This window comes from Streptomyces sp. EDA2-14 (assembly GCF_054963755.1).
Window position 1 is genome coordinate 55,016 of record NZ_JBUEGE010000021.1, and the last position, 56,173, is coordinate 111,188.

Annotated in this window: 52 protein-coding genes (2 of these 52 cut by a window edge); 30 read left to right on the forward strand and 22 right to left on the reverse strand. The window is 71.7% G+C overall.

What is annotated here, in order from left to right:
- The 12 genes from casI to hsaA all read left to right on the forward strand — a co-directional run.
- Positions 1-1,638, forward strand: partial view of a steroid-22-oyl-CoA synthetase gene (gene casI / locus ACY34M_RS34765; protein ID WP_462716687.1) — the 3' portion only. The gene continues 21 nt to the left of window position 1, outside the view; the window shows 1,638 of its 1,659 coding nt (coding positions 22-1,659); its start codon lies off the left edge, out of view; its stop codon occupies positions 1,636-1,638.
- Between the two features lie 42 nt (positions 1,639-1,680).
- Positions 1,681-2,847 (forward strand): acyl-CoA dehydrogenase family protein, encoded by a 1,167-nt coding sequence (locus ACY34M_RS34770; protein WP_462716688.1) that lies wholly within the window; start codon positions 1,681-1,683, stop codon positions 2,845-2,847.
- Entirely contained in the window at positions 2,844-3,794 is a 951-nt protein-coding gene (locus ACY34M_RS34775; RefSeq protein ID WP_462716689.1) for a bifunctional MaoC family dehydratase N-terminal/OB-fold nucleic acid binding domain-containing protein, read from the forward strand. The genes ACY34M_RS34770 and ACY34M_RS34775 overlap by 4 nt, the downstream gene beginning before the upstream one ends.
- Entirely contained in the window at positions 3,794-4,903 is a 1,110-nt protein-coding gene (locus ACY34M_RS34780) for an acyl-CoA dehydrogenase family protein (RefSeq protein WP_462716690.1), read from the forward strand. Before ACY34M_RS34775 ends, ACY34M_RS34780 begins: the two co-directional genes overlap by 1 nt.
- The gene (locus ACY34M_RS34785) at positions 4,900-5,355 is read left to right on the forward strand and encodes a MaoC family dehydratase (protein ID WP_462716691.1); all 456 of its coding nucleotides are present in this window, start codon (positions 4,900-4,902) and stop codon (positions 5,353-5,355) included. Before ACY34M_RS34780 ends, ACY34M_RS34785 begins: the two co-directional genes overlap by 4 nt.
- On the forward strand, positions 5,352-6,533 hold the full coding sequence (locus ACY34M_RS34790; protein ID WP_462716692.1) for a lipid-transfer protein: 1,182 nt from the start codon (positions 5,352-5,354) through the stop codon (positions 6,531-6,533). The genes ACY34M_RS34785 and ACY34M_RS34790 overlap by 4 nt, the downstream gene beginning before the upstream one ends.
- The gene (locus ACY34M_RS34795; RefSeq protein ID WP_462716693.1) at positions 6,530-7,390 is read left to right on the forward strand and encodes a MaoC/PaaZ C-terminal domain-containing protein; all 861 of its coding nucleotides are present in this window, start codon (positions 6,530-6,532) and stop codon (positions 7,388-7,390) included. The genes ACY34M_RS34790 and ACY34M_RS34795 overlap by 4 nt, the downstream gene beginning before the upstream one ends.
- The gene (locus tag ACY34M_RS34800; RefSeq protein WP_462716694.1) at positions 7,383-8,171 is read left to right on the forward strand and encodes a 2-keto-4-pentenoate hydratase; all 789 of its coding nucleotides are present in this window, start codon (positions 7,383-7,385) and stop codon (positions 8,169-8,171) included. Before ACY34M_RS34795 ends, ACY34M_RS34800 begins: the two co-directional genes overlap by 8 nt.
- Before the next feature lie 124 nt (positions 8,172-8,295).
- A complete protein-coding gene (locus ACY34M_RS34805; RefSeq protein WP_462716695.1) occupies positions 8,296-9,228 on the forward strand; it encodes a 3-oxoacyl-ACP reductase in 933 nt (310 codons plus the stop codon).
- A gap of 22 nt (positions 9,229-9,250) precedes the next feature.
- Positions 9,251-10,045, forward strand: coding sequence for an SDR family NAD(P)-dependent oxidoreductase (locus ACY34M_RS34810; RefSeq protein WP_462716696.1), 795 nt, complete (start codon positions 9,251-9,253; stop codon positions 10,043-10,045).
- 5 nt (positions 10,046-10,050) lie between these two features.
- The gene (locus tag ACY34M_RS34815; protein ID WP_462716697.1) at positions 10,051-11,652 is read left to right on the forward strand and encodes a FadD3 family acyl-CoA ligase; all 1,602 of its coding nucleotides are present in this window, start codon (positions 10,051-10,053) and stop codon (positions 11,650-11,652) included.
- 22 nt (positions 11,653-11,674) lie between these two features.
- On the forward strand, positions 11,675-12,841 hold the full coding sequence (gene hsaA, locus ACY34M_RS34820; protein ID WP_462716698.1) for a 3-hydroxy-9,10-secoandrosta-1,3,5(10)-triene-9,17-dione monooxygenase oxygenase subunit: 1,167 nt from the start codon (positions 11,675-11,677) through the stop codon (positions 12,839-12,841).
- 27 nt (positions 12,842-12,868) lie between these two features.
- On the opposite strand, the gene ACY34M_RS34825 is transcribed toward hsaA, so the two are convergent.
- Together ACY34M_RS34825 and ACY34M_RS34830 are read right to left on the reverse strand one after the other, a co-directional pair.
- Positions 12,869-13,648, reverse strand: a complete 780-nt coding sequence (locus tag ACY34M_RS34825) for an SDR family oxidoreductase (RefSeq protein WP_462717195.1) — start codon at positions 13,646-13,648, stop codon at positions 12,869-12,871.
- 180 nt (positions 13,649-13,828) lie between these two features.
- Complete coding sequence (locus ACY34M_RS34830; protein ID WP_462716699.1) at positions 13,829-14,446, reverse strand: TetR family transcriptional regulator; 618 nt, start codon at positions 14,444-14,446, stop codon at positions 13,829-13,831.
- 315 nt (positions 14,447-14,761) lie between these two features.
- On the opposite strand from ACY34M_RS34830, the gene ACY34M_RS34835 reads away from it, so the two are divergent.
- The 6 genes from ACY34M_RS34835 to nrfD all read left to right on the forward strand — a co-directional run bounded on the left by ACY34M_RS34835 (position 14,762) and on the right by nrfD (position 22,379).
- A complete protein-coding gene (locus ACY34M_RS34835) occupies positions 14,762-15,925 on the forward strand; it encodes a Rieske 2Fe-2S domain-containing protein (RefSeq protein ID WP_462716700.1) in 1,164 nt (387 codons plus the stop codon).
- Entirely contained in the window at positions 15,922-16,209 is a 288-nt protein-coding gene (locus tag ACY34M_RS34840; protein ID WP_462716701.1) for a ferredoxin, read from the forward strand. The genes ACY34M_RS34835 and ACY34M_RS34840 overlap by 4 nt, the downstream gene beginning before the upstream one ends.
- Entirely contained in the window at positions 16,199-16,966 is a 768-nt protein-coding gene (locus tag ACY34M_RS34845; protein WP_462716702.1) for an SDR family NAD(P)-dependent oxidoreductase, read from the forward strand. The genes ACY34M_RS34840 and ACY34M_RS34845 overlap by 11 nt, the downstream gene beginning before the upstream one ends.
- Positions 16,967-17,200: 234 nt before the next feature.
- Positions 17,201-20,470 carry a formate dehydrogenase gene (gene fdh, locus ACY34M_RS34850; protein ID WP_462716703.1) on the forward strand — a complete coding sequence of 1,090 codons (3,270 nt, stop codon included), beginning with the start codon at positions 17,201-17,203 and terminating at the stop codon, positions 20,468-20,470.
- The gene (locus ACY34M_RS34855) at positions 20,467-21,414 is read left to right on the forward strand and encodes a 4Fe-4S dicluster domain-containing protein (protein ID WP_462716704.1); all 948 of its coding nucleotides are present in this window, start codon (positions 20,467-20,469) and stop codon (positions 21,412-21,414) included. Before fdh ends, ACY34M_RS34855 begins: the two co-directional genes overlap by 4 nt.
- Complete coding sequence (gene nrfD, locus ACY34M_RS34860) at positions 21,411-22,379, forward strand: NrfD/PsrC family molybdoenzyme membrane anchor subunit (RefSeq protein ID WP_462716705.1); 969 nt, start codon at positions 21,411-21,413, stop codon at positions 22,377-22,379. Before ACY34M_RS34855 ends, nrfD begins: the two co-directional genes overlap by 4 nt.
- Before the next feature lie 12 nt (positions 22,380-22,391).
- On the opposite strand, the gene ACY34M_RS34865 is transcribed toward nrfD, so the two are convergent.
- Positions 22,392-23,918: an FAD-dependent oxidoreductase gene (locus ACY34M_RS34865; RefSeq protein WP_462716706.1), complete on the reverse strand. Its 1,527-nt coding sequence runs from the start codon at positions 23,916-23,918 to the stop codon at positions 22,392-22,394.
- A 158-nt stretch (positions 23,919-24,076) separates the two neighbouring features.
- Between ACY34M_RS34865 and ACY34M_RS34870 the strand changes: the two genes are divergently transcribed.
- Both ACY34M_RS34870 and ACY34M_RS34875 read left to right on the forward strand, forming a co-directional pair.
- A complete protein-coding gene (locus ACY34M_RS34870; protein ID WP_462716707.1) occupies positions 24,077-25,180 on the forward strand; it encodes a baeRF2 domain-containing protein in 1,104 nt (367 codons plus the stop codon).
- A 39-nt stretch (positions 25,181-25,219) separates the two neighbouring features.
- Complete coding sequence (locus ACY34M_RS34875; protein WP_462716708.1) at positions 25,220-26,737, forward strand: MFS transporter; 1,518 nt, start codon at positions 25,220-25,222, stop codon at positions 26,735-26,737.
- Positions 26,738-26,751: 14 nt separating this feature from the next.
- On the opposite strand, the gene ACY34M_RS34880 is transcribed toward ACY34M_RS34875, so the two are convergent.
- The 3 genes from ACY34M_RS34880 to ACY34M_RS34890 are packed head-to-tail and all read right to left on the reverse strand — an operon-like array spanning position 26,752 to position 28,327.
- Positions 26,752-26,940 carry a hypothetical protein gene (locus ACY34M_RS34880; protein WP_462716709.1) on the reverse strand — a complete coding sequence of 63 codons (189 nt, stop codon included), beginning with the start codon at positions 26,938-26,940 and terminating at the stop codon, positions 26,752-26,754.
- Between the two features lie 27 nt (positions 26,941-26,967).
- On the reverse strand, positions 26,968-27,336 hold the full coding sequence (locus tag ACY34M_RS34885) for a hypothetical protein (protein ID WP_462716710.1): 369 nt from the start codon (positions 27,334-27,336) through the stop codon (positions 26,968-26,970).
- A gap of 22 nt (positions 27,337-27,358) precedes the next feature.
- Positions 27,359-28,327 (reverse strand): LLM class F420-dependent oxidoreductase, encoded by a 969-nt coding sequence (locus ACY34M_RS34890; RefSeq protein ID WP_462716711.1) that lies wholly within the window; start codon positions 28,325-28,327, stop codon positions 27,359-27,361.
- 252 nt (positions 28,328-28,579) lie between these two features.
- Between ACY34M_RS34890 and ACY34M_RS34895 the strand changes: the two genes are divergently transcribed.
- The 3 genes from ACY34M_RS34895 to ACY34M_RS34905 are packed head-to-tail and all read left to right on the forward strand — an operon-like array spanning position 28,580 to position 31,311.
- Positions 28,580-29,764 carry a zinc-dependent alcohol dehydrogenase gene (locus ACY34M_RS34895; RefSeq protein WP_462716712.1) on the forward strand — a complete coding sequence of 395 codons (1,185 nt, stop codon included), beginning with the start codon at positions 28,580-28,582 and terminating at the stop codon, positions 29,762-29,764.
- Between the two features lie 2 nt (positions 29,765-29,766).
- Positions 29,767-30,348 carry a cysteine hydrolase family protein gene (locus ACY34M_RS34900; RefSeq protein WP_462716713.1) on the forward strand — a complete coding sequence of 194 codons (582 nt, stop codon included), beginning with the start codon at positions 29,767-29,769 and terminating at the stop codon, positions 30,346-30,348.
- Positions 30,349-30,351: 3 nt separating this feature from the next.
- Positions 30,352-31,311: a TIGR03557 family F420-dependent LLM class oxidoreductase gene (locus ACY34M_RS34905; RefSeq protein WP_462716714.1), complete on the forward strand. Its 960-nt coding sequence runs from the start codon at positions 30,352-30,354 to the stop codon at positions 31,309-31,311.
- 16 nt (positions 31,312-31,327) lie between these two features.
- On the opposite strand, the gene ACY34M_RS34910 is transcribed toward ACY34M_RS34905, so the two are convergent.
- The 7 genes from ACY34M_RS34910 to ACY34M_RS34940 are packed head-to-tail and all read right to left on the reverse strand — an operon-like array spanning position 31,328 to position 35,547.
- Positions 31,328-33,091, reverse strand: a complete 1,764-nt coding sequence (locus tag ACY34M_RS34910; protein ID WP_462716715.1) for a complex I subunit 5 family protein — start codon at positions 33,089-33,091, stop codon at positions 31,328-31,330.
- On the reverse strand, positions 33,088-33,435 hold the full coding sequence (locus ACY34M_RS34915; protein WP_462716716.1) for a sodium:proton antiporter: 348 nt from the start codon (positions 33,433-33,435) through the stop codon (positions 33,088-33,090). The genes ACY34M_RS34910 and ACY34M_RS34915 overlap by 4 nt, the downstream gene beginning before the upstream one ends.
- The gene (locus ACY34M_RS34920; protein WP_462716717.1) at positions 33,435-34,196 is read right to left on the reverse strand and encodes an MnhB domain-containing protein; all 762 of its coding nucleotides are present in this window, start codon (positions 34,194-34,196) and stop codon (positions 33,435-33,437) included. The genes ACY34M_RS34915 and ACY34M_RS34920 overlap by 1 nt, the downstream gene beginning before the upstream one ends.
- Complete coding sequence (locus tag ACY34M_RS34925) at positions 34,193-34,462, reverse strand: Na(+)/H(+) antiporter subunit B (RefSeq protein ID WP_462716718.1); 270 nt, start codon at positions 34,460-34,462, stop codon at positions 34,193-34,195. Before ACY34M_RS34925 ends, ACY34M_RS34920 begins: the two co-directional genes overlap by 4 nt.
- Before the next feature lie 46 nt (positions 34,463-34,508).
- Positions 34,509-34,970, reverse strand: coding sequence for a monovalent cation/H+ antiporter complex subunit F (locus ACY34M_RS34930; protein WP_462716719.1), 462 nt, complete (start codon positions 34,968-34,970; stop codon positions 34,509-34,511).
- Positions 34,967-35,191 (reverse strand): hypothetical protein, encoded by a 225-nt coding sequence (locus ACY34M_RS34935; protein WP_462716720.1) that lies wholly within the window; start codon positions 35,189-35,191, stop codon positions 34,967-34,969. Before ACY34M_RS34935 ends, ACY34M_RS34930 begins: the two co-directional genes overlap by 4 nt.
- The gene (locus tag ACY34M_RS34940) at positions 35,179-35,547 is read right to left on the reverse strand and encodes a VOC family protein (RefSeq protein ID WP_462716721.1); all 369 of its coding nucleotides are present in this window, start codon (positions 35,545-35,547) and stop codon (positions 35,179-35,181) included. Before ACY34M_RS34940 ends, ACY34M_RS34935 begins: the two co-directional genes overlap by 13 nt.
- Positions 35,548-35,831: 284 nt before the next feature.
- On the opposite strand from ACY34M_RS34940, the gene ACY34M_RS34945 reads away from it, so the two are divergent.
- The 4 genes from ACY34M_RS34945 (at position 35,832) to ACY34M_RS34960 (ending at position 39,818) form a co-directional block, all read left to right on the forward strand.
- Positions 35,832-36,992 carry an FUSC family protein gene (locus tag ACY34M_RS34945; RefSeq protein ID WP_462716722.1) on the forward strand — a complete coding sequence of 387 codons (1,161 nt, stop codon included), beginning with the start codon at positions 35,832-35,834 and terminating at the stop codon, positions 36,990-36,992.
- 94 nt (positions 36,993-37,086) lie between these two features.
- Positions 37,087-37,776 (forward strand): GAF and ANTAR domain-containing protein, encoded by a 690-nt coding sequence (locus ACY34M_RS34950; RefSeq protein WP_462716723.1) that lies wholly within the window; start codon positions 37,087-37,089, stop codon positions 37,774-37,776.
- Between the two features lie 5 nt (positions 37,777-37,781).
- Positions 37,782-39,188 carry an MFS transporter gene (locus ACY34M_RS34955; RefSeq protein ID WP_462716724.1) on the forward strand — a complete coding sequence of 469 codons (1,407 nt, stop codon included), beginning with the start codon at positions 37,782-37,784 and terminating at the stop codon, positions 39,186-39,188.
- Positions 39,189-39,353: 165 nt separating this feature from the next.
- Complete coding sequence (locus ACY34M_RS34960; RefSeq protein ID WP_462716725.1) at positions 39,354-39,818, forward strand: hypothetical protein; 465 nt, start codon at positions 39,354-39,356, stop codon at positions 39,816-39,818.
- Positions 39,819-39,925: 107 nt separating this feature from the next.
- Here ACY34M_RS34960 and ACY34M_RS34965 read toward each other — a convergent pair whose 3' ends face one another.
- Entirely contained in the window at positions 39,926-41,098 is a 1,173-nt protein-coding gene (locus ACY34M_RS34965) for an epoxide hydrolase family protein (protein ID WP_462716726.1), read from the reverse strand.
- Positions 41,099-41,180: 82 nt separating this feature from the next.
- On the opposite strand from ACY34M_RS34965, the gene ACY34M_RS34970 reads away from it, so the two are divergent.
- The 3 genes from ACY34M_RS34970 (at position 41,181) to ACY34M_RS34980 (ending at position 47,695) form a co-directional block, all read left to right on the forward strand.
- A complete protein-coding gene (locus ACY34M_RS34970; RefSeq protein WP_462716727.1) occupies positions 41,181-41,759 on the forward strand; it encodes a CGNR zinc finger domain-containing protein in 579 nt (192 codons plus the stop codon).
- A gap of 108 nt (positions 41,760-41,867) precedes the next feature.
- Positions 41,868-44,135: a bifunctional glycosyltransferase/CDP-glycerol:glycerophosphate glycerophosphotransferase gene (locus ACY34M_RS34975; RefSeq protein WP_462716728.1), complete on the forward strand. Its 2,268-nt coding sequence runs from the start codon at positions 41,868-41,870 to the stop codon at positions 44,133-44,135.
- A complete protein-coding gene (locus ACY34M_RS34980; RefSeq protein WP_462716729.1) occupies positions 44,132-47,695 on the forward strand; it encodes a CDP-glycerol glycerophosphotransferase family protein in 3,564 nt (1,187 codons plus the stop codon). The genes ACY34M_RS34975 and ACY34M_RS34980 overlap by 4 nt, the downstream gene beginning before the upstream one ends.
- Positions 47,696-47,773: 78 nt before the next feature.
- On the opposite strand, the gene ACY34M_RS34985 is transcribed toward ACY34M_RS34980, so the two are convergent.
- The 8 genes from ACY34M_RS34985 to ACY34M_RS35020 all read right to left on the reverse strand — a co-directional run.
- On the reverse strand, positions 47,774-49,117 hold the full coding sequence (locus tag ACY34M_RS34985; RefSeq protein WP_462716730.1) for a capsule biosynthesis protein CapZ: 1,344 nt from the start codon (positions 49,115-49,117) through the stop codon (positions 47,774-47,776).
- Positions 49,118-49,175: 58 nt separating this feature from the next.
- Complete coding sequence (locus tag ACY34M_RS34990) at positions 49,176-50,513, reverse strand: UDP-glucose dehydrogenase family protein (protein ID WP_462716731.1); 1,338 nt, start codon at positions 50,511-50,513, stop codon at positions 49,176-49,178.
- 12 nt (positions 50,514-50,525) lie between these two features.
- Complete coding sequence (locus ACY34M_RS34995) at positions 50,526-51,323, reverse strand: class I SAM-dependent methyltransferase (RefSeq protein ID WP_462716732.1); 798 nt, start codon at positions 51,321-51,323, stop codon at positions 50,526-50,528.
- Between the two features lie 82 nt (positions 51,324-51,405).
- The gene (locus ACY34M_RS35000) at positions 51,406-53,655 is read right to left on the reverse strand and encodes a bifunctional glycosyltransferase/CDP-glycerol:glycerophosphate glycerophosphotransferase (protein WP_462717196.1); all 2,250 of its coding nucleotides are present in this window, start codon (positions 53,653-53,655) and stop codon (positions 51,406-51,408) included.
- A 153-nt stretch (positions 53,656-53,808) separates the two neighbouring features.
- Positions 53,809-54,075, reverse strand: a complete 267-nt coding sequence (locus ACY34M_RS35005) for a hypothetical protein (RefSeq protein WP_462716733.1) — start codon at positions 54,073-54,075, stop codon at positions 53,809-53,811.
- Between the two features lie 19 nt (positions 54,076-54,094).
- Complete coding sequence (locus ACY34M_RS35010; RefSeq protein ID WP_462716734.1) at positions 54,095-54,391, reverse strand: antibiotic biosynthesis monooxygenase family protein; 297 nt, start codon at positions 54,389-54,391, stop codon at positions 54,095-54,097.
- Positions 54,392-54,410: 19 nt separating this feature from the next.
- Complete coding sequence (locus ACY34M_RS35015) at positions 54,411-54,863, reverse strand: cupin domain-containing protein (protein ID WP_462716735.1); 453 nt, start codon at positions 54,861-54,863, stop codon at positions 54,411-54,413.
- Between the two features lie 43 nt (positions 54,864-54,906).
- Positions 54,907-56,173 carry the 3' portion of an NAD-dependent succinate-semialdehyde dehydrogenase gene (locus tag ACY34M_RS35020; RefSeq protein WP_462716736.1) on the reverse strand. It continues 104 nt past the right edge of the window, so 1,267 of the gene's 1,371 nt are visible here — the last part of the coding sequence; the start codon falls outside the window, past its right edge; it ends in the stop codon at positions 54,907-54,909.

Sequence of the window (56,173 nt, forward strand, 5' to 3'; positions counted from 1 at the left end):
GACCTGCTGCTCGCCCGCACCGGCGACGACCGCCCCGGCCTGCGCACCCGGCAGCGGGACTGGACCTGGGACGAGGTCGTGCGCGCGAGCGCGGCCCGCGCCTCCCTGGCCCGGTCGCTCCGCGCCGACGGGCCCTTCCACATCGGCGTACTCCTCGACAACGTGCCCGAGTACGTGTTCTGGCTGGGCGGCGCCGCCCTCACCGGAGCGACCGTCGTCGGCATCAACCCGACGCGGCGCGGCAGCTACCTGGAGCAGGAAGTACGCCACACCGACTGCCAGTTGATCGTCACCGACCGCGCCGGGCTCAAGCTCTTGGACGGTCTTGACCTCGGCGTCCCGTCCGACCGGTACCTGGTCGTGGACGACGCCGCGTACGACGAGGCGCTGGCAGCGCACGCGGCGGCCGAGCCCGTCCGGGACCCCGCCGTCACCGACGCCACCCGCATGCTGCTGCTGTTCACCTCCGGCACCACCGGCGCCTCCAAGGCGGCGATCTGCTCGCAGGGCCGCCTCGCCGCGCTGGGCCGCACCAACGCCGCCAAGTACGACGTCGGCCCCGACGACACCTGCTACTGCCCGATGCCGCTCTTCCACGGCAACGCGCTGATGGCCCTGTGGGCGCCCGCGCTCGCCGTCGGCGCCACCGTCGCCCTCACCCCGAAGTTCTCCGCCTCCGGATTCCTGCCGGACGTACGGCACTTCGGCGCCACCTTCTTCACCTACGTCGGCAAGGCCATCGCCTACGTCCTGGCCCGGCCGGAAAGCGGCGACGACGGCGACAACCGGCTCACCCACGCCTTCGGCACCGAGGCGTCCCCCGAGGACCAGGCCGCCTTCCTGCGCCGCTTCGGCTGCCGCCTCGTCGAGGGCTACGGCTCCAGCGAGGGCGCCGGCATGCTCAGACGCGCACCCGAAGGACCGCCCACCGCGCTCGGCGTACCCGCGCGCGCCGGTGTGCGCATCGTCGACGCGCACACCCGTGAGACCTGCCCGCCCGCGCTCCTCGACGAGCACGGCCGGGTCCGCAACCCCGAGGAGGCCGTCGGGGAGCTCGTCGACACCGAGGGCGCCGCCCGCTTCGAGGGCTACTACAAGAACGAGGCCGCCAACGCAGAGCGCGTCCACCACGGCTGGTACTGGACCGGCGACCTCGGATACGTCGACGAGGCCGGCTACTTCTACTTCGCAGGCCGCAGCGGCGACTGGATCCGCGTCGACGGCGAGAACACCTCCGCCCTGCTGACCGAGCGCGTCCTGCGCAGGCACCCCGACGTCGTGGCCGCCGCCGTCTTCGGCGTGCCCGACGCCCGCTCCGGCGACCAGGTCATGGCCGCCGTCGAGATACCCGAGGGCCGCAGCTTCGAGGAGCTGCGGCTGCCCGAATTCCTCGCGGAACAGCAGGACCTTGGCACCAAGGGCACCCCCCGCTACGTCCGCGTCTCGCACGCCCTGCCGACCACCGGCTCGGGCAAGCTCCGCAAGAAGGAGATGCAGGTCGAGGGCTGGCGCGTCGACGACCCCGTGCACCACTGGCAGGGCCGCGGACGGCCCGCGTACGCACCTATGACCGACGCGGACAAGGCGGCGCTGCGCGCGGAGTTCCTCGCCAGCGGACGCGGACGCTTCCTGCCCTGACCGCCGGCGCCCGCGAGGACACGAGAGGACTGGAGAGACCACATGCACCTGCGCGAGAGCGCCGCGCAGCTCGAACTGCGCCGCGAGCTGAGGGCGTACTTCTCGGGGCTGCTGCCCGAGGACGAACGGCGCCGCGCCGGCGAGGAGGGCGTGGGCGGCCCCCGCTTCCGCGAGATCGTCGGCCGGCTCGGCTCCGACGGCTGGCTCGGCATCGGCTGGCCCGAGGAGTACGGCGGCCAGGGACGGTCGTTCGAGGAGCAGTACGTGTTCTTCGACGAGGTCCAACGGGCGGGCCTGCCCTTCCCGTTCGTCACCGTCAACACGGTCGGGCCCACGCTCATGGCGTACGGCACCGAGGAGCAGAAGAAGCGGTTCCTGCCCGGGATCCTCTCCGGCGACATTGTCTTCGCGATCGGCTACACCGAGCCGGGCGCGGGCACCGACCTGGCGTCGCTCAGCACCCGCGCGGTGCGCGACGGCGACCACTTCACCGTCGACGGCGGCAAGATCTTCACGAGCGGCGCCAACACGGCCGACCACGTGTGGCTGGCCGCCCGCACCGACCCCGACGCGGCGAAGCACCGCGGCATCTCCATCCTGATCGTGCCCACCGACGCCGAGGGCTTCTCCTGGAGCCCCATCCACACCGTCGGCGGCATGGTCGTCACCGCCACCTACTACGACGGCGTACGCGTGCCCGCCGCCGACGTGGTCGGCGAGGTGAACGGCGGCTGGCGGCTGATGACGGCCCAGCTCAACCACGAACGCATCGGCCTGGCCGCCCTGGGCGGGCGCATGATCCAGCTGTGGGAACGGGTCCTGGAGTGGGCCGGGGACAACGGCGCCCTCGACCAGCCATGGGTCCGCCGGGAGTTCGCCCGCACCCACGCCCGCCTGGAGGCGATGCGGCTGATGAACTGGAAGATGACCGACGCCGTCGCCCACGACCGGCTCACCGGCGCGGACGCCGGCGCCGCCAAGACGTACGGCACCGAGACCCACATCGACGTGCAGCGCACCCTGAGCCAGATCCTCGGCGCGGCGGGCCGCATCCGGCCCGAGTCGCCCGGCGCGGCCCTGGCCGGACAGGTCGAACAGCTCTCCCGGCAGGGCATCGTCAACACCTTCGGGGGCGGTGTCAACGAGGTGCTGCGCGACATGGTCGCCGTCCAGGGGCTCGGCCTTCCCCGCAAGGGGCGTGGACAGTGAGCACGCCGAGCGAGGACTACGAGACACGGCTCCAGGCCTTCACAGGGCGTGAGTTGAGCCCCCTCACACCCGGCCAGGACCCGGTCAACCAGCCGATGATCCGGCACTGGGCCGAGGCGATGGGCGACACCAACCCGGTCTACGTCGACGGAGCGGCGGCCCGCGCCACCGGACGGCCGGGCGTCGTCGCGCCCGCGTCGATGGTGCAGGCGTGGACGATGCGCGGCTACGCCGCCACCGTCGACCCGCCGCCCGGCCGCCGCGGCTTCGACGAACTGGTCGCACTCCTCGACGAGGGCGGATACACCTCGGTCGTGGCGACCGACTCGGAACTGGAGTTCAGCCGCGAACTCGTGCCCGGTGACCACGTCCGCGTACAGGAAGTCGTGGAGTCGATCTCGGCGGAGAAGCAGACGGGGCTCGGCGCGGGCCGCTTCGTCACCACCCTGAAGACCTACCGCGACCAGGACGGCGAGATGGTCGCCACGCAGCGCTGGCGCACCCTGCGCTTCCGGCCCGCCGCCCCGACTCCCGCACGGCCACAGCGCCCCCGACCCGCCCTCAACCGGGACAACGCCTTCTGGTTCGAGGCGGCCAAGGAGCACCGGCTGCTCATCCAGCGCTGCGTGTCCTGCACGGCCCTGCGCCACCCGCCCGGCCCCTGCTGCCCGCACTGCGGCTCCTTCGAGTGGGACGCCGTGGAGGCCTCGGGGCGCGGCCGTGTCCATAGCTTCACGGTCAACCACCACCCCCGGCACCCGGCGTTCGACTACCCGCTCGTCGTCGCGGTCGTCGAACTCGGCGAGGGCACACGGCTGATCACCAACCTGACCGGCATCGCGCCGCAGGACGTCACCGTCGACCTGCCCGTCGTCCTCGACTGGCTCGACGCCGACCCCGACCTGTCCCTGCCGGTGTTCCGGCCCGTCGCCACGGAGGACCGCTGATGGACTTCTCGCTGGGAGAAGACCTCGAAGAACTGAGGAACCTGGCCCGTGAGATCTTCACGGACCACGCCACGCCCGAACGGCTGCGGGCCGTCGAGATGTCCGCCACCCGCGTCGACGACAAGCTCTGGGCGGACCTGGCGGCGGCGGGACTGCTCGCCGCCCCGCTCCCCGAAGAGGCCGGCGGCGCCGCCCTGGACCTGCCCGGACTCTGCGTCCTGCTGGAGGAACAGGGCCGCCGCGTGGCACCCGTACCGCTGTGGCCCGCTGTCCTCGGAGCCCTGGCCGTCGCCGCGCACGGCTCGGCCGAGCAGCGCGCCGCCCTGCTCCCGCACGCCGCCGACGGTACGGGCCGGATCACCCTGGCCCTGGAGGAGTTCGCCCCCGCGGACCCGGCCGCGCCGCTGACCACGGCCGCACCCGAGGGCACCGGCTGGCGGCTCACCGGCACCAAGGCAGCCGTACCGTCACCGGCGGGCGCCGGGCACGTGCTGGTCGCCGCCACCACCGACGCGGGCCCCGGCCTCTTCCTCGTCTGCCGCGACGCGCCCGGCGCGACCTGGACACCGGCCGAGACCACCACCCACGAGCTGAGCGCCCACCTCGACCTCGACGGGACCCCCGCCGAGCAGGTCGGCACCCCCGGCAGCGGCGTGCTGGAATGGGCCGTCGACCGGGCGCGCACGGCGCTCGCCGCCGTCCAACTGGGCGTCGCGCAGGGCGCGGTGCGGTACGCGGCCGACCACCTGGGCGGGCGCGAGCAGTTCGGCCGTCCGCTCGCCACCTTCCAGGCCGTCCAGCACCAACTCGCCGACTGTGTCATCGAGATCGACGCGATGCGCGTGACCCTGTGGCAGGCGGTGACCGCGCTCGCGGACGGTCAGGACACCGAGCAGGCGGTGCTGGTCGCCAAGTGGTGGGCCGGTGAGGGCGGTTCGAACGTGGTCCACCGCGTCCAGCACGTGCACGGCGGCATCGGCGTCGACACCGACTACCCGGTGCACCGCCATTTCCTGTGGGGCAGACAGCTCGCGACCACCCTCGGCGGGGCCGCCGCCGACCTGTCCCGGCTCGGCGACGTCCTGGCCGACAGGGCGGTGACCGCGTGAGCACGCCGAGGAGCCGCAGGTACGAGGACATCACGGTCGGCGAGGAGCTGCCGCCGCTCGACATCCCGGTGACCCGGACCCTGATCGTCGCCACGGCCCTGGCGAGCCGCGACTACCAGGACGTGCACCACGATCCCGAACTGGCCCGCGAGCGCGGGTCGAAGGACGTCTTCATGAACATACTGACCAGCAACGGCCTGGTCGACCGGTACGTCACCGGATGGGCGGGACCGGCCGCGACCGTCCGCTCGATCCGCGTCCGGCTGGGCGCCCCCAACCACCCCGGCGACACCATGGTGCTCACCGGCACGGTCACCGCCAAGGACGACGAGGACGCCCGCGTCGAGATCGCCGTGCGCGGCACCAACAGCCTCGGCGCACACGTCACCGGATCCGTCGCCGTGCGGCTCCCGCGCCTGCCGAGCCCTTCGAAGGAGGTCGGTGCGCCATGAGCACGACCGCTCTGACGGGCAGCGCCGCCGTCGTCGGCATCGGCGCCACCGAGTTCTCCAAGAACTCCGGGCGCAGCGAGCTCCAACTCGCCTGTGAGGCCGTCCTCGCGGCCCTCGCCGACGCGGGCCTCACCCCCGCCGACGTCGACGGCCTGGTCAGCTTCACCGCCGACACCAACGGCGAGATCCACGTGGCCCGCAACACCGGCATGGGCGAGCTGACCTTCTTCTCCCGCATCGGCTACGGCGGCGGAGCAGGCTGCGCGACCGTGCAGCAGGCGGCCATGGCCGTCGCCTCGGGCGCCGCCGAAGTCGTCGTCTGCTACCGCGCCTTCAACGAACGCTCCGGCGAGCGCTACGGCCTCGGGCAGGCGGACCGGGCCATGGACACCGGCGCGGACCGGGCCGCGTACTCCTGGATGACGCCGTTCGGCCTGAACACGCCCGCCCAGTGGGTCGCCATGTTCGCCCGGCGCTATCTGCACGAGTACGGCGCCACCAGCGAGGACTTCGGCCGGGTCGCGGTCCTGGACCGCAAGCACGCCGCGAACAACCCGGCCGCCTGGTTCCACGGCCGGCCCATCACCCTTGCCGACCACCAGAGTTCACGCTGGATCGCCGAACCGCTGCGACTCCTCGACTGCTGCCAGGAGACCGACGGCGGCCAGGCCCTGGTGATCGTCTCCGCCGAACGCGCCCGCGACCTGCGCCACCCGCCCGCCGTGGTCCTGGGCGCCGCCCAGGGCTCGGGCGCCGACCAGCACATGATGACCAGCTACTACCGCGACCGCATCAGCGGCATCCCGGAAATGGGCCTGGTCGGACGGCAGTTGTACGCGCAGAGCGGCCTCGGCCCCGACGACATCGACGCCGCCGTCCTCTACGACCACTTCACCCCGCTGGTGCTGCCGCAACTGGAGGAGCTGGGCTTCTGCGGCACCGGCGAGGCGAAGGACTTCATCGTCGACGGCCACCTCGAACTCGGCGGCAGACTCCCGACGAACACCCACGGCGGTCAGCTCGGCGAGGCCTACCTGCACGGCATGAACGGCATCGCCGAGGCCGTCCGCCTCGTCCGCGGCACCTCGGTGAACCAGCCCGAGAACGTCGGACACGTCCTGGTCACCGCCGGCACGGGAGTGCCCACCAGCGGACTCGTCCTGGGAGCCGACCGATGACCGGGTCGCCGTGGCGCGGCCACGACCTCGGCAGCCGCACCGTCGCCTACACCGAACGCGACGCGATCCTCTACGCGCTCGCGGTCGGCGCCCGCGCCGGCGACCTCGACCTGGTCTTCGAGGAACGCCTGCGGGTCCTGCCGACGTTCGCGCTGACCCTGGCCCAGTGGGCCCCCGACGCCCTCGGCGCGCTCGGTGCCTTCGACATCACGACCGCGGTGCACGGCGCCCAGCGCCTCACCGTGCGCCGTCCGCTGCCCAGGGCGGGGGAGGTGACGATGACGGCCCGCGTCGCCGAGGTGTGGGACAAGGGCGGCGCCGCCGTCTTCGACGTCGAGGTGGACAGCGAGCACTTCCTGGCGACCTGGTCCCTGTTCGCCCCCGGCAGCGGCGGCTTCGGCGGCGGGCGCGGGCCCGGCTCCCCGAAGCGTCCCGAAGGGCCCGCCGACCACGAGCTGACCGTGGCGACACACCCCGAACAGGCCGCCCAGTACCGGCTGCTCGGCGACCGGCACCCCATGCACATCGACCCGGCCGCGGCCCGCGCGGCGGGCATGCCCCGGCCGTTCCTGCACGGCCTGTGCACCCTCGCCGCCCTCACCCTGCCCGCCGCCCCGATCCTCGGTGCCCACCCGGCCGACCTCACGGACCTGGAGGCCCGCTTCAGCGCCCCGGTCTTCCCCGGCGACCGGCTCACCGCCGAAGCCTGGGACGACGGCGCCGACGGCCTGCGCCTGGAGGCGTCGGCGTACGGCCGACCGGTCCTGACCGGAGTCCGGGCCCGGTTCACCCCCGCGCCCCGGCCGGAACTCCCCGCCGAAGCCCCACGACAGCACAAGGAGACGTTCGATGCTTGACGAGTCGCAGCGCGCGGCAGCCGCCGACCTGTTGTCGCGGGCGGAACGGGACCGCGCCCCCGTCGGCCCGCTCACCGCGACGTTTCCCGGCATCGACGTCGTGGACGCCTACGAGATCCAACTGCGCAACATCCGCGGGCGGTTGCGGCAGCCCGGCGTGTCCGTGCGCGGCCACAAGGTGGGCCTGTCCTCCGAGGTCATGCAGCGGATGATGGGCGTCGACGAACCGGACTACGGCCATCTGCTCTCGGACATGGTGCTCTCCGAGGACACCCCGGTGGAGGCGGGCCGCTACTGCGCCCCGCGCGTCGAGGTGGAGATCGGCTACGTACTCGGCGACAGCCTGCCCGGCGAGGACTGCACCGAGAAGGACGTGCTCGCCGCGACGGAGTACGTCGTCGCCTCCCTCGAACTCATCGACAGCCGGATCGCCGACTGGCGGATAGGGCTTGCCGACACCATCGCCGACAACGCCTCGTCTGCAGGCGTCGTCCTCGGCGCGACACGGATCGCTCCGGGCGATCTGGACCTGGCCGACATCGGCGCCGTGCTGTTCCGGGGCGGCGAGGAGATCGCGCGCGGCCGCACCAGCGCCGTCCTCGGCGACCCGACGGTGGCCGTCGCGTGGCTGGCCCGCAAGGTCGCGGCGTTCGGCGTGCGGCTTGAGGCGGGACACGTGATCCTGCCGGGCTCGTGCACGGCCGCCGTCGACGCCGGGCCGGGGGACGACTTCCGGGCCGAGTTCGACGGGCTGGGCGAGGTGTCGGTCCGGTTCGTCTAGGCGCGGACCGCGACCGGTCGGCCGGACAACCCACTGAGCGGGACGGCCGCGGAGGTGGAACCAGAATTCGTACTAGTTTCGCCGAGCCGTATCCGCCACGCAGCACAGGAACGAAAGAGGCAGCATGAGCACGAGGACCAGCCTGGAAGGGCGCACCGCCGTCGTCACGGGGGCCGGGGCCGGCCTGGGCCGCAGTGAGGCGCTGGCGCTCGCGGCGCAGGGCGCGAACGTCGTCGTCAACGACGTGGGTCCCGCCGCCGACGACGTCGTCGCCGAGATCAAGGCCCTCGGCCGCGAGGCCGTCGCGGTCACCGGTGACATCGGCGACTGGTCGATGGGCGACCGACTGGTCCGCACCGCCGTGGAGACCTTCGGCGGCCTCGACATCGTCGTCAACAACGCGGGCATCCTGCGCGACAAGATGGTGTTCAACCTGACCGAGTCCGACTGGGACGACGTCATCCGCATCCACCTCAAGGGCCACGCGGCGGTCGTCCGCGCCGCGGCCGCGCACTGGCGGGCCGCCAGCAAGGCCGCGGGCGGCCCGGTCTACGGACGGGTCGTCAACACCTCGTCCGAGGCCTTCCTGTTCGGCGCCCCCGGCCAGCCCAACTACTCCGCGGCGAAGGCGGGCATCACCGCCCTCACCCTCGCCACCGCGCAGGGCCTCGCCCGCTACGGCGTCCGCGCCAACGCCATCTGCCCGCGCGCCCGCACCGCCATGACCGCCGACGCGTTCGGCACCGGCGCGACCCCCGAGGGCGGCCTCGACATCATGGCCCCGGAGCGGGTCGCGACGTTCGTCGGCTACCTCGCGTCCCCGGCGGCCGAGGACATCAACGGTCAGGTCTTCGTCGTCTACGGCGACATGGTCGCCCTCCTCGCGCCGCCCACCGTCGAGAAGAAGTTCACCGCCACCGACGGCACGTTCACGCCCGAGGAGCTGGAGGCCGGGCTCTCCCCGTACTTCTCCGGGCGCGACCCCCACCGCACCTTCGCCGCGTACAGCGTCGCCGCGCTCGACACCACGGGAACCCAGCCCACGCCGGGCAGCTGAGACACAGCCTGAAAGGAAGCCGATGATCGACAAAGACGTGTACGGCCCGTGGGCGGTCGTCGCCGGCGGGTCCGAGGGAGTGGGCGCCGCCTTCGCCCACCGGCTCGCCGACGCCGGGATCAACCTGGTGCTCGTCGCCCGCAGGCCAGGCCCCCTGGAGGAGACGGCCGCCGCCGTCCGCGCCAAGGGCGTCGAGGTGCGCTCCCTCCAGCTGGACCTGCTCGACCCCGCGGCGCCGAAGTCGATCCGCGCCGTCACCGACGGACTCGACGTCGGCCTGATCGTCTTCAACGCGGGAGCCAACAGCTACGGCCACGAGTTCGTCGGCGGCGAACTCGACCGCGTCCAGAGCGTGATCGACCTCAACATCACCTCACAGCTCGCGCTCACCCACCACTTCGGCGCGCTGATGAAGGAACGCGGTCGCGGCGGCATCCTGCTCGTCGGCTCCCTCGCGGGCTACATGGGCCAGGCGCGGCTGAGCGTCTACTCCGCCGTGAAGGCGTTCAGCCGGGTCTTCGCCGAGGGGCTGTGGCTGGAGCTCGCGCCGCACGGCGTACACGTCCTCGAACTCGTCCTCGGCGTGACCCGCACCCCCGCGATGGAACGCGCGGGCCTGCGCATGGACCTGCCGGGCCTCGACGTCGCCGACCCCGACGACGTCGCCCGCGAGGGCCTGGAACACCTGGCGGACGGGCCCCTGTGGGTGGCCGGCGGAAACCTCGCGACCGCCGCGAACCGCGCCGCCGTCCACGACCGCGCGCAGCTCGTCCGCGGCGCCCACGAGGCGTCCCAGCGGCTCCTGCCCAAGGAGTGAAGGACATGCCGACGGACCACGCCACCGTCCCGGCGGTCCTCGCCCGGGCCGCCGCGTCCTTCCCCGACGTGGAGGCCCTCGTCGACGGCGACCTGCGGCTGACCAACCGTCAACTGCACGAGGACGCCCTCGCGGTCACCAGATCCCTCCTCGCCCTGGGCGTCCGGCGCGGCGAACGGGTCGCACTGTGGGCGCCCAACAGCGCCCGCTGGATCACGGCCGCGCTCGGCGTGCTCGGCGCGGGCGCCGTCCTGCTCCCGGTGAACACCCGGTACAAGGGCGACGAGGCCCACTGGGTGCTGGAGAAGAGCCGCGCCCGGCTGCTGCTCGTCGAGAACGGCTTCCTCGGCAACGACTACCTGGACATGATCGGCGCCGTGGCGGGGGAGGGCGGGCCCGTGCCCGGCCTCCCCGAACTGGCCCACGTGGTCGACCTGGCCGACGGGCCCGACCGTGGTGCCGCCACGGCATGGCAGTCCTTCCTGCGCCTCGGTACCACCGTGCCCGCCGCCGAAGCCGCCGCCAGAGCCGCGCGCGTACGCGAGGACGACGTGTCGGACGTGCTGTTCACCTCCGGCACCACAGGACGCCCCAAGGGTGTGCTGACCACGCACCGCCAGAACGTCCGCACCTACCTGGCCTGGTCCGGGCGGACCGGACTCACCCGCGGCGACCGCTACTTGATCATCAGCCCGATGTTCCACTGCTTCGGCTACAAGGCGGGCGTCCTGGCCTGCCTGCTGCGCGGGGCGACCATGGTGCTCCAACCCGTCTTCGACGCCGCCGCGACCCTGCGGACCGTCCAGGACGAGGCCATCACCGTCCTGCCGGGACCGCCCACGATCTTCACCACGCTGCTGGACGCGCCCGGCCGCGACCGCCACGACCTGTCCTCGCTGCGCCTGGCCGTCACCGGCGCCGCGACCGTGCCGGTCGCCCTGGTCAAGCGCGTACGGGCGGAACTCTTCCCGGTCGTCGTCACCGCCTACGGACTCACCGAGTCCTGCGGCACCGTGACCGTCTGCCGCGCCGATGACGACGACGAGACCATCGCCCGCACGGCAGGACGCCCCATCGACGGCGTGGAGGTGCGCGTCGTCGACGCCGACCGCCGACCGCTGCCGGCGGGGCAGGACGGCGAGGTCCTCGTCCGCGGCCACAACGTGATGCTCGGCTACCTGGACGACCCGCGGGCCACCGCCGAGGCGGTCGACGCCGACGGCTGGCTCACCACCGGGGACGTAGGACACCTCGACGAGGGCGGACGGCTGACTCTCACCGGACGGTCGAAGGAGATGTTCGTCGTCGGCGGGTTCAACGTCTACCCGGCGGAGATCGAGCAGCTCCTGAGCCGGCACGACGCCGTCTCCGAGGCCGCCGTCGTCGGCATCCCCGACGAGCGGTTGGGAGAGGTGGGACGCGCCTATGTCGTCCTGCGCCCCGGCGCCGACATCGCCCCGGAGCAGCTGACCGCCTTCTGCCGCGAACGCCTGGCGAACTTCAAGGTGCCCCGCGAGGTCGTCGTCCTCGACGCCTTCCCGCGCAACGCCGCAGGCAAGATCCGCAAGACCGAACTGGACCTCCGGACCGCCCCGGACGCCCGGTAGCACATGCGAAAGGGACGACACGATGGGCAACACGGTGCTTGAGACGGTGCGGGAGCTGCTCCCGGCCGTCGCGGACCGGGCCGCGGCCACCGACGAGAAGGGGCGCGTGCCCGAGGAGACCGTGCGCGAGCTGACCGACGCCGGTGTCTTCCGCATGCTCCAGCCCCGCCCCTTCGGCGGACAGGAGGCCGACCCGCTCGACTTCTACCAGGTCGTACGGGCCATCTCGGCGGCCTGCTGCTCCACCGGCTGGATCACCTCCGTACTGGGCGTGCACCCCTGGCAGTTGGGGCTCTTCACCGCCGAGGCGCAGACCGAGGTGTGGGGCGAGGACCCCGACACCCTGATCTCGTCCGCGTACGCGCCCGTGGGCCGGCTCACCCCCGTCGACGACGGCTACCGGCTCACCGGCCGCTGGAGCTTCTCCTCCGGCTGCGGCTACGCCCGCTGGGCCCTGCTCGGCGCCCTCGTCGTCGGCGACCAGGGGCGGCCCGTGGACTTCCTGACGGTGCTCGTGCCTCGATCCGACTACCGGATCGAGGAGGCCTGGGACGTCGTGGGGCTGCGCGGCACCGCCAGCGACGACATCGTCGTCGAGCGGGCGCACGTCCCCCGGCACCGGGTGATCCGCAACTACGAACAGGCCCAGCTGAAGGGCCCCGGCCAGAAGGTCAACCCGGGCCCGCTGTACCGGCTGCCGTTCGCCGCCGTGTTCACCAGCGCCGTCACCGCGCCCATCGTCGGAGCGGTCGCGGGCGGCTACGCGTCCTACGTCGGCCGCATGCGGGAACGGGCCCGGCTCAGCCTGGGCGGCGGCCGGTTCGCCGAGGACCCGCACACCCAGGTGGCGGTCGCGCGCGCGGCGTCCGAGATCGACGCGACCGTTCTGCAAATGGACCACAACATCAGGGAGTTGACCGCGCGCGTCGCCGCGGGCCGGGACATCCCGATGGAACTGCGTCTGCGCACGCGCCGGGACCAGGTGCGCGGCACCGAACGCGCCGTCGCCGCGATCGACCTGCTGTTCAAGACGGCCGGCGGCCACTCGCTGCGGCGCGGCAACCCGATCGAACGGGTCTGGCGCGACGCCCACGCGGGCAGCGTGCACGTCGCCAACGACGTGGAGCGGACACTGGCCATGTATGGCCGCGACGCGTTGGGCCTGACCGTCGAGGACAACCTGATCTGAGCCCGTGCCCGGCGGTCTGCCCCCGGTTCACCGCGTGCCGGACGTCCTCGCCGCGAAGTAGCGGGCGGGCAGTTCGCCCCCGCCGTGCACGGCGACATCGGCCCCGTTGACGTAGCGCGCCAGATCCCCGGCCAGGTAGAGGCAGGTCCGGGCGACGTCCGCGGGGACGGCCATCCGCCCCATCGGGATCACACCCGCGACGGCGGCGCCGCCGTCCTCGCCGTACACGGACGCTGCGCTCTCGGTGCGGATGAGGCCGGTGGTGATGTGGTTGACGCGCACCTTGGGCGCCCACTCCAGGGCCAGGGCGCGGGTGAGGCCGAGCAGCCCGGCCTTCGCCGCCGAGTAGGCGGCGGTGCCCGGCTGCGGGTCGTGGGCGGAGACGCTGCCGATGTTGACGACCGAGCCGCCCTCGTCCTGCTCCCGCATCACCCGGTTCGCCGCCTGCGCGGTGTAGAACGGCGCCAGCAGATTCAGCGCGACGATCTTCTCGACGAAGCGCGGCGAGACGGTCGCCGCGTCGGCGTCGGGGGAGCCGCCCGCATTGTTGACCAGGACGTCAAGCCGTCCGAACCGCTCGACCGCCGCCGCCACGAGACCGTTCGCGGCCTCGGGGTCACGCACGTCGGCGGGCACGAACACCGCCTGTCGGCCGTCCGCGGTCGGCAGGGAACCCGGCTCGCCCCGCCCGCAGACCACGACGTGCGCCCCGGCGGCGAGGAAGGTCTCGGCGATGGCGAAGCCGATGCCTTTCGTCCCGCCCGTCACCACGACGACCCGGCCCGTGAAGTCCAGGGCGCGCTCCATGAAGTCCCGTGAGCTGCCGATGTCCGTGATTCCGCTGTCCGTGATCGTGCTGTCCATGATTCCGCCCTCCTCGCCGGGGAGTGGCCCGGCGGCCGTCGTCGTGGATCCCGATCGAAGCAGCCGGGGCACGCGGGGGCGGGGACGGTCCCGATGACCGGGAACCGCGGAAGGCCGGGAGGCTCAGGCCCCGGTGGCGTTCGAGCGGGCGCCGAGCAGCACCTCGCACGCGAGCCGGATCTCGGTCTCCGCGTCGGTGTGGGTGGTGTGCCCGTAGATCGCGGCGACGAGCACCCCGTGCCAGCTCTTCATCAGCAGCCGGATCAGCCGGTCGTCCCGGTCCGTGGGGTGGACGAGCCCGAGCAGCCTGAGCACCGTGCGGTGCACCTTGGCCTCGATCCCCGCGGCCTCGCTGACCGTGGCGGTGTGCGCGGCGTAATTGCTCTGCATCATCGCGCTCGCCAGCAGCGGAGTGCGCAGCATGTGCCGCGTCGAGCGCAGCAGGGTCTCCGCGACGGCGTCCACGGGGTCGGCGGCGCCGAGGATCTCCGGCGACTCGTCGTCCATGTGGTCGACCTGGTCGGACATGATCGCGGTGAACAGGTGGGTCTTGGAGGGGAAGTACCGGTAGAGCGTGGCGATGGCGACGCCGGCCTCCTTGGCCACGTCGTGCATCTGCACATGGTCCAGGCCCCGCTCGGCACCGAGGCGCGCCGCGACGTCGAGGATGCGCGCGTACCGCGCCTTCTGCCCGGGCGACTGCGGCTCGGCCGCGGGTCGGGGCTCGGCGACTCTGGGCACGGTTCCACTCCTCCGGCTCGTGATCGCGTCCTTCGGCACCCGATGCTATCGGTGCCGCGCCCCCGTCGGCCTGCGGCCGTCCGCCGTACGCCGTGCTTCGGGCGGGAGGCGCCCGCGGACCCAGGACACAGGAGGCCCGCCCGCCCCATCCCAGCGCCTTGGGCCACCGCCGCGCACGGACCCGTACCGCTCAGTGGGACCGCCCGGCCGACCGGCCCGGCGCGCGCCGTACGTTCCGGGAGACGTCGCCGCCGAGCGACGCGCACCCGCTCCGAACCGTGCCGAGCGCAGGCTCGGTGGAAGGGAAGGCCACAGATGACCAGCTCGCCCGAGGTCCGCACGATCGAGGCGGACGCCCTTCCGGCCCGCTTCGCCCGCGGCTGGCACTGCCTGGGGCTCGCCAGTGACTTCCACGACGGCGCGCCGCACACCGTCCGTGCCTTCGGGCAGAAACTGGTCGTGTGGGCGTCGTCGGACGGCCGGCTCAACGTCCTCGACGCGTACTGCCGCCACATGGGCGGCGACCTCTCCCGCGGGACCGTGCAGGGCGACGACGTCGCGTGCCCCTTCCACTCCTGGCGCTGGGGCGGCGACGGACGCTGCACCCGGATCCCGTACGCCCGCCGGGTCCCGATGCGGGCGCGCACCGCCGCCTATCCGACCCTTCAGCAGGACGGCCTGCTGTTCGTCTGGAACGACCCGGAGGGCAAGCAGCCGCCCGAGGACGTGACGATTCCGCGGATCGAGGGAGCGGACAGCGACGAGTGGACCGACTGGTCCTGGTACTCCGTCACGATCGAGGGCTCCAACTGCCGCGAGATCGTCGACAACGTGGTGGACATGGCGCACTTCTTCTACGTGCACTACTCGTTCCCCACCCACTTCAAGAACATCTTCGAGGGGCACACGGCGACCCAGTTCATGAAGGGCGTCGGCCGCGAGGACGTGCGCCGCCCCCAGGCGGAGGGCAGCGGCGCACCCCAGATGCTGGGGCAGACCTCCCTGGCGACCTACCACGGCCCCTCGTTCATGATCGACGACCTCACGTACCACTACGCCGACGGCGATGTGAACTCCGTGCTGATCAACTGCCACTACCCGGTCGACGAGAACTCGTTCATGCTCCAGTACGGCATCATCGTGCGCAAGGCCGAGCACATGGGCGAGAGTGCGGAGGAAGTGGCCCGGAAGCTGGGCGAGTTCATCAAGATCGGCTTCGAGCAGGACGTCGAGATCTGGAAGAACAAGGCGCGTATCGACAACCCGCTGCTGTGCGAGGAGGACGGGCCGGTCTACCAACTGCGCCGCTGGTACGAGCAGTTCTACGTGGACGCCGGCGACGTGAGCGCCGAGATGACCGACCGGTTCGAGTTCGAGATCGACACGAGCCGGCCCAACGAGGCGTGGAAGGCCGAGATCGCGGCGAACCTCGCGCAGCGCACCGCCGAGGAGACGGCGGCGAGCGGGCCGGCCCGATGACGGTACGACCCGACAACCGCCTCCTCGACGCGCCGATGGTCCCCGTCTCCTGCGGGACCTGCGGCGCCCGGGTGGAGGCCCGCAAGAGCAGCTGGCAGCAGACCAGCATCCAGTGGAACGCCGAGGCCCTGCGCACCTGCGCGGAACGCGGCACCGGGGGACCCGCGACGCCGTTCACGGGCTGCCGCAGCCTGGTTTCGTCGATCGGCGAGGCCGCGCTCACCGGCCGGATCCGCGTCCGCAGCGACGACACGGACGGCGGGGGACACGACCATGCAGCTTGAGGGCCGCGTCGCGATCGTCACCGGCGGCGGCGACGGAATCGGCGCCGCGGTGGCCCGCCGGTTCGCCGCCGAGGGGGCGAGGGTCCTGATCGCGGAACGGAACGAGGAAACGGGCCGCGCCACCGCGGACCGGATCGGCGCCCGCTTCGTACGCACGGACGTCGGTGACAAGGCCCAGGTCCTGGCGATGGTCGACACGGCGGTCCGGGAGTGGGGCCGCCTCGACATCCTGGTGAACAACGCCTGGTCGCCCGGCGACGTGGGCCGGGTGGAGAACAAGACCGACGCGATGCTGGACCGCGGCCTCGGGATCGGCTTCTACGGCCCGTTCTGGGCGATGCGGGCGGCGTTCCCGCACATGAGACGGCAGGGCTGGGGCCGGGTCGTCAACATGTGCAGCCTCAACGGCGTGAACGCCCACATGGGAACCCTGGAGTACAACGCCGCCAAGGAGGCCCTGCGCACCCTCACCAGAACCGCCGCCAGGGAGTGGGCCCCGACCGGCGTGGTGGTCAACGCCGTCTGCCCCGGCGCGAAGAGCGCCGCCTACCACCGGATGATGCGCGAGCACCCCGAACTCGAAGCCCGGGCCGAAGCCGTGAACCCCATGGGCCGCATGGGCGACCCCGACCGGGACATCGCCCCGGTGGCCCTGTTCCTCGCGGGCGAGGGCACGCGCTACCTGACCGGCAACACCCTTTTCGTGGACGGCGGGGCGCACATCAACGGAGTCGCCTGGACCCCGGACCTGCCGTGACCCTCCCACTGCGCCGCCGACCCCTGCCCATCGGGGTCGGCCACGCGCGGGAAGTGTCGTCCCCCGGCTGCGGGGTACCTGGCGGCAGCGCGGGGACTTCCGTCGGCAGTGCCGACGCACCGTTTCGGTGGAGGTCTCCTCGTGGCGCCCGCGGTCACGGGCTGTAGTGCTTGAAGTCGCCGGCCGGACGCGTCCGCAAGAGACTCGTGACGAGCCGTATGCGTTGGAGGAGCGATGGGTGCCCGCAACCGGATCCTTGGCTGGCCGGTCCTTCGTCAGATCACCGGGGCCGATCCACTGGGGCGGGGCTCGGCCGCGATGTCGCCGCGCAGCGAGACCCTGCGACCACGGACGGACACCGCCGACCGGGTGGTGAAGTCGGTCTGTCCCTACTGCGCGGTCGGCTGCGGTCAGGAGATCTACGTCAAGGGCGAGCAGGTCGTCCAGATCGAGGGCGACCCGGACTCCCCGGTGAGCCGGGGCCGCCTGTGCCCGAAAGGGTCCGCGACGCTCCAGCTCACCACCGGGTCCGCCCGCCGTCACCAGGTCCTCTACCGGCGCCCCTACGCGCGCGACTGGGAGCCGCTCGATCTGGAGACGGCGATGGACATGGTCGCCGACCGCGTGGTCGAGACCCGGCGCCGCACCTGGGAGTGGGAGCACGAGGGACTGCGCACGGCCCGCACGCTCGGGATCGCCAGCCTCGGCGGCGCGACGCTGGACAACGAGGAGAACTACCTGATCAAGAAGCTGCTGACGGGGCTCGGCGTGGTCCAGGTGGAGAACCAGGCGCGGGTCTGCCACAGCTCCACCGTCGCCGGACTCGGCTCCTCCTTCGGGCGGGGCGGCGCCACCACGTTCATGCAGGACCTTCAGCACGCCGACTGCATCGTGATCCAGGGCTCGAACTTCGCCGAGGCGCACCCCGTCGGATTCCAGTGGGTGATGGAGGCCAAGGCGCGGGGCGCCCGCATCATCCACGTGGACCCGCGGTTCACCCGCACCAGCGCCCTGGCGGACCTGCACGTCCCCATCCGCGCGGGCAGCGACATCGCCTTCCTCGGCGGCATCATCAACCACGTCCTCACCGAGGAGAAGGACTTCCGCGAGTACGTGCTCGCCTACACGAACGCGGCGACGGTGGTGAGCGAGGACTTCCAGGACACCGAGGACCTCGGCGGTGTGTTCTCCGGCCTGAACGAGGAGCAGCGCCACTACGACCCCGTGAGCTGGCAGTACGAGGGCGAGGAGGTGCAGCAGCCCACCGGCGAGGTCGACGAGCAGTACGAGCGCCGCGTCGGCGAGGACGCGCGCTCCAGGATCAGCGCCGCCGGGGGAGCGGAGACGCAGGGCTCCGGCGGGGCGAGGGCCCCCGCCGCCCCGGTCCGCGACGAGACGCTCCAGCACCCCCGCTGCGTCTTCCAGATCCTCAAGCGGCACTACGCGCGCTACACCCCGGAGCTCGTCGAGCAGACCTGCGGGGTGCCGCGGGAGACGTTCCTCGAGGTGTGCGACGCGCTGACTTCGAACTCCGGCCGCGAACGGACCAGCGCCTTCGCCTACGCGGTCGGCTGGACCCAGCACTCGGTGGGCTCGCAGTACATTCGCGCGGCCAGCGTCCTGCAACTGCTGCTCGGCAACATCGGCCGCCCCGGCGGCGGCATCCAGGCGCTGCGCGGGCACGCCTCCATCCAGGGGTCCAGCGACATCCCGACCCTGTTCAACCTGCTCCCCGGTTATCTCCCGATGCCGCACGCGCACGCCCACGAGGACCTGGACGCGTTCGTCACGGCCAGCCGCACGGACAAGGGCTTCTGGGGCGAGATGCGCTCCTACTTCGTCAGCCTGCTCAAGGCGTACTACGGCGACGCCGCCACCGAGGACAACGACTTCTGCTTCGACCACCTCCCGCGCCTGACCGGCTCCCACAGCACGTACGACACCGTGCTCGCGCAGCTCGACGGCACGTGCAAGGGCTACTTCCTGATGGGGGAGAACCCCGCGGTCGGCTCGGCCAACACGCGTCTGCAGCGCATGGGCATGGCCGAGCTGGAGTGGCTGGTCGTACGGGACTTCTCGCTGATCGAGTCGGCGACCTGGTGGCAGGACGGACCGGAGATCGAGTCCGGGGAGATGCGCACCGAGGACATCGGCACGGAGGTCTTCTTCTTCCCCGCCGCGGCGCACACGGAGAAGTCCGGCTCGTTCACCAACACCAACCGCTGGCTGCAGTGGCACCACGCGGCGGTCGAGCCGGACGGCGACGCCCGCAGCGACCTGTGGTTCATGTACCACCTGGGCCGCCGCATCAAGGAGAAACTGGCGGCGTCCGACGACCCCATGGATCGGCCCGTCCAGGATCTGACCTGGGACTACCCGGTGGAGGGGCCGCTGCGCGAACCCGTCGCCGCCTCGGTCCTCGCCGAGATCAACGGGCACGGCCCGGACGGCGGACCGCTGTCCGCGTACACCGAGTTGAAGGACGACGGATCGACCCGGTGCGGCTGCTGGATCTACTGCGGTGTCTTCGCCGACGGTGTGAACCAGGCGGCCCGCCGCACCCCGCACACACAACAGGACTGGGTGGCCGCCGAGTGGGCCTGGGCGTGGCCTGCCAACCGGCGCATCCTCTACAACCGCGCCTCCGCCGCCCCCGACGGAACGCCCTGGAGCGACCGCAAGTCGTACGTGTGGTGGGACGAGCAGGCCGCACGGTGGACGGGGTACGACGTCCCCGACTTCGTGCCCGACCGCCGCCCGGACTACGAGCCGCCGGACGACGCCACGGGGCCCGACGCGCTGCGCGGCGACGACCCGTTCATCATGCAGGCCGACGGCAAGGGCTGGCTGTACGCGCCGGCCGGCCTGGAGGACGGCCCGCTCCCCACCCACTACGAGCCGCAGGACTCGCCCTTCGTCAACGCCCTCTACCCCGCGTGGTCGCGCTCGCCCACCCGGCAGCTGCGCCCGCGCGAGGGCAACCGATACCACCCGAGCGGCAACGAGCCCGGCGCCGACGTCTTTCCGTACGTCGTCACCACGCACCGCCTCACCGAACACTTCACGGCGGGCGGGATGAGCCGCTGGTCGACCTACCTGTCCGAGCTGCAGCCCGAGTTCTTCTGCGAGCTGTCCCCCCAACTCGCCGCCGAACGGGGGCTCGTGCACGGCGGCTGGGCGACCATCGTCACCGCGCGCAACGCCATCGAGGCGCGGGTGATGGTGACCGAGCGGCTGAAACCACTGACCGTGCACGGGCGGACGGTGCACCAGATCGGGCTGCCGTTCCACTGGGGGCCGAACGGAGTGTCCACGGGGGACGCCGCCAACGAACTGGTCGCGATCGCCCTCGACCCCAACTCCCACATCCAGGAGGACAAGGCGCTGACGGCCGACATCATCGCGGGCCGGCGCCCACGGGGCCCGGACCTGCCGAAGCTGGTCGCCGCGTACCGCAGCAGGGCCGGCATCACCGACGAGACGGGAACGGAGACGAAGAAGTGACCGGGAACCTGCTGAGCGGCCCAGAACCGGACCCGGCCCGCGACGCGGGCCACGAGGACGCCCCGCCACGGGTGGGGTTCTTCACCGACACATCCGTCTGCATCGGATGCAAGGCGTGCGAAGTCGCGTGCAAGGAGTGGAACGCGATCCCGCAGGACGGCCTGTCGCTGAGCGCGATGAGCTATGACAACACGCAGGGACTGGGCGGATCCACCTGGCGGCACGTCGCGTTCATCGAACAGTCGGCGCCCGTCGAAGGACCGCCGTCCCCCGAGGGACGCACCGCCCTGCCGGTGATCGGGACCGATACCGCCGAGACGGGCGACGCCGCCACACAGAGCAGCGGCGCCGACTCCGGCATGCGCTGGCTCATGTCGTCCGACGTGTGCAAGCACTGCACCCACGCCGCGTGCCTCGACGTGTGCCCCACGGGTTCGCTCTTCCGCACCGAGTTCGGCACCGTCGTCGTCCAGGAGGACATCTGCAACGGCTGCGGCTACTGCGTGCCCGCATGCCCGTACGGCGTCATCGAGCAACGCCCCTCCGACGGAAGGGCGTTCAAGTGCACCCTCTGCTACGACCGGCTCGGCGCCGGACAGGAACCGGCCTGTGCGAAGGCCTGCCCGACCGAGTCCATCCAGTTCGGCCCGCTCGACGAACTGCGCGAGCGGGCCGCCCTGCGCGTCGACCAACTGCACGACCAGGGGGTGGGCGAAGCCCGGCTCTACGGGCACGATCCCGAGGACGGCGTCGGCGGCGACGGAGCGTTCTTCCTGCTCCTCGACCGGCCCGAGGTGTACGGGCTGCCGCCTGACCCGGTGGTCACGACACGGGACCTGCCCGCGATGTGGAAGCACGCGGGCGCGGCGGCCCTGTCACTGGCCGGTGGCATCGCGATGTCCTTCGCGGTCCCGGCCGTCCTGCGAGGAAAGGCACGGCGATGAGCGCCACGGAACCACGACGGCGCGGCCGCAAGAGGCGCGGCGAGGAACTCATGGTGCCGCGCGCCGAGTTCGGCTCGTACTACGGCAGGCCGATCATCAAGGCCCCGTCCTGGGCCGCGCGCGACATCGCCGGCTACTTCTTCCTCGGCGGGCTCGCCGGAGCGGGCTCGGTGCTCGCGGCGGGGGCCCATCTCACAGGACGGCCGAGGACGGCCACCGCACTGAAGGCGTCGTCGCTCGCGTCGGTCACCCTGTCCGCGGCGGCGCTGGTCAACGACCTCGGTGTGCCCAGCCGCTTCCCGAACATGCTGCGGGTCGTCAAGCCCACCTCACCGATGAGCGTCGGCTCCTGGATCCTCAGTGCCTACGGTCCCGCGGCCGGCGTCGCCGCGCTGACCGCCGCCACCGGTCGGCTGCCCCGCACCGGTGCGGCGGCGACCGCAGGCGCCGCACTGCTCGGCCCCGCGCTCGCCACCTACACCGGGGTGCTGGCGGCGGACACCGCGGTGCCCGCCTGGCACGGCGCCCACCGTCAACTGCCGTACGTCTTCGGCGCATCGGCCACCGCGGCCGCTTCCGGCATGGCCCTCGTCCTGGGGCCCACGCGGGAGAACGCCCCGGCCGTCTGCGCTGCGGTGCTCGGCGCCGCGTCCGAGCAGGCCGCGCTGCGCGCCGCCGAACGCGACCTCGGCATGGTGGCGGAGACGTACCGGTCGGGGCGTGCGGGCACGCTGCTGCGCTGCGCCGAGGCCCTCACGGTCGCGGGCGCGGCGGGGGCTGCCCTGTTCGGCCGACGCAGCCGCCCGGCGGCCGTCGCGGCCGGCCTCGCCCTCCTCGCCGGCTCCGCGTGCACCCGGTTCGGCATCTTCGCGGCGGGCATCGCGTCCGCCGAAGACCCCTGGTACACGGTCGGCCCACAGCGCGCGGCCGAAAGCGCCGATCCCGACCGGCAGCACCAGCAGTGAGCCGGCGCCCGGTCAGACGTCGCGCTGCTCCAGGCCGCGCGTCGCGGGACCCTGGACGACCTGCCCGTCCGTGTCGAAGCGCGAGCCGTGGCACGGGCACTCCCAGGCACGCTCCGCCGAGTTGAACGCGACCAGACAGCCCAGGTGCGTGCACCGCGCCGACACCGCGTGCAGCTTCCCGTCGACATCCCGGTACACGGCGCTGCGCCGGCCGTTCACCCGGATGATCGCGCCGCTGTCCCGGGGGAGCCGTTCCACCGATGCCACCGGCGAGGACCGCACCCGGTCACCCACGAAGTGGTAGGCGACATCCGCCTGACTGCGCAGGAACTGGGGCGCGGAGCGCAGCACGGACCGCACCCGCCGCGGCTCGTACAGGCCCTTCCACGGCGGCGGTTCACCTCCGGTGATCAGCGCGGTCAGGAGCGAGCCCGCCATGATCCCGCCGCTCATGCCCCAGCCGCCGAAACCCGTCGCCACGTACGTGTGCCGGGCCGCGGGGTGCAGAAGTCCCACGAGCGGTGCGCTGTCGCACGGGAAGGTGTCCTGCGTGGCCCAGCCGTAGCGGGGCTCGGCGTCGGGGAAGTGCGTGGCCGTCCAGTTCAGCAACTGGTCGAGACGTACGGCCGGATTGCCGGTGCCGGGGGTGAACTTCTCGCCGGTGACGATCAGCAGCCGCTGCCCGTCACCGTACGGGGCGGTGCGCACGGAGCGGGTGTTCTCCTCCGGCGTGATGTACATGCCGCGCGGCGCGCGTTCCGCCGGCAGCGGCGCGGCGATGACGATCTCTCGGCGCGGTGTGAGCCGGGTGAACAGCAGGGCCCGGTCGAACACGGGGTAATGGGTCGCCACGACCACGTCACGCGCGGTCACCTGTGCGCCGGTCTCGGCCGTCACCTGGCACTCGCTGTCCTCCTGCAGCCCGAACACGGACGTGTGCTCGTGGACCAGGGCGCCCTTCGCCCGCAGGTCGGCGGCGAGCGCCAGCAGGTACTTGCGGGGATGGAACTGCGCCTGCCCCGTGGCGCGCACGGCGCCCGCGACGGGGAACGGCAGCTCCGTCCCGGTGACGAACGACACGGGCAGCCCCGCCGCGCGCGCCGCGACCGCCTCCGCCCGCAGCCCGGCGACCCCGTGCGGGGAACAGACGTAGGTGTACGCGTCCGTGCGCTCCCACTCGCAGTCCGCGCCCAAGAGCTCCACCACCTCCGCCGCGTGCTCGATCGCCTCGGTCTGCGAACGCGCGTACAGGCGGGCGCCCTCGGCGCCGTGGACGTGGCGCAGGCGGCTGTACACCAAGGACTGCAGGGCCGACAGCTTCGCCGTCGTGTGCCCGGTGACGCCCTCGGCGATCCGGCCCGCCTCCAGCACGGCGACGCTCAGCCCGGCCCGCGTCAGCTCCCACGCCGTACTCAGACCCGCGATCCCACCGCCGATCACCGCCACGTCGACGGTCGCGTCCCGCTCCAACGGCGGGTACGCGGTGCCCGGCGCGGAATCGATCCAGTACGAACTCCTGAGGTCCGACATCCCGGTCATGGCATCCGGGTCCCCACCCGCGCGCCGCTCACCCTCGGATCTTGTGTGAATGACCGGCCCCCGGCAGGGAACCCGGGCCGCTGGTGAGCGTGATGCCCAGGATGACCCGTCCGGTCAGATCTGGTCAGCGAAGAACCCGACAGCTTGGGAGGGCAGCCATGGATCTCACCCACCTCACTCCGCTCTGCGACCGTCCAGGACCGTGGGCGAGTGTGTACATCGACACGTCCCGACACTCCGAGTCCACGCCCAAGGAGCGGTCCGTCGAGGCCGCGGAGGTGCAGCGCACACTCGCGGCCTCCGGCGCCGACGACGCGACGTGCCAGGCCGTCCGGACGGCCGCCGACGAGCTGCGGCACACGCGGGAGCCCGTCGGCCGGGCCCTGTTCGCCACGCACGGCGAGGTCGTACTCGACCTGCCGCTGAGCGCGGCGCCCACCGACGCGGCCCACTGGGGGCCGCTGCCGCGCACCACGCCGCTGCTCGACCTCGCGGGCGAGGACCCCCTGTGCATGATCGCCCGCATCGACCGCAAGGGCGCCGATGTCGAACTGCACTCCGCCCGCGACGACATGCACGTGGGCACCGTCTCCGGCGATCAGTGGCCCATACACCGCACCGGCAGGGACTCCTGGTCGGAGCGGCACTTCCAGCTCCGCGTGGAGAACACCTGGGAGCACAACGCCGCCGAGATCGCGCAGGCGTTGCAGACTTGTCAGGCCGAGACACGGGCCGAGCTCATCGTCCTGGTCGGCGACGACCGGGAGTGCGCCGCCGTGCAGGACAAGCTCCCCAAGCCGCTGCAGGAACTGGCCGTCCGGTGTCGGCACGGGGCCGGGAGCGGTCAGCTGGGCCTGGAGATCGAACGCATCAAGGCCGAGCACGTGGCCTACCGGGCGGCGAGTTCGCTCGAGGACTTCGCGGCGGCGCGCGGCCGGGACGAGGCCGCGGCGGCCGGCGTACCCGCTCTGGTGGACGCCGCGCGCCAGCACCGCCTGTCCGAGCTGCTGGTGCGCTCGGACGGCCCCGACGCGCACCACGAGGTCTGGTGCGGCGACGAGCCCGACCAGCTGGCGACCCGGCGCACGGACGCCGCCGCCCTGGGGGCGTCCGAACCGTTCTCCGCCCGGGCCGACGACGCGCTGATGCGGTGTGCCGCCGCCAGCGGCGCCTCGGCGCTGTCCGTCGCCGGGGCCGCCCCCGACGCGGGCCCGCCCGGAGGCCTCGGCGCCCTGCTGCGCTGGACCCAGCCCGCGACGTGAACGGCCTGACCCGATGCGGTCCGCGTGCGGATGTGACGGATGCAGTCGGCACGTAGTGTCGTGAAGGAGAGCGAGGTGGTCGCCGCGGACTCCGACTACGTCCCCGACCCGCAGCGCTGGAAGGCGCTGTGGGTCACGTTGGTGGCCGGCTTCATGAGCCTGCTCGACGTGACGATCGTCGCCGTGGCGCTGCCGACCGTCCAGCGCGACCTGCACGCCTCCGCCGCGCAGGTGCAGTGGGTGGTCTCCGGGTACGCCCTCACCTTCGCCCTCGCGCTGGTGACCGCGGGACGCCTCGGCGACGCCCTGGACCGACGGCGCATCTTCCTGCTGTCCCTCGGAGCCTTCACCGTCTTCAGCGCGGCCTGCGGCGCGGCGCCCGACATCACGCTGCTGGTGGTGGCCCGGCTCGCCCAGGGGCTCGCGGCCGGCTGCATGGCCCCGCAGAACTCCGCGCTCATCCAGCAGCTGTTCCGCGGCGCCGAGCGCGGTCGCGCCTTCGGCCTGTTCGGCGCGGTCGTCGGCATCTCCTCGGCCGTCGGCCCGCTCACCGGCGGCGCCATCCTCGCCCTGGCCTCCGGCCCACAGGGCTGGCGGTGGATCTTCTACGTCAACGTCCCCATCGGCATCGTCGCCGTCCTGCTCGGCCGCCGCCTGCTGCCGCGGGTGCGCAGCACCGGCAAGGGCTCCGTCGACGTGCCGGGCGTGCTGCTCCTCGGCCTCGGCGTCCTCGCCGTCATGTACCCCCTGGTCCAGGCGGACTCCGGCGGCATCGGCCGCCTGTGGTGGCTGTTCCCCGTCGGCGCCGTGCTCCTCGCCGTCTTCGCGCTCTGGCAGCGCCGCCTCCTCGCCCGGGGCGGCCAGCCGCTGCTCGACCCGCGCCTGTTCACCACCGTGCGCGGCTACGCGATCGGCGCCGGGGTCGGCACGCTGTACTTCATCGGTTTCAGCGGCGTCTGGCTCGTCTTCGCGCTGTACTACCAGCACGGACTCGACTTCTCCCCGCTGCGGTCCGGTCTCGCCGTCACCCCGTTCGCCGTCGGCTCGGCGGGCTCCGCGGTCCTCGCGGGACGCCTCGTCGACAGGCTCGGGCGCCGACTGACCGTGTACGGTCTCGCGGCCGTGATCCTCGGCCTGGGCGGCACGGCGCTGCTGCTGCGCTACGCGCCCGTGGACACCGCCCCCTGGCTCGCCGCGCCCACGCTGTTCATCGGTGGCATCGGCGGCGGATGCGTCGTTTCCCCGAACATCACCATCACCCTGCGCGATGTGCCGGTACGGATGGCGGGCGCGGCGGGAGGCGCGCTGCAGACCGGGCAGCGGCTCGGCGCGGCCGTGGGCACCGCTGCCCTGCCGGGCCTGTTCTACCTGGTGCTGGGGCGCAGTGACGACCACCGCGGTGCGCTCTTCGTCGCGTTGTGCGCCGCGCTCGCCGCGATGCTGGCCTCACTGGCACTCGCCACGTTCGACCGGCTGCGCGACCGGCGGGGGCGGCGGCCGCACGACAGGTGCCCGGACGAGGTCGCCAACGACCCCGTCCACTCCCGGCAGAGCTGACTGGGCGGAGCCGCCTAGCCCGCGGGCCCCTCGGGATCCTTTTCCTCGTCGCTTCCCTTGTCCTCGCCGCGGCGCAGGTCCGCGTCCATCCGCCGTCCCTCGTCCTTGCGGCGGGGATCGTCCAGAGCTGCGCCGTCCGTCTTCAGCTTGGCGGCCTTCACCTTCCGGGCCATGGTCCGGAGGCGTCCATTGCGGGTTCCCATGAGGCTCCTTGTGGTTCCTTGGCGGTCTCAGCGGGCCGTGAGGCGAAACTGGGTGTCGCGTTCCTGGTCGCCCGAGGCCGATCGCTCGTCCTCGACGGTGAAGGCCCGGGCCAGCGCCGTACGCAGGGTCGTCACATCGTTCGGCGCCCCCTGCGCGGACACGGACACGGGACCGTCGATGCCGCCCGCCCGGGAGGGGGATGCCGCGGCCGACCCGTCGGTGTCGGCGTCGAACTCCGCGGTCCAGACCGTGGCGGAAGGGCCACCGGCGTCGACCGGGTCCGGAGTGGGGGAGCGGTCCGTGAACTGCGCCGCGAGATGCGCCAGCACGGTGTCGGCGTCGCGGTCGCTGCAGTCGCTGAGGGTGACGGTGACCAGGTGGTTGTCGAGGGTCATGATGACCTCCTCGGTCGTCGGTTCAGAGAGCCGCCCGCAGCGCGGGCAGCAGTTCTTCGCGGGCCCAGGTGAAGAAGGCGTCCTGGTGGTCGCCGCCTATCTGCACGAGGGCGACCTCGGTGAATCCCGCGTCGGCGAAGGGCCGCACGGCCTCGACGAATTCCGACACGTCGTCGCCGCAGGGGATGGACTTGGCGACGTCCTCGGGCGAGACGAGATCGGTCGCCCCGGCGAAGGACACCGGGTGCGGCAGCTCGGCGTTGACGCGCCAGCCACCCGCGAACCAGCGGAACTGCTGGTGGGCGCGGGTGATGGCGGCCGAGCGGTCGGGGTCGTAGCAGACGGGCAGCTGGCCCACCCGGGGCTTGCCGGCGCCGCCCGCGCGGTCGAAGGCGGCGAGCAGTTCGCCACGGGGCTCGGTCGCGATGGCCAGGTCCGCGGTGCGGCCGGCGACCGCGCAGGAGGCCGGGCCCGACACGGCGACCCCGATCGGGGGCGGGGTGTCCGGCAGATCCCACAGCCGGGCCCGGTCGACCTCGAAGTGCTTCCCGTGGTGGTTGAGCTCCTCACCCGCGAACAGCGCGCGGACGATGCCGACGGCCTCCTCCAGCTTCTCCAGCCGCACCGCCGGGGCCGGCCAGCCCCCGCCGACCACGTGCTCGTTGAGGTTCTCGCCGGAGCCGAGCCCCAGACGGAACCGGCCCTGCGCCAGCAACTGCAGCGTGGCCGCCTTCTGGGCGACCACCGCCGGGTGGTACCGCGTGGTCGGACACGTCACGTACGTCATCAAGGGGATACGGGTGGTCGCCTGCGCGGCGGCGCCGAGCACGGCCCACGCGTAGGGAGAGTGCCCCTGCTCGGACAGCCAGGGGAAGAAATGGTCCGAGGTGACCGAGAAGTCGAAGCCGGCGTCCTCGGCGGCGACCACGTGCCGTACGAGCTCGCGGGGCCCCGCCTGCTCGGTCATCATCGTGTATCCGATGTCCACCACGGCGTCCTCCAGTCGGCCCGGCTGAGCTGCCGAGCACGATCGACGGCCCCGTTACAGGGCTTCTGCCTGCGGGTTCCCGGGGAAGCGGGTCACAGTCCTCCACCTCGACACTCTCCGGGAAAGGCGCATCACAGCCCCCACCGTGGGTACGCGGAGCGTCCCGCACCGCGGGCCGCCGTCTGGCGGGACACCACACGGTGTGAGCCCCTGGAGGTGCGCCCGTACGCAACCCACGTTGGGAGGCGCCTGAGCATGCGCGCTCTGACATGGCAAGGAAAGCGCGACGTCCGGATCGAGGAGGTCCCCGACCCCCGCATCGAGAAACCCGACGACATCGTCGTGAAGGTGACGTCCACCGGTATCTGCGGCTCTGACCTGCACCTCTACGAAGTCTTCGGCCCCTACCTCGACCCCGGCGACGTCCTGGGGCACGAGACGATGGGCATGGTCGTGGAGACCGGTCCCGAGGTCACCGGCGTGGCCGTGGGGGACCGGGTGGTCATTCCGTTCAACATTTCCTGCAACACCTGCTGGATGTGCCGCCGGGGACTGCAGTCCCAGTGCGAGACGACGCAGGTGACGTCCATGGGCAGCGGAGCCGCCCTGTTCGGCTACACGAAGCTGTACGGGCAGGTGCCCGGCGGCCAGGCCGAATACCTGCGGGTCCCGTTCGGCAACACGCTGCCCATCAAGGTGCCGGACGGCCCTCCGGACGACCGGTTCGTCTACCTGTCCGACGTCCTGCCCACCGCATGGCAGGCGGTGGAGTACGCCGACATCCCGCCCGGCGGCAGCGTCACCGTCCTGGGGCTCGGTCCCATCGGCGACATGGCGACCCGGATCGCCCGGCTGCGCGGCGCGGAACAGGTCATCGGCGTCGACCTCGTCGACACCCGCATCGAGCGCGCGAGGCGGCACGGCGTCACCACCCTTGACCTGCGCGAACACGAGAAGGATCTGGGCGACGCCGTCCGGGAGCTCACCGGGGGCCGCGGCTCCGACGCCGTGATCGACGCGGTCGGCCTCGAAGCCCACGGCACCCCGCTCGCCCAGGCGGCGCAATGGGCCACCGGACTCCTGCCCGACAAGCTGGCCCGGCCCCTGATGGAGAACGCGGGCGTCGACCGGCTCGGCGCCCTGCTCACCGCGATCGACGCGGTACGCCGCGGCGGCACGCTGTCCATCAGCGGCGTCTACGGCGGCGCCGCCAGCCCGCTGCCCCTGCTCACCATGTTCGACAAGCAGCTTCAGGTGCGCATGGGACAGGCGAACGTGTGGCGGTGGATCGAGGACATCCGCCCGCATCTGACCGACGACGACCCCTTGGGCGTCGACGGATTCGCCACGCACCACCTCTCCCTGAACGAGGGCCCGGCGGCGTACGCCACGTTCCAGGCCAAGGAGGACGGCATGGTGAAGACCCTGTTGAAGCCGTGACCATGAGCGCCGCCCAGCCGTCGTCCGCCGTGATCGTGATCGACATGATCAACACGTACGACCACGAGGACGCCGACCTGCTGCTGCCCGCGGCCCGCAAGGCCGTGCCGGTCATCGCCGAGCTGCTCGCCGCGGCGCGCGCCCGCGGTGTCCCCGTGGTGTACGCGAACGACAACTTCGGCCAGTGGCGCTCGCACCACGGGGAACTCGTCGACGAGGCACTGGCCGGACCGCACGCGGACCTCGTCGAGCCGGTCCTGCCCGACGACGACTCCCTGTTCGTCGTCAAGGCGCGGCACTCGATCTTCTACGAGACACCGCTGACCTATCTGTTGTGGGAACTGGGCGTGCGCCACGTCGTCCTGTGCGGCCAGGTCACCGAGCAGTGCGTGCTGTACTCGGCGCTCGACGCCCATATCCGGCACCTGGACGTAACGGTGGTCTCCGACGCCGTCGCCCCCATCCACCCCGAACTCGCCGACGCGGCACTGGAGATGATGCGCAGGAACATGGGCGCGCACCTCGTCCGGGGCCAGGACGTCACGTTCACCCACGACACGGGGAGCGGACCACGTGAGGAGTAAGTGATGCCACGCTACGGATACTTCCTGGCGAGCGAAGAGTTCACGCCCGCGGAACTCCTCGACCAGGCCAGGGCCGCCGAACAGGCCGGGTTCGACTGTCTGGCCATCTCCGACCACTACCACCCCTGGACCGGCGAACAGGGGCAGAGCCCCTTCGTGTGGACGATGATCGGCGCGCTCGCCCAGGTCACGTCGCTGCCCGTGACGACGTTCGTCACCTGTCCCACCGTTCGGCTGCATCCTGCGGTGAACGCCCAGGCCGTCGCCACCGCGGGCGTGATCACCGGCAACCGTTTCCGGTTCGGCGTGGGCACCGGAGAGGCGCTCAACGAGCACATCTTCGGCGACGCGTGGCCGGCCGCGGACGTCCGCCTGGAGATGCTCGAAGAGGCCGTGCAGACCATCCGGAACCTCCTCACCGGCGAGGAGGTCACCCACCGGGGCCGGCACTACACCGTGGAGAACGCCCGCCTGTACACGGTCCCGGACGAACCGGTGCCGATCCACGTCTCCGGTTTCGGCCCCAAGGCCGCCGCGCTGGCCGGGCGCATCGGGGACGGATTCGTCACGATGACGCCGGACGAGGAACTGGTCGGCCAGTTCCGGCGCGCCGGAGGCGGTCACAAGCCGGTCCTCGGCGGGCTCAAGGTGTGCTGGGGCCACGACCGCGACGAGGCCGTCAAGACGGTCCACCGGCTGTGGCCGACCCAGTTCCTGCCCGGCGAACTCGGACAGGTGCTGCCGAGCCCCGCGCACTTCGAACAGGCGTCGACGCTCGTGACGCAGGAGGCCGTCGCCAAGGGCACGGTCTGCGGAGCCGATGTGGACGAACACGCCCGCGCCGTCTCCGCGTACACCGATGCCGGGTTCGACGAGGTGTATGTGGGCCAGATCGGCCCGGACCAGCAGGGCTTCTTCGACTTCTACCGCAGCGAGGTGCTCCCGCGGCTCCGAGCCGCCTGACCCACGGCAGGCCTGCTCAGGGCAGCGGCCCGCCGCCGAGGATTCCGGGCAGGGCCAGCGCGCCCAGTGCGGCCGTCCCCAGCAGGAACCAGGCGACGTAGTCCCCGATGTGCCCCGAGTGCAGCCGCCGCAGCGGACCCGTCCAGGCGTACGGTTCCGGTGGCGCGGCCCGCCGTACGGCGAGGACCGCGGCCCCGACCGCGCACGCCGTGCAGACCACACCGGTCAGCACGGACGCGAGGCTCCAGTGCACGGCGGCGGCCTCCGGCACGCCGAACGCCCGGCCGAACCCCGCCGCCACGCCGGGGACGAGACCCAAGGCCAGCGCGCCCGCCAGCAGCGCCGCCGGCACGGCCGCCATCGGCAGCGGCACCCGCCGCCCCAGCCGCTCCCGTGTCTCGGGCTCCTCGTCCCCGGACGTCGACGCGGACGGCTCCGGCCCGTCGGGCCGCGGGCCCGCGCCCAGGAACACCCGCGCCCCGGCGCGCAGCACGGCCGCTCCGGTGACCGCGGAGACGGCCACGAAGCACACGGTCACGACGTGGCCCCCGGCCTCCTCGGCGACCCCCTTGCCCAGCCCCGTTCCGAAGGGCGGCAGGCCGGGCAGCGCGAGGGCGGCCGCGCCGTACAGGACGCCGACGACGCGCAACTCCCTGCCACGGCCGTGCAGTTCGCGCTCGTCCACGCTGCCGTACCGGTCGAGCAGGATGCCGGTGCATGCGAACAGGGCCGCCTTGGCTCCGGCGTGGCCCACCACGTAGAGGGCGATCCCTGCGGTCGACTCGGGCCGCAGGAGTCCGATGCCCACGAGGAAGAGTCCTGTGTGGGCGATCGTCGAGTAGGCGAGCATGCGCTTGAGGTGGTGCTGCTGCCAGCACATCACCGCGCCGAGCACGGCGGTGACGGCTCCCAGAACCACCAGGCAGTGCGTGAAATCGGCGGCGGGCAGCCCGCCGGGCCCGGCGAAGACGGTGCTGTACACCCGCCAGACACCGTAGACACCGAGTTCGACCATGACCCCGGACAGCAGCATGCACACCGGGGTCGGCGCCACGGCGTGCGCGTCCGGCAGCCAGAAGTGGAAGGGAACGGCCGCGGCCTTCACCAGCAGGCCCGTCATCACCAGGACGAAGGCGCCCAGGACGAGCCCGTCCGGCGGACCCCCGGCCGCGAGCGCGGCACCGATCCGGCGCATGCCCAGCTCGCCGGTGCGGGCGTACAGCAGGGCGATCCCCATCAGAGTCGCGTACGCGCCAAGGGAGTTGACGACGCCGAAGGTGAGGACGCCCTGCACGGCCTTGGGCTCCTCCACGCGGTACCCCGTCAGGGCGTACGCGACGACCCCCATCAGCTCGAAGAAGACGAACGCGTTGAAGAGGTCACCGGTCAGCGCGAATCCGCACATGCCCGCCTGGAAGAGCAGGACGAGCGCCGGGAAGGCCCCCGCGTGCCCATGCGGCATCTCGTCGAAGTAGCGCCAGGAATAGGCGAGTACGGACACGGTCAGCAGAGACACGAGAACGGCGAGGCCGGTGCCCGGCGCGTCACCGATCAGAACGATGCCCACGCTCTTCCCGCCGACGGGCTCCCAGCCGCCGACCCACTCCGTGGTGTCGGGCGAGGCGTGCGCCAGGAGCAGCGCGGCGAGGGCGGTGGTCGAGACCGCCACCGCGGCGGCTGCGCCGTCGGCGGCGATCCGCGGCAGCACGCGGCCGAACGCGACGAGGAACGCGGCGCCCAGCAGGGGCAGCACCACGACCATGGGCAGAAGTGCGTTCATCCGCGCAGCTCGGAGAGTTCGTCGGGGTCGACCGTGCCGTGGCGTTTGGACACTTGGACTACCAGGGCCAGGAGCAGCGCGGTGACCGTCGCGCCCACGACCACGTCTGTGAGGGTGAGCGCCTGCACCACGGGGTCGACCAGGGGACGGGAGTGCGGCGCCAGATCGGAGTGGACGGGCGCGGTGCCGCCCTCGCGGTAGCCGACGGCGAGCAGCAGCACGTAGGTCGCGGACTGGCAGACCGCCAGACAGCCGACCGCGTGCACGAGGTGCCGGCTCGTGGCGAGCCCGTAGCAGCCGACGAGGAAGATCCATCCGGCGATCAGGTAAGGGAAGAGATGCATCAGGTGGTGCCCGCCTTCTCCGAACGCGATCCCGTGTCGGTGATCTCCACGGCCTGGTCGAGGAACCGGGACACCAGCACGACCACCGCACAGGCCACCTCGATGCCGACCGCCAGATTCAGCAGGGGGACGACGCCGCCCGACGCGAGGGTGTTGAACGTCCCGTACGGCAGCAGGGTGTTGGCCAGGAACGCGGAGCCGCCGATCAGTCCGGCCACGCCGACGAGCAGATAGGCGGCCTCGCCGGCCGCGTCACCCACCTCGTACAGCGGCACGGGGCGGATCCGCTCCAGGGCCCGGTAGTCCACCCCGACGTAGAGGAGGTGTACGGCGGTGGCCGCGATCACGCCGCCCTGGAACCCGCCGCCCGGGCTCAGTTGGCCGTGCGCGACCACGTACAGGCCGACCACGAGAGCGACGGGCAGCGCGGCGAGCGCCCACCGCCGCACCCACGGGTCGACGGCGGCGGAGCGCGGCGGGACCCGGTCCTCCTCGCGGGTCTGCCGCAGCAGTACGACGGTGCCCAGGACGGCGGCGAACAGGATGGACTCCTCGCCCAGCGTGTCGAACGCGCGCAGATCGAAGTTGATCGAGGAGACCACGTTCGCGGTGTGCCGGGCGAGGGACGCGTCGGTGGCACGGTCACCGTAGGGATGCCGGTCGCCGCCGAATCGCGGCAGCCGCACGAACGCGGCGACGAACAGCGCCGCCAGACCGATCGCTCCGACGCCCAGGACCCAGCGCCGCATCCGGATCGTCACCGCCGCGCCCCGTCACCGGACGGCCGCCCACGGCGTCTGACCTTGCGCACGGACAGCAGGATCAGCAGCGGCGTCAGCACGGACCCCACGGCCAGCTGGGACAGCGCCACGTCCGGTGCCTGCAGGACGGTGAAGAGGGCGGCGAGCGCCAGCCCCAGGACCGCCAGCACCAGTGCCTGCCGGGCGGGCTCGCGCACCGCGACCGCCACGGTCGCCGACGCGGCGACCAGCACCAGACACACGTAGATGATCAAGTCGTCGCTCACGACACCTCACCGCTGAGTGCACGTCTCACGTCCGGGTTCACGTCGTTCATCGCGCCGCGTCCGCCTCCTCCACCACGCCCACGGACAGCGCCCGTGCGGCGATCGCGTTGCCGAGCGCCACCAGCGCACCGATGAACAGAAGCTTCACCGTCGACCTGCCGGGAGCCGCCGCCGCACACACGGCGACGGTCACCACCAGCGAGGCGGCGACGCACAGCGCCGTCACCGCCGTCGCCCCGCGAGGGGCACCCGACGACAGGTCGTCGGCCAGCAGCCGCACGCACACGAGCGTGCCGACGGGGCCGAGCAGCGCCAGAACCAGCGACAGATCGACGTAAGAGGGGCGCGCGTAGCCCTGGGCGAGCAGCAGGAAGGCGAGGGCGACGACCGTGCTGCCCGTGTTCTGCGCCAGCACCCGGCGGGCCGTCGGGCCGGACGCCACTCCCCAGATCACCGGAGGCAGGCCGAGGGCCAGAAACGCGGCCCCGGACCACAGCCAGGCATTCACGCGGAACCCGCAGCGCGACGGGCCGCCGTGGCGGCCAGGGCGCCGGCGAGCGCGCAGCCGGAACCGACCGCCAGCTCCCACCCGTCGACGCTGCTGATCAGCACGGTCCACAGCGCGACGAGAACGACCCACCAGCACAGACACTCGACACCGGCGCGCAGCAGCCCGCCGCCCCGCCGTCCGCCGCGCCCGTCGCGCGAGCCGTGCGTCAGGCGCGACACAGGCAGAACGGGTGACCCGCCGGATCGGCGTAGACACGGAAGTCCCGCTGCCCGCCCTGGTCCTCCAGATCCAGCGGCATGGCACCGAGCGACAGCGCCTCGGCCTCCGCCGCCGCCATGTCCGTGACGTCGAGGTCGAGGTGCATCTGCTGGGAGTTGTCCGCGCGGGGCCACTGCGGCGGCTGGTGCCCCTCGGCCCGCTGGAACGCCAGGCGATGGCCACCGGGCGCCGACACCTCGTACCAGTCGTCGTTCCCCTTCTTGATCTCGCCGCCGAGGAGCGCTGCGTAGAAGCCCGCCAGAGCGGCGGGATCGGGACAGTCCACGGCGGTCAGACAGTAAGTGGCTACAGGCACGGCCTTCTCCTCGTCCTCGTCCACGACGCGTTCCCTCGGAGGCCACGGGTGCCCCGTCGGAGGACGCGCACACGGAGGGCCCGGCGATCTGACGGGAACGCACTCTTCCACGCAGTCCGACCTACGACGCCGCATCCCGTCCCGTCTGCGTGTCGAGCGCGCGGAGGCGGACGCGGTGCGCCACCTTCGCTGATTCAGCGGGCCTGGCGTGGTTACTTGGTCTTGTGCGTCCCCTGATGCGGGGCGGATCTCTCGGGACGGAACGGGCAGGAACGGAGACAGTGGTGGGGCGCTTCCATGCCGGGTGGGCCTGGCTGGTGCGGGCACGGCGGGTGCCGGGGCACGAGCGGCAGACGGTGCTGCTCGTCGTGAAGTGCGCGCTGGCGGCGACGCTGGCCTGGTGGGTCGCGCACGACCTGCTGAAAGCGGCCTCACCGGCGTTCGCGCCGTTCTCCGCCGTACTGATCATGAACGTGACGATCTCCCGGTCGCTGTGGCAGGCACTGCGCTACGCCGCCGCGGTCACCGTCGGCGTCGCCGTCCAGGCGGGCGTCGGATTCCTCGCCGGGCCCGACCTGTTCGCCTTCGTCGTGGTCGCCCTGATCGCGCTGTGCATCGGGCAGTGGCCGGCGCTGGGGGAGCAGCGCTCACAGGTCGCGACCGCCGCGTTCTTCGCGTTCTCCACCTACAGCGCCGCCACCGGCACGTCGGAGCGGCTGAACCAGCTGGGACAGATCATCCTCCTGGTCCTCATCGGCTGCGGCTTCGGCCTGGTCGTGAACCTGTGCATCGCGCCCCCGCTGCGCTACCGCGGCGCGGAACAGGGCCTGCACACCCTGGCGACGGAGATCGAGTACCTGCTCGACGACATGGCCGAAGGGCTCGCCGACAGTGATGTCGACGCCGACCGCGCCGAACAGTGGCGCAGGTCCGCGGAGCGCGTACAGGATGCCGTGGGCCAGGCGCGTGCCGGGCTGAGCACCGCGGAGAGCAGCCTGCCCTTCAACCCCCGGCGAAAATTCCCCGCCCACCGCGGCTATCAGTCCTTCACACGCTACCGCGCGACGGTCGACGCCCTGGAGCGCGCGGTGCACCAACTGGCCTCCCTGATCCGCAGCCTCGGGCGGTGGCGCGAGACGGAGGACACCTACACGTACGCGCCCGCCCTGGAGTCCTACGCCGCGTTCTGCGGCACGCTGCGCGACATCGCCCACGTCATCGCGGAACTGGACTCGGACACCCTCGCCGAGCAGGCCACAAGGATGTGCGAGCTGGCAACGGTCTCCCAGGAGGCCCTGCAGAAGGTGCTGGGCGCGGCCAGGGAGCACGAACTGCCGCTGTCCGACACGTCGCGCCCCTACGGCGCGCTCGTGGTCGAGGCGTCCCGGCTGATGGAGGAGTTCCAGAACACCTGCGACGTGCTGATGGACACCGCCGACGGCTGAGCACTCTGCTGCCTCCCCTGCGCGTGTGGCCGACGGCCGGCTTCGTGGGAGGCTGGCGTCATGCTGGACGGGCAGCACGACGGAAGGAGGCTGCATGGACTGGCGGGAGTTCGCCGTGCAATTGGCGTCGACGGCGCGGGAGCTGTTGGCGCAGGACTCCGTGGACGGCACGCTGCACAAGGTGACGCACTCCGCTCTGGATCTCATCGAGGGGTGCGACGCGGCCGGCATCCTGCTGCTGACCAAGGGCCAGGCCAAGAGTCTCGCGCCCACGGAGCAGCTCGTCCGCGAGAGCGACGCGCTGCAGGCGCGGCTGGGGGAGGGCCCGTGCTTCGACGCGGCCCGCACAGGACACCCGGTGTTCCGCATCAAGGACGTGACCGAGGAAAGGGTGCGCTGGCCCGCCTACGCGCCGCAGGCGCACGCACTGGGCGTCGGCAGCATGATGGGCTTCCTGCTCTACACCGAGGACCAGGACCTGGGCGCCCTCAACCTCTACTCCAGAAAGCCCGGCGCGTTCACCGAGGACAGCCAGACCGCGGGCTGGACGTTGGCCGCACACGCCGCGGTGGCGTTCTCCAGCGCCAGGGAGCACGCCCAGATGGAGAACGCGGTGGCCACCCGGCACACCATCGGTGAGGCCATGGGCATCCTGATGGCCGGTCACCATCTGTCCGAGAAGGAAGCCTTCGACGTGCTGCGCCGCTATTCGCAGGAGAAGAACGTCAAACTCCGCGAGGTGGCCCGCCAGGTCTGCGACCAAGGCGGTCTGCGCGACGACTGATGCCGATGCGTACCCGCCGTCACCGGTCCTTCCTGCTCACCGCGTTGCTCGCCACCACCAACTTCCTCGTCGTCTTCGACGGCCTTGTGGTCACCGTGGCACTGCCCGCGGTGCAGCACGGTCTGGGCCTCGGTGAGGCCGGTGCGCAGTGGGTTCTGACCTCCTACACCCTGCCCCTGGGCGGCTTGCTGCTGCTGGGCGGCCGCCTCGGTGACCGTTACGGACGCCGTCCCGTACTCGTCACCGGGTTCGGGCTGTTCATCGCCGGGCTGCTGCTGGCCGGATTCGCCCCGACGCCGTGGCTGCTGCTGCCGGGTCGCATGCTCCAGGGTGCCGGTGCCGCACTCGCGGTCCCCACCTCCTTCGCCATCATCAGCGCGCAACGGTCGACACGGGACCGCAACCGGCTGTTCGCCGCCGTCGCGGTGGCTGGCGGCCTGGGAGCCGCCGCGGGCGCCGTCATCGGCGGCGTCGTCACGCAGGGCCTCGGCTGGCGCTACGTCTTCCTGCTCTCCGTGCCGGCCGCGGCCCTCGCCGCGCTGGTGGCGCCCAAGGTCCTGGACCGCGAGCCGCCCACCGCGAGGACCGGCGGACTCGACCTCCCCGGCGCCGCGCTCTCCACGTCCGGCCTCATGCTGCTCGTCCTCGCCATCACGAACACCGAGAGCGCGGGGGTGGTGTCCGTCGGCACGCTGGCTCCTTCGGCGCTGTCCGCCGTGGCGTTCACCGGCTTCGTCCTGCGCGAACGCAGAACGAAGGACCCCCTGCTGCGCCCCGGAATCCTCCGCGTGCCCTCGTTTCGCACCGCGGTGCTCGCCATGCCGGCCAACGAGTTCGCCTACCAGGGCAGCGTCTTCATCGGACTGCTCTTCTTCCAGCAGGCACTCGGCTACAGCCCTCTCGCCGCCGGACTGGCCTTCTGCCCTCTCGGGCTCGTGGTGCTGGTCGGCTCGTCGGTCGCCAAGCGGCTCCTGTACCGCTTCCGCTGGACAGCGGTGGCTGCGGGCGCCCAGTTCGTCAGCGCCGTCGGGCTGGTACTGCTCGCTCTCGCCGGTCCCGGCAGCGCCTACCTGCCGCACATCCTGCCCAGCATGCTCGTCCTCGGGCTCGGGACGGTGGTGGGGGCGGTCTCCTTCAACGTCGCCGCGGGCAAGGACATCTCACCCCGTGACAAGGGCGTGGGCTACGGCGCCTTCGAGACCGCCAAGTACGTGGCGGGCGCCTTCGCCGTCGCGGGCCTGGGCACGGTCGCCGCGGCCCGGACCGGTTCCGTCCACGCGGCCGGCCGGACGGAGGCGTTCGCCGCCGGGTATCAACTCGCGTTCGTCGTCGCGGCGGGAATTGCTCTTGTCGGCGGGGTCCTGGTCGTGGTGCTGGGCGATTCCGTGCGCCCGGACGACGGTTCCGCATAAGCCAACGCGCCATGGGGTGCTCAACTGTCCGGCGCAGCACGAACGTAATTCCGGGCCGGGAGAGCGCAGCCACCGCGGTACCACCCGACCATGGTCGGCCACGGAACGTTCGGCACAGCTCGGGGAGGCCCGGTGGGTAAGGGCGACAACAAGATGCGCGAGGCCATGAGGATCAAACTGTTCGAGGGCGGCTACCCACTGGGCCACATCATCGACGAGCACACCAACAGGCTCTTCAAACACGGGTGGGTCTCGCCCGACAAGTGGCTCGGCACGGCCTACGGAGTGCGACTCGACGGCCAGAAGGCCGAATGCGGCGCCGTCCTGACCTCGACCCATCTCCTGCTCCTGCCCGCCCAGCGCCATTGGCGCGCGGGCCAGGCAGCGGTGGCGGCGTGGAAGGGGAGCGGCGACATCATCGCGATACCGGTGAACGACATCGTCCGGGTGCGCTCCGAGAACGGCAGAAGGCTCGGCTTCTTCGAGGCCCTCGTACGCGGCACGGACAGCACCTCGGCGTTCGTCGCGGAGGTACGCGAGGCCGGTGAGATCCGCCTCGGCGGCCTGCGAAAAATCAAATCCGGCTCAGCGATGGTCGCGGCGTTCCGCGAGGTACCGGGGTGGAGTTGACGTCCTTGCGTCAATGGCGAGGCCGATCGCGGAGGCGGTGGCGGCTGCCGCGCGGAAAAGGTGCGGTTCCGGTTTCTGGGCAGCGCCGCGCGGGGGTCGGCCGGTGTTCACGCAGCGGCGGCCAGGACGGCCGCCAGTCCCTCCTGGAGGTCCTTGACGAAGTACTCGGGAACCTCCAGCGCCGCGAAATGGCCCCCGCTCTCGGGCTCCCTCCACCGGACGATCTGCCGGTACCGCTGCTGCGCCCAGGGGCGCGGGCACTTCTCGACGTCGCGGGGGTACATGGTGAGCGCCGACGGGACGTCGACCCGTAGTTCGGGGTCCAGGGAGTTGTGGCTCTCGTAGTAGATGCGGGCCGCCGACGCGCCGGTCCGCGTCAGCCAGTACAAGGTGACGTCGTCGAGAACCCTGTCCAGGGAAATCGCTTCGAACGGGCTGTCCTCGGTGTCCGTCCACTCGGCGAACTTGTCGAGGATCCAGGCGAGCAGCCCGACCGGTGAGTCGACGAGCGAATAGCCGATGGTCTGCGGCCGGGTCGCCTGCTGCTTCGCGTACGCCGCGCGGTGGCGCCAGAAGTGGTGGGTCTCCTCGGCCCACTCGCGCTCGACCGGCGTCAGCCCGTCCGTCGACAGTCCAGGCGGCCCCTCCGCGAACGTCGTGTGGATGCCGAGAACGTTCTCCGGGAACCTGCCACCGAGAACCGTGGTGATGTTCCCTCCCCAGTCCCCGCCGTGGGCCACGAACCTGTCGTAGCCGAGCCGTGTCATCAGCTCCACCCACGCGGCAGCGATCTTCTCCGTTCCCCACCCGGTGGTGGCGGGCCTGTCGCTGTACCCGAAGCCCGGCAGTGACGGAACCACGACGTGGAACGCCGGTGCGTCCGCGTCCTTCGGATCCGCCAGTTCCTCCACCACGTCGATGAAGCGCACGACGCTGTCCGGCCAGCCGTGCGTCATGAGCAGCGGGGTGGCGTCCGCGCGGGCGGACCGGCGGTGCAGGAAGTGGATTCCCAGACCGTCGACGGTCGTGCGGAACTGGCCGATGCGGTTGAGGCGCTCCTCGAACCGCCGCCAGTCGTACTCGGTGCGCCAGTAGTTCACGACATCGACGAGGTCGGCGAGCGGTACGCCCTGTTCCCATCGGTGAGGGCCGGGCGCCGCGCCCTGGACCGTCTCGGCCTCCGGCAGTCGCGCCGCGGCCAGCCGTGCCCGCAGGTCGTCGAGCTCGGCTTCTGGTGCGTGGGCTTCAAACGCTTGCACGTCGCTGGTCGGGCGGGACATGAGACCTCCTGGCCATTGCGGAACCGGCTAAGACGGTTCTAGCACCGTCCGGAGAGCGGGGCAACCGGCTAAGGTGGTTCGCATGGATGCGCGCTTCCCTGACTTCCGCCTCGGCAACGTGCTGGCCACCAGCTTCACGGGGACTCTGTCGGAGCGTCATGGCGACGCCGTGGAACGGATTCCCGTGCCGCAGCGACTCGTCGACTGGCTGGCGGTGTTCGGCCTCGCCGTGGACTCCTGCACCACCGCCCAGCTCGACCTCGCCCGGGAACTGAGGGAGTCGATCCACGCCGCCGCGACGGCGGCCGCGCTCCAGGAGGCGCTCCCCGCGTCCGCGGTCCACGTCATCAATGACCGCAGCGTTCAGGGCCGGGCCGCCGCGGTCCTGTCGCCGGAAGGCGAGCGGCGGTGGCAGCTCGGCTCGGCGTCCAGCGTGGAGGACGCCCTCAGCGTGATCGCCGCCGACGCGGTCGGCATCATCGCGGGCGAGAGGGACGGAAGGCTGGCCCTGTGTGCCTCGCCGACCTGCCGGGCCGCCTTCTTCGACACCAGTCAGAGCCGCACCCGCAGATGGTGCGACATGAACACGTGCGGAAACCGCCAGAAGAAGGCGCGCTTCCACGCCAACCAGCGGCGCAAGAACTCCGGATCGGCGCAGTGACGGCGGGCCGTTCCTGACCAGGGCGAGGCCGAAGTGGGTTAATGTGCCCATTTCGGACTAAAGGGGCTATATAGTCGCTCGACAGTCGAGAGACAGGAGCCGCCGTCCATGCCGCGTTTCAGCATCGTGGTCCCCGTCCATCGCGTGCAGGGATACCTGCGGCAATGCCTGGACTCGGTGGTGGCGCAGGAGTACGGCGACTTCGAGGTGATCGCCGTCGACGACTGCTCGCCGGACGACTGTGGCGCCGTGCTCGACGAATTCGCGTCGGCCGACCGTCGTGTCCGTCCCGTACACCTCGAGCGGAACGTGGGCCTGGGTGGAGCCCGTAACGCCGGTCTCGAACAGGCCGTCGGCGACTACGTCGTGTTTCTCGACGGCGACGACACCCTGGCCCCCGGCGCCCTGGCCGCGATGGCCGCCCGGCTCGACGCCACCACCGACCCCGACCTCCTCGTCTTCGACTACACGCGCACCTACTGGGACGACAGCCGACGGCCCAACGGCGTCGCCCACCTCCTCGCCGAGAAGGGCCCCGATGTCTTCCGGCTCGCGGACCGCCCCGGCCTGCTCGGGCTGCTGCAAGTGGTCTGGAACAAGGCGTACCGGCGTGCCTTCCTCGACCGGCACGGCTTCACCTTCGCCGACGGGTACTACGAGGACGTCCCGTGGACATACACCGCGCTGATCACGGCCGAGCGGATCGCCGTCCTCGACCGGGTGTGCATCGAGTACCGCCAGCGCCGACAGGGCGGCAACATCCTGGGCACCACCAGCCGCAAGCACTTCGACGCCTTCGGCCAGTACGACCGGCTCTTCGCGCACCTCGACGCCCACCCGGACCTGGAACCCTGGCGGGAGCGCCTGTTCGAGAAGATGGTCGACCACTACCTCACCATCTACACCAAGCCCGGCCGGCTGCCCGAGCAGGACAAGGCGGAGTTCTTCCACGAGGCCGCCCGCCACTATCGCACCCGCCGCCCCGACGGCTACCGGCGCCCCGGCGGCGGACGCGGCCACCGCTACGCGCTGCTCGAACGCGACCTCCACCCGGCCATGCGCGGCCTGCACGAGACGGTGCGCGGCACCCGGGCCGCGCGACGCCGGGCCTCGGTCGCCGTCCGCGGCGCCAAGCGGGCCGCCATGGCCGCCCACTACCGGGCCGAACTGCACCGCCCCATCGACAGCGACCTCGCCGTCTTCTCCTCGTACTGGAGCCGCGGAGTCACCGGAAACCCGGCCGCGATCGCCGAACGGCTCACGGAGCTCGCCCCGCACATCCGCCGTGTCTGGCTGATCCGACCGGACTGCGTGCACCGGGTCCCGGACGGCACCGAGTACGTACTGGTCGGCTCACGCGCCTACTGGTCGGCCATGGCCCGCGCCAAGTACTTCGTCAACGACGTCAACTTCGCCGACTCCGTAGTGAAACGGGCGGGCCAGATCCACGTCCAGACACATCACGGCACCCCGCTCAAGACGATGGGCACGGACCAGCGGCGGTACCCGGCCTCCACCCACATGGACTTCGAGGCGCTGCTCAGACGCTGCGACCGCTGGGACTACGGCCTCTCCTCCAACACCTTCTCCACGGCCGTATGGGAACGGGTCTACCCCTCGGCGCACACCACCCTCGAGACCGGCTACCCGCGCAACGACGTGCTGGTCCGCGCGGGCGCCACCGAAGTGGACTGGGCGCGCCGGGAGTTGGGCCTCGCAGAGGGCGTGACCGTGTTGCTCTACATGCCGACGCACCGCGAGTACGAGGGCACCTTCGTGCCCCGGCTCGACCTCGCCCGGCTCGCCGAAACCCTCGGCCCCGACACCGTCCTGCTCGTGCGCGGCCACTACTTCTACAGCTCCGCCCCGGACTACCGCGAGCTGCGCGGCAGCGGCCGGATCAAGGACGTCAGCGGACACCCCAAGGTCGAGACCCTCTACCTGGCCGCCGACGGCCTGATCACCGACTACTCCTCCGCGATGTTCGACTACGCGGTCCTCGACCGGCCGATCGTGATCTACGCCGACGACTGGCAGACGTACTCCGCCGTCCGCGGCACCTACTTCGACCTGCTGAACGAGCCGCCCGGGGCCGTCGCCCGCACCCAGGACGACCTGGAAGGACTGCTCACCGAAGGGGTCTGGAACAGCCCCGAGGCCGCCGCCCTGCGGGCCGGATTCCGCCGCCGCTTCTGCCAGTTCGACGACGGCCGCGCCGCCGAACGCGTCGTGCGCCGCGTGTTCCTCGACGACACCACCCCGGTGCCGGTGACACCGCTCGAACTGCGCCCCGTCGCACCCGCTCCCACCCGGCCCGCACGTGTGGGCACCCGTACCCCGCACCCGCCGGCAGTGAAGGAAGAACGAGCCCGATGAGCACCCGCCTCAGTGTCATCGTCCCCATCTACGACGTGGAGGAGTACCTGCCCGCCTGCCTGGACTCGCTGGCCGGGCAGAGCATGAAGGACCTCGAGGTCGTCATGGTCGACGACGGTTCGCCGGACGGCTCGGCCGCCATCGCCGCCGAGTACGCGGCCCGCGACGGGCGCTTCCGGCTCGTGCGCAAGGAGAACGCCGGGCTGGGCGCGGCCCGGAACACCGGCCTGGCGAACGTCTCCCCGTCGAGCGAATACCTCGCCTTCGTCGACAGCGACGACGTCGTCCCGTCCGACGCCTACCGGACGATGGTCGGCAGCCTCGACGAGTCCGGCTCCGACTTCGCCACCGGGAACGTGCACCATCTGCGGGGCGAGAAGACGTGGCAGGTGCCGCTCCTCGGGATGCTCTCCGGTGAACTGCGCCGCCGGGTGCACATCGCCGACGACTCGCGGCTCATCGCCGACCGGATCGCCTGCAACAAGGTGTACCGGCGCAGCTTCTGGGACCGGTGCGGCCTCGCCTTCCCGGAGGGTGTGCTGCACGAGGACATCCCCGTCGTACTGCCCGCCTACTTCCGGGCGGAGGCCGTCGACATCGTCGGCGAACCCGTCTACTACTGGCGGCTGCGCGAGGGGGAGGCCGCACCCTCGATCACCCAGCGCCGCACCGAGCCGCAGGCCGTCCGGGACCGGGTCGCCGCGGTCCTCGCCGTCTCCTCCTTCCTCGCCGCACTGCCCGACCCGCGCGCCGCGAAGTTCAAGCGGGAGTACGACGAGCGGGTGCTGCGCGACGATCTCCGGCTCTTCCTGCGCGTCCTGCCCGACGGCGACGCGGCGTTCCGCAAGGCCTTCCTGGTCGAGGCCAACCGGTTCCTCGACCAGATCGACCCCGAGCTCGTCCTCGGCCTGCCCGCCGTCCTGCGGGTGCAGTGGGTCCTGGTGCGCAAGCACGCCATGGAGGAACTCCTCGCCCTGCTCGCCTCCCGCCGCCGCAAGGACCCGGTGACCGTCACCGGACTGCGCCACAAGTACGCCGAGTTCGCCCCGCTCACGGACCGGGGCCTGAAGCTGCCCAAGGCGGCCCTGCGCATCGACAGGGAGCTGGAACTGCGCTCCCCGCTGCGCGCCGCCGAATGGAAGGGCGGGAAGCTCGTCCTGGAGGGCGACGCCTGGATCAGCCGGATCGACGTCCCCACCCGCCGCGGCAGCGTCAAGGCGATCCAGCTCAAGCGGGACAGAAGCCGCCGCCGCGCCCTGCTGCCCGCCGCCAACGTCCATCACCCGCAGGCCACCACCGACTCTGGCCAGAAGTCGCACAACTACGACTGGGCGGGCTGGCGCGTCGAGATCGACCCCGAGCGGTTCCGCAGACGCGGCGTCTGGCAGGAGGGACTCTGGCACGTCGGCATCCACGTCTACGCGGCCGGCCTGTTCCGCAGGGGCGCGGTGTGGACACGCGGCGCCGCGGCCGCCAACTACCCGCCCGTGCACTGGGTGGACGCCGACCACCGGATCGTGCCCCACGGCGTCCGGGGCGCCCTGAAGATCCGCGTCGAGCGGGTCCGCGCACTGGTCACGGACCGCCGGTTCGACGGTGACACACTGCATGTGGAGGGCGAACTCCGCACCGAGCTGCGCCCGGACGAGCGCATGTCGCTGCGGCTGACCAACCGTGCCACGGGCGACCGCAGGGACTACCCGGCCGAGGTTGCCGGCCGCGGCCGGGGCAGCGCGCTCGCCGTCACCGTCCCGCTGGCGGAGGTCGCGCTGTTCCTCGACCCCGACGGCGGTCGCACCCGCCCCGGCACCCGCCGTTGGAGCACCGAGTGGGTCGCCACGGACGAACAGGGAGCGGAGCGCCGCTTCTCCACCGTGATCCGCGAAGGTCTCCCGGACCTGACCACCGACCTGTCCGAGGAGTTCGGCGCGGCCGGCGAGGGCGCCGAGATCGCCGTCACGGCCGGAGCCAACGGCTATCTGAAGATCACCAGCAGGAACCGGCGCGCGATCATCGACCGGGTCGCCGAACTCGACGGTGAGATCGTCTTCTCCGGCCGGGCCAGCCTGCGGGACATCGGCAGAGAGCTGGTACTGCGCGCCCGGGGCCGCGCCGACGAGCGTCCGTGCCGTATCGACTGGCGCCCCGACAGCACCTTCACCGCCTCCTTCGACCCGTCCGTCATGGGTGGCGCCGGAGGCGGCCTGCCGCTGAAGGCCGGCCGCTGGAACCTCCTCCTCGTCGGCGAGGCGGACGAGCCGCGGATCCCCTTCGTCATCGACCGCCTCGCCCTGCCGCAGTTCCCCCTGCACAGCGAACTGAAGGGGCGACGCTACTGGCTGGAGAACCGCTGGGAGGACTTCCCGCAGCTCAACTGCCGCTCCGAACTGGGCGACGACGAGCGCGGCCCGTACCGCCAGCTCCAGCTGCACCGTGAGATCTACGTGCCGACGCGCACGACCGAGCCCCTGCGCGACCAGGTCTTCTACCTCAGCTACAACGGCAAGCAGTTCTCCGACAGCCCGCGCGCCATGTACGAGGAACTGGTCCGCCGCGATGCGGAGCTGCGGCACCTGTGGGCGGTCCGCGACGGCCAGGTCGAACTGCCCGACGGGGCGGAGAAGATCCGCATGTGGGGCCGCGAGTGGTTCGAGGCACTGGCGACCAGCCGCTACATCGTGACCAACGGACACCTGCCCGAGTGGGTCGAGCGCCGACCCGGCCAAGTGATCGTCCAGACCTGGCACGGCACCATGCTGAAGAAGATCGGCCACGACATCGAGACCCTGCACTTCGACCGCGAGTACCAGAACCGGCTCGCGCTCGAGGCAGGTCACTGGAGCCTCCTGGTCTCCTCCAACCGCTTCTCCACCCCGATCCTGCGCCGCGCGTTCTCCTACCAGGGCGAGATCCTCGAGGCCGGATACCCCCGCAACGACCGCCTCTACGCACCCGACCGCGAGGAGACCGCCGCTCGGGTACGCCGCGAACTCGGCCTGCCGGAAGGCAAGAAGGTCGTTCTGTACGCGCCGACATGGCGTGACGACAAGGCGCACAGCGCCGGCCAGTTCAAGTTCGACCTGCGCATTGATCTGGCCGAGGCCCGCGAACGGCTCGGCGAGGACCACGTCCTGCTGATCCGCCGTCACTCCAACATCGTCGATGTCGTCCCGCAGGCCGGCGACGGCTTCGTGTGGGACGTCTCCGAGTACCCGGACATCGCCGACCTGTATTTGGTCGCCGACGTCCTGGTCACCGACTACTCCTCGGTGATGTTCGACTACGCGCACCTCGAACGGCCGATGCTGTTCTTCACGTACGACCTGGATCACTACCGGGACACGCTGCGCGGCTTCTACTTCGACTTCGAGGCCGACTCCCCGGGGCCGCTGCTGCGGACCTCGGGGGAGTTGGTCGAGGCGATTCGTGACATCGAGAAGGTGCACATCGCGCACCAGGACCGGTTCGCGCGCTTCCAGCACCTGTTCTGCGACCTGGACGACGGCAAGGCGGCGGCCCGGGTCGTCGACCGGATGCTGGAGCAGGCCGCGGAGGTCTGACCGGACCTGGTCCGGTCCGCCGACGCACTCGGGCCCTCCCCGTACGAACGGGGAGGGCCCGAGTCATGTGGGGGCGGGTCAGTCCCCGAAGACGATGTCCAGAACGTGGCTCATGCGTACGTCGAAGGTGTGGGTCCCCGGCTTCGCCGTGGCTTCCGCACGGTCGTACTTCCAGCCGTTGTTCACACCCTGGTAGTGGCGGTGGTGGATCTGCTCGCTGGCCTCGGCGTTCGAGCCGACGACGCTGTGCACGCGCCACTGTGTCGTCTGCCAGTCCAGCATCTCCGGGATGACCGTCCACTTCTTCGTCGTCGTGCCGCGTGTGCGATGGCGGTAGTCGACGAACCGGCGCTGGCGCAGGGGGTTCATGGGCGCCATCGTCGCCTTGGCGATCCAGTGCCCCTGGTAGCTGACCGCGCCGGACTCGGACTCCGCCGCGTGATCGAAGACCGGCCGGGCGTCGTTCGTGAGCACCAGTTCGTCGATGTCCGCGTTGATGACGCCCGCCGCCTTGCTGAGGTACCGGAAACGCCCGTGCTCCATCAGGGAGTACTGGCAGTAGTCGGAGTCCCAGACCTTGTTCGGGCCCGCATTGGGACCCCAGGGGTAGTTCCAGGCGACGACGGCGGCGGTGGTGATGCCCGGCACCGAGGAAATGACGTCGGCGACGTCCTCGGGGCGGTACTTGGTGGAGTTGTTGTCGTAGAAGACGACTCCCGTCACACCGTGCACGACGTGGTAGTAGCGCAGGAAGTCCCTGATCCAGACGAGGTCGTTGTCCTTGGACTTCGTGATGATGGTCCGCTGCCCGGCGAACAGGTCCGATTCGTCGGGGGCGATCACCATGCTGAAACGTGAGTCCGCCAGGCCGAGCGTCAGATGCCTGCCGGGGTGTGCTCCGGTGATCCGCGAGCGCTGTGTGCGGCCCCAGTCGGTGAGCGAGACCGAGCCGCTCACGTCGGTGCCGTCGATGCGCCAGTCCGCGCCCCCGAGTCCGGCACGCAGATTGTTGGTCGGCGGCCCGGAGAGCCACACGTCGTCGCCGAGCCGGAACGCGTCGTAGAAGAGCGTCCTGCTGTCGAACTTGTCGAGGTAGTCGGGTTGCCGGTCCGCGGGTTCACGGGGCGGGTCACGGCGCAGTGGAGAATTCGCCGGGAGCGTCATACCGGTCGGCCGTACGACCTTGATGGTCTTGGACTGCTGCTGCCCGGACGCGCAGCGCACGTCGCAGGCCTCTCTGGCGCGGCGGATCGGCCGGAGGAACTCCTGCAGCGTGAGCGGGCCCGCATGCCGTGGCATCCGGTCGCCGCCGGCCTCCAGTTGGGAGATCCGGCGGCTGAGCCCCGCGATCTCCGTGGTCAGGGTGGCGTCCGACCCCGCCGCTGACGTCGTGCCGGTGTGGTCGATGGCCCCAGATGTCATGCTTCACTCCTGTTCTCGGGGTCCTGAACGGTGGGCTGCGGCGCCCGTGGGACCGGCTTCAGGGCTGAGGACGCCGCACCGGACGCCCGAGCTGCCACACCGTCCAGCCTTCCGCGGTCCAGTCGAGCGGGTCGACGCAGGTGCGGACGTCCACCAGCCGGCGCGCGGCCACGGTGCGGGCGGCCGAGGCCGGGAGTTCGGCGTCCTCGCTGAAGTGCGGCCACTCGGTCGCCAGGACGGTGACGTCGGCCCCGTCGAGGGCTTCGGCGAGGGTGTCGGCGTAGGTGTGCTCGGGGTGCAGCCGCCGGGCCGTCTCCATCGCCTCCGGATCGTGGACGACCGGGTGGGCACCGGCCCCGGCCAGGCGGCGGGCCAGTTCGAGGGCAGGGGAGTTGCGGACGTCGCTGGTGCCCGCCTTGAAGGCGGCGCCGAGGAACGCGACGCGCAGCCCGGCCAGACCGCGGCCCCCGGCGGCATCCGCCACGAGGTCGACCGCGGCATCCACACGGCCGCGGTTGACACCCTCCACGGCCTGGAGGAGCGCGACCGCGTTCGTGGCGCCGATCTCGTCGAGCCGGTGGGTGAAGGCCCGCAGGTCCTTCGGCAGGCAGCCGCCGCCGTAACCGATGCCGGGCCGCATCCCGGCGTGCCCGATCCGGTGGTCGACACCGATGCCGTGGGCGACGGTCTTGACGTCCGCTCCGGCCAGCTCGCACACCTCGGCCATCGCGTTGATGAAGGAAATCTTCGTCGCCAGGAAGGAGTTGGCCGCCGACTTGATGACCTCGGCCGTCTCCGGTTCGGTCACGATCAGGTCCACGTCCCCGCGGTCCAGGATCGGCGCGTACACCGCCTCGATCGCCTGTCGGGCCTCGTCGCCGGACACCCCGGCGACGATGCGGTCGGGGTAGAGCGTGTCCTCGACCGCGTGCCCCTCGCGCAGGAACTCCGGGTTCCACACCAGGTCGACGCCGTCCACGGCGCGCTCCGCGATGATCTCCTGAAGACGCGCCACGGTGCCGACCGTCACGGTGGACTTGCCGACGATGGTGCAGGGGCGGGTGAGCAGCGGGGCCAGCGCGCCGACCGCGCCGAACACCTGCTCCATGTCGTAGCTCCGACCGTCCTCGCTCAGCGGGGTGCCGACCGCGATGAAGTGGAGGTCGGCGAACTCGGCGGCCTCCATGAGGTCGCCGGTGAACCGGAGGCGGCCGGTGGGCACGTACTTCTCCAGCAGGTCGTCGAGCCCCTTCTCGAAGAAGGGGCCGCGCCCGCTCTGGAGGACCCGGCGGGTGGCCGGGTCGAGTTCGAGGCCGATCACGTCGTGCCCGAGCTCCGCCATGGCGGCGGCGTGAGGGGCTCCGAGGTGGCCACAGCCGATCACCGAGATGCGCATTGCTGTCCTGTTCTAATCGAGTTGGAGGACCGTGGAACGGGCGACGTCCTTGACGAAGGTGACGCGCCGGTCGAAGGCACCCTCGGCGGCCCACATCTTGGTGATGTCCCGCTCGGCCTTGCGGTTGGTGTCGTCGAGGACGACGAGGCCGCCCTTGGCCATGCGCGGCAGCAGCTGCGGCATCGCGGGGTAGCGGGCGAGCGGCGCCGTCGGGCGCGGCGGCCCGTCGATGAAGAGCAGGTCGACGTCGGCGACGTCACCGAGACCGGACAGGTCGTACCACGGCTGGGTGCCGAGGCCCGGCACCTCGACGTCGACCAGGGGAGCGTCGACGACCGTCGCCCACGACTCCAGGCCGTGGTCCGCGAGCCGCTGCCGGGTCACCTCGGCGAAGTCCCGGTCGTGCTCGACGGAGGTCACGTGCCCCGCGCCGCACTTGCGGAGCGCTGCCGCCGTCCACAGGGTCGAGGCACCGGAGCCGCACTCCAGCATGGTGCGCCGGGCGGACCTGCCCATCACCTCGTCGACGATGAACAGGACGGTCGGGGCGATCGCCGCCCAGTTGGCGCCGAGCACCGGCATCGGCATGTCGCCGTCGATGAGGTGGTTGTAGCGGCGCATCAACTCGGCGACCACGTAGGGCTGGTGCTCGAGCTGCTTGCGGATGCCGGTGAGCGCGGCGGTCAGCGTCTTGGTCTGCTGCTGGAGCGCACGCAGGATCTGTTCGGTGTCGGCCGCGCTGGTCGCCGGCTCCTTCGGCTCCGTCGGCTTGACGGGCTGCGGCTTCGCGGGGGCCTTGAAGAGTTTCACGTGTACTTCCCATGAGGATGTCAGTGGCATCACTGAGCGGGTGGGCGGGGAGCGCTCGACGGCGCGGCTATGTGCACGGGCATCAGGACTCCTGCGACAGGGGACGGTCCGAACGCATGTCGGCAGGGGCTTCGTGCCGCAGGTCCCGCTCCGCGGGCTGCTCCACGGGCTTCGGTGCCGGCGGCTCCGACGGCTCTCCCAGGAACACCCTGCGCACCACCCGCTCCGTGGCCCGCCCGTCGTCGTGCGGGCAGAAGCGCGCGCGGAAGGCGGTGCGCAGCTGGGTGGAGCGGGAGCCGGTCCAGTGGCCTGTGGCGAAGATGTCGATCAGCTCGCGCTGGGTCTGGGCGACCGGGCCCGGCGGGAAGGCACGGATGTCGAAGTAGGTGCCACGGGCGGCCTCGTAGGCCGTGCGGTCGTCGGTGAACAGGACGATCGGACGGTCCAGGGCCGCGTAGTCGAACATCAGGGACGAGTAGTCGGTGACCAGCGCGTCGGAGGCCAGGCAGAGTTCCTCGACGGCGGGGTGGTCGGACACGTCGATCACGCGCGGGTGGGGTTCCGTGGCGTTCTCGTCCGTCGTCGCCAGGTAGTGGGTGCGGGTCAGGACGACGTACGAGGGCCCCAGGTGGCGTGCCAGCCGGGCGAGGTCCAGGCGGGGCGTCTGGGTGCGCTGGTAGTCGCGGTGGGTGGGCGCGTACAGGAGGACGGTCGCGCCGCCGGGGATGCCGAGGAGTTCGCGGCTGCGGCTGCGGTCGGCCTCGGTCGCCGTCGCGAAGATGTCGTTGCGCGGGTTGCCGTACTCGAGAGTGGTGTAACCGGCCGGGTAGACGCGTTCCCAGGTGAGCGTGGAATGCCGGTTCGCCGAGAGGCTGTAGTCCCATTTGTCGGCGTTCCGCAGGAGCGTCGTGAAGTCCATGCGACCGCCCGCCGCCGGGTGTTCCTGGAGGTCGAGCCCCATCTTCTTCAGAGGCGTGCCGTGGTGGGTCTGCAGCAGGACCTGGCCGGGGCGCTTGCGCAGCCTGCGGTCGAAGTTGACGTTGTTGACCAGGTACTTCGCGCGGGCGAGCGCCGTCCAGTAGCCGAATGTGCCGGGGGTCAGACGGCGGATCGCGGCGGGCACGGTGTGGCTGTAGGCGGGGTGTGCGATCCAGGCCGTACGGATCGAGGGGACCAGCTCGCGCACCGTGGACTCGATCGCCGCGGGGCTGCAGGAGTAGCCGCGGTTCCAGTAGGCGGAGAAGACCGCGAGATCGTCCTTGACGGGCATCCTGCACTGGATGCGGTAGTGGGTCTGAAGGGCCGCGCCGCGGGCCACGTGGGCCGTGCGTCTGAGATGGCGCACGGCGTGCGCTCGGGCTCTTCGCGTCCCGGTGATGACGAGATACGCGCGATGCGCGCCCAGGCGGACGAGACCGTGCCGCAGCCGGGTCGGAGCCTTCACCGGACCGCCCGGCGTGCGGTAGCGGGCGTAGTGGCCGCGGGCACGGCGCAGGAACTCCGCGCGGCTGCCGCGCGGGAGCCGCCCGCGGGTGGTGAAGATCGTACAGAAGTGGTCGATCATTCGGCGGAACAGCACGCGCCGCCACTGGGCGTCCAGTTCGGGGTGCTCGCCGAGAAACGCGAAGACCCGGTCGTACTGGTCGAAGACGTCGAAGTGCCGGGTGCTGACCGTCGACAGGATGTTGCCCTGGCGGCGCTGCCGGTAGTGGACGCAGACCCGGTCGAGGGTGGCGACGGAGCCCGCCGCCATCAGCGCCGGATAGGTCCAGGCGGTGTCCTCGTAGTAGCCGGGATGGAAGGTCAGGCCGCTGTCGACGAGGAACTCGCGACGGTACGCCTTGTTCCAGACGACCATCAGCAGACGCATGAGCGAGGGGCGGTCGGCCAGCGCGAAGGGCTGCGGGCCCGACTCGTTCAGCATCTGCGCGTGCTGGTTGCGGACGAGGCTGCCGTCCCAGTGCGCGCGGGCGTAGTCGTAGATCAGGACGTCCGGGCGGCCGGTCGCCCTCACCCGGTCGGCGATGGCGGCGAGCGAGCCGGGGGTGAGGGTGTCGTCGCTGTCCAGGAAGACGACGTAGTCGCCGCTCGCCCGCTCGAGGCCCGCGTTGCGGGCCCGGCCGAGTCCGACGTTCTCCGTGAGGTGGACGACCGTGACCCGCGGGTCACGCGCCGCGTAGGAGTCGAGGATCTCGCCGCAGGCGTCCGGCGAGGCATCGTCCACGGCGATGAGTTCCAGGTCGGTGTAGGACTGGCCGAGCACCGAGTCGATGCAGGCGTGGAGGTACGCCTGGACCAGATATGCGGGGACGATCACACTGAACCGGGGCAGGGGCGCATCCAGCACTCGACTATGAAAACGGGGCATGAGTACATAGAACGGCAAAAACGGAATTTAGCTACGTTTTATACGTCATTCGGCGGTTCGTCATGACGGTGGGGCGGCTCGTGCGATGTCGTTGGCGGGGGCCGAGTGAACGAATCGCTAGAGGGCGAAGGGATCCCCGAGGACACCGGCGAGCCGGATCAGGCCCTGCTGCTCGCCGTCCGTCGTCACGACGTAGACGGTGTACGTCCATCCGTGCTCGGCCGCGTGCGTCCCGGCCCACGTCAGCAGGGCATCGACATCCACCTGGTTGAGGATCTCGTACTCGTACGAGGCGTTGGCCGACCGGTCCCAGAAGTGGACCCGGTACCGGGCGTGGTCCTGCTCCCAGGTGGTGTCTCGGGGGTCGATGCCGCGAATCCGCATGGGCCGAGCCTATGTCCGGTCAGCTGGTGAGCACCGAGTGGACGTGTTCGACCTGCGGGGGCGTCGCGAAGTGGGGGCCCGCCAGTTCGCGCCAGCGGGCGAAGCCCTCGGAGTTCCGGAAGGTGACGGTGTGGTGCTCCACCGTCTCCCACTGGACCATGAGGCGGTACCGCGAAGGGTGTTCGACGCTGCGGTGCAGGTCGACTCCGTGGCAGCCGTCGGCGGCCAGGAAGCCGGGGGTGGCCTCGGCGAAGGCCTGCTCGAAGGCGGCCTCCGCGCCGGGCTTGATCTCGATCTGGGCGATCTCGGTGATCACGGGACGGTCCTCGCTCTCGTTACTGCTGGGCGGTCTTGTTGTGCTCGGCATCCACGCGCGCCGTGACGCCCGTGTCCACGAGGGTGCGGGTGGCGTCGACGGAGGCGTAGATCCACAGGATGCGCATCGGCTCGGTGTCCGAGGCGTTGCGGAAGCGGTGCGGGGTGTCCGCGGCCACGTACGTCGTGTCGAACGTGGTGACCTCGTGCTCGACGCCGTCGATCTCGACCACGGCGTCACCCTCGAGGATCGTGACGCTCTCGGGGCAGTTGTGGGTGTGCAGGGGGATGCCGGCGCCGCCCTCGAAGAGGGTCTGGCCGGTGATGAAGACCTCGGCGCCGACCGCCCGGGTGACCAGGGGGACGGTGCGGGCGCCGCCGCCGCGGCTGAAGGCGGGGAGTTCGGCCGGGCGCAGGACGGCGGGCGGGAAGGCGCCGCAGCAGGGGTCGTTGGTGGTCTCGGTGGTGCTCATGGGTGTTTCTCCGTGTCGCGTAGGAGGGGTGGGGGCGGGGGTGTCAGGACGCCGGGCCGATCCAGACAGTCTTGGTGTTGGTGAACTCGCGGATGCCTTCGGCGCCGAGCTCCCGGCCGTAGCCGGAGCGCTTGATGCCGCCGAAGGGCAGGCGCGGGTCGGAGGCGACCATGCCGTTGACGAAGACCGCGCCGGCGTCGAGCACGCGGGTGAGGCGGCGCGCCCGGTCCAGGTCGGAGGTCCACAGAGCGGCGCCGAGGCCGTACTCGGTGTGGTTCGCCAGCTCGACGGCCTCCGCGGCGTCGGCGGCGCGCGTGATGGCGGCGACCGGGCCGAAGGTCTCCTCGTCGAAGGCGGCGGTGCCGGGCTTCACGTGGTCGAGGACGGTCGGCGGATAGTAGTGGCCCGCGCCCTCGGGGACCGTCCCGCCGAGCTTGAGCTCCGCACCGGCGGCGACGCTGCGCTCGACCTGGTCGTGCAGGGTGGCGCGGAGGTTCGCGCGGGCCATGGGGCCGATCTCGGTGGCCGGGTCGGTGGGGTCGCCCACCCTCAACTCGGCCGCGGCGGCGGTGAAGTGGGCCACGAACGCGTCGGCGACGGCCTCCTCGACGATGAACCGCTTGGCGTTGACGCAGGACTGACCGGCGTTGACGTACCGGGCCCTGACGGCGGTCGCCGCGGCGGCCGGCACGTCGGCGTCGGCGAGCACGACGAACGGGTCGGAGCCGCCCAGCTCCAGAACCTGCTTCTTCAGCACGGCGGCGGCCTGCGCGGCGACGATCGCGCCGACCTCCGTGGAGCCGGTGAGGGTGACGGCGGCGATCCGCCGGTCGGCGATGATCCCGGCCACCTGGTCCACGTCGATCAGCAGCGTGCGGCACAGGCCCTCGGGGGCACCGGCCGTGCGGACGACCTCCTCGACGGCGAGGGCGCACTGGGGCACGTTGTTGGCGTGCTTGAGCAGGGCGCCGTTCCCCGCCGCCAGGGCGGGGGCGGCGAAGCGGAAGAACTGCCAGAACGGGTAGTTCCACGGCATCACCGCGAGGACGACACCCAACGGGTCGTACACGACGGCGCTTTCGCTCGCGCTCGACTCCACGGGCCGGTCGGCGAGGTGGGTCGGGGCGTGCTCGGCGTAGTAGTCGCACGTCGTCGCGCACTTGTCGATCTCGGCGAGCGCCTCGGTGACCGGCTTGCCCATCTCGGCCGTGATCAGGGCCGCGTAGCTCTCCCGGTTCTCGCGCAGCACCTCGGCCATGCGTCGCAGGAGCGGGGTGCGGTCGGCGATCGGGCGGCGGCGCCAGTCGGCC

What these genes read in the sequence shown, in the direction of transcription:
- ACY34M_RS34770 (WP_462716688.1), top strand. Translation starts at nt 1,681, where the DNA reads ATGCACCTGCGCGAGAGCGCCGCGCAGCTCGAACTGCGCCGCGAGCTG.
- ACY34M_RS34780 (WP_462716690.1), top strand. Translation starts at nt 3,794, where the DNA reads ATGGACTTCTCGCTGGGAGAAGACCTCGAAGAACTGAGGAACCTGGCC.
- ACY34M_RS34790 (WP_462716692.1), top strand. Translation starts at nt 5,352, where the DNA reads ATGAGCACGACCGCTCTGACGGGCAGCGCCGCCGTCGTCGGCATCGGC.
- ACY34M_RS34795 (WP_462716693.1), top strand. Translation starts at nt 6,530, where the DNA reads ATGACCGGGTCGCCGTGGCGCGGCCACGACCTCGGCAGCCGCACCGTC.
- ACY34M_RS34800 (WP_462716694.1), top strand. Translation starts at nt 7,383, where the DNA reads ATGCTTGACGAGTCGCAGCGCGCGGCAGCCGCCGACCTGTTGTCGCGG.
- ACY34M_RS34805 (WP_462716695.1), top strand. Translation starts at nt 8,296, where the DNA reads ATGAGCACGAGGACCAGCCTGGAAGGGCGCACCGCCGTCGTCACGGGG.
- ACY34M_RS34810 (WP_462716696.1), top strand. Translation starts at nt 9,251, where the DNA reads ATGATCGACAAAGACGTGTACGGCCCGTGGGCGGTCGTCGCCGGCGGG.
- ACY34M_RS34815 (WP_462716697.1), top strand. Translation starts at nt 10,051, where the DNA reads ATGCCGACGGACCACGCCACCGTCCCGGCGGTCCTCGCCCGGGCCGCC.
- hsaA (WP_462716698.1), top strand. Translation starts at nt 11,675, where the DNA reads ATGGGCAACACGGTGCTTGAGACGGTGCGGGAGCTGCTCCCGGCCGTC.
- ACY34M_RS34825 (WP_462717195.1), bottom strand. Translation starts at nt 13,648, where the DNA reads ATGGAGCGCGCCCTGGACTTCACGGGCCGGGTCGTCGTGGTGACGGGC.
- ACY34M_RS34835 (WP_462716700.1), top strand. Translation starts at nt 14,762, where the DNA reads ATGACCAGCTCGCCCGAGGTCCGCACGATCGAGGCGGACGCCCTTCCG.
- ACY34M_RS34840 (WP_462716701.1), top strand. Translation starts at nt 15,922, where the DNA reads ATGACGGTACGACCCGACAACCGCCTCCTCGACGCGCCGATGGTCCCC.
- ACY34M_RS34845 (WP_462716702.1), top strand. Translation starts at nt 16,199, where the DNA reads ATGCAGCTTGAGGGCCGCGTCGCGATCGTCACCGGCGGCGGCGACGGA.
- fdh (WP_462716703.1), top strand. Translation starts at nt 17,201, where the DNA reads ATGGGTGCCCGCAACCGGATCCTTGGCTGGCCGGTCCTTCGTCAGATC.
- nrfD (WP_462716705.1), top strand. Translation starts at nt 21,411, where the DNA reads ATGAGCGCCACGGAACCACGACGGCGCGGCCGCAAGAGGCGCGGCGAG.
- ACY34M_RS34865 (WP_462716706.1), bottom strand. Translation starts at nt 23,918, where the DNA reads ATGACCGGGATGTCGGACCTCAGGAGTTCGTACTGGATCGATTCCGCG.
- ACY34M_RS34870 (WP_462716707.1), top strand. Translation starts at nt 24,077, where the DNA reads ATGGATCTCACCCACCTCACTCCGCTCTGCGACCGTCCAGGACCGTGG.
- ACY34M_RS34875 (WP_462716708.1), top strand. Translation starts at nt 25,220, where the DNA reads ATGCAGTCGGCACGTAGTGTCGTGAAGGAGAGCGAGGTGGTCGCCGCG.
- ACY34M_RS34880 (WP_462716709.1), bottom strand. Translation starts at nt 26,940, where the DNA reads ATGGGAACCCGCAATGGACGCCTCCGGACCATGGCCCGGAAGGTGAAG.
- ACY34M_RS34885 (WP_462716710.1), bottom strand. Translation starts at nt 27,336, where the DNA reads ATGACCCTCGACAACCACCTGGTCACCGTCACCCTCAGCGACTGCAGC.
- ACY34M_RS34895 (WP_462716712.1), top strand. Translation starts at nt 28,580, where the DNA reads ATGCGCGCTCTGACATGGCAAGGAAAGCGCGACGTCCGGATCGAGGAG.
- ACY34M_RS34900 (WP_462716713.1), top strand. Translation starts at nt 29,767, where the DNA reads ATGAGCGCCGCCCAGCCGTCGTCCGCCGTGATCGTGATCGACATGATC.
- ACY34M_RS34905 (WP_462716714.1), top strand. Translation starts at nt 30,352, where the DNA reads ATGCCACGCTACGGATACTTCCTGGCGAGCGAAGAGTTCACGCCCGCG.
- ACY34M_RS34910 (WP_462716715.1), bottom strand. Translation starts at nt 33,091, where the DNA reads ATGAACGCACTTCTGCCCATGGTCGTGGTGCTGCCCCTGCTGGGCGCC.
- ACY34M_RS34915 (WP_462716716.1), bottom strand. Translation starts at nt 33,435, where the DNA reads ATGCATCTCTTCCCTTACCTGATCGCCGGATGGATCTTCCTCGTCGGC.
- ACY34M_RS34950 (WP_462716723.1), top strand. Translation starts at nt 37,087, where the DNA reads ATGGACTGGCGGGAGTTCGCCGTGCAATTGGCGTCGACGGCGCGGGAG.
- ACY34M_RS34955 (WP_462716724.1), top strand. Translation starts at nt 37,782, where the DNA reads ATGCGTACCCGCCGTCACCGGTCCTTCCTGCTCACCGCGTTGCTCGCC.
- ACY34M_RS34960 (WP_462716725.1), top strand. Translation starts at nt 39,354, where the DNA reads ATGAGGATCAAACTGTTCGAGGGCGGCTACCCACTGGGCCACATCATC.
- ACY34M_RS34965 (WP_462716726.1), bottom strand. Translation starts at nt 41,098, where the DNA reads ATGTCCCGCCCGACCAGCGACGTGCAAGCGTTTGAAGCCCACGCACCA.
- ACY34M_RS34970 (WP_462716727.1), top strand. Translation starts at nt 41,181, where the DNA reads ATGGATGCGCGCTTCCCTGACTTCCGCCTCGGCAACGTGCTGGCCACC.
- ACY34M_RS34975 (WP_462716728.1), top strand. Translation starts at nt 41,868, where the DNA reads ATGCCGCGTTTCAGCATCGTGGTCCCCGTCCATCGCGTGCAGGGATAC.
- ACY34M_RS34980 (WP_462716729.1), top strand. Translation starts at nt 44,132, where the DNA reads ATGAGCACCCGCCTCAGTGTCATCGTCCCCATCTACGACGTGGAGGAG.
- ACY34M_RS34985 (WP_462716730.1), bottom strand. Translation starts at nt 49,117, where the DNA reads ATGACATCTGGGGCCATCGACCACACCGGCACGACGTCAGCGGCGGGG.
- ACY34M_RS34990 (WP_462716731.1), bottom strand. Translation starts at nt 50,513, where the DNA reads ATGCGCATCTCGGTGATCGGCTGTGGCCACCTCGGAGCCCCTCACGCC.
- ACY34M_RS35005 (WP_462716733.1), bottom strand. Translation starts at nt 54,075, where the DNA reads ATGCGGATTCGCGGCATCGACCCCCGAGACACCACCTGGGAGCAGGAC.
- ACY34M_RS35015 (WP_462716735.1), bottom strand. Translation starts at nt 54,863, where the DNA reads ATGAGCACCACCGAGACCACCAACGACCCCTGCTGCGGCGCCTTCCCG.